Genomic DNA, 55,282 nt, shown 5'->3' on the forward strand with positions numbered 1-55,282 from the left:
GGAGTTCACGACGGCGACCTGGGCCTCGAGCTGCTGCGCCACGACCGCGGCGACCAGGTCGTCCTTCGAGGAGAAGTGGCCGTAGAAGGCGCCGTTGGTCAGGCCGGCGTCAGCGACCAGGGTCGCGATGCCGGAGCCGTCGATGCCGTCGCTCTTGAACCGGCGCCCGGCCGTCTCGATCATGCGACGCCGGGTCGCCTCCTTGTGCTCCGGGCTGTAGCGCGCCATGGGGTCCATCTCCTCTCGGGGGCTTGCGGGAATCGTAGCATTACGATCATACTATTACGACCGTACTGCAATTTCGAAATCTGGAGTCGTCATGGCCTTTCTCGCTGATCCGCTCGACCTTCCGTCCGGCGTACGCCTGCCCAACCGCATCGTGAAGGCGGCGATGAGCGAGGCCCTGGGCGACGCTGACAACTCGCCCGACAACCGGATCGTCACCCTCTACCGCCGCTGGGCGCAGGGTGGCTACGGACTGCTCGTCACCGGGAACATCATGGTCGACCGGGCACACCTGGGGGAGCCGGGCAACATCGTGATCGAGGACCGTCGCGCCCTGCCGCAGCTGACGGCGTGGGCCAAGGCCGCGCACGACGGGGGTGCGCTGATCCTCGCGCAGCTGAACCACCCCGGCCGCCAGTCCAACCTGCTCGACGTCGGCCACCGCCCGGTGGCCCCGAGTGCCGTCCCGCTGGCGATGCCCGGCGCCGCCACGCCGCGTGAGCTGACCGCAGCCGGGATCGAGGACGTCATCGAGCGCTTCGCGACCGCCGCCGCGGTCTGCGAGGAGGCCGGGTTCGACGGCGTCGAGCTGCACGCGGCCCACGGCTACCTGATCACCCAGTTCCTCTCGCCCCTCACGAACCTGCGCACCGACGAATGGGGAGGCAGTCCCGAACGACGGATGCGGTTCCTGATCGAGGTCGTCCGGCGCGTGCGCGCGCGGGTCAGCCCCGGCTTCGCCCTCGCGGTGAAGCTGAACTCCGCCGACTTCCAGCGGGGCGGCTTCACCGAGGACGACTCGCGCGCCGTCGTCGCCGCGCTCGCCCAGGAGGCCGTCGACCTGATCGAGGTCAGCGGCGGGAACTACGAGGCTCCGGCGATGGGTGGCTCGGAAGCATCCTCGACCCGGGAGCGGGAGGCCTACTTCCTCGACTACGCACGGTCGGTACGACGTGAGGCCGGCGCGATCCCGATCGCGGTGACCGGCGGCTTCCGCAGCCGCGCCGCGATGGAGGAGGCGCTCGCGTCCGGGGACTGCGACGCCGTCGGCATCGCCCGCCCGACCGTCACCGCGACCGATGCCGCGGCCGGCATCCTCGAGGGACGCGTGGCCACGCTCGAGACGCACGATATCCGCGCTGGCATGCGAGGGCTGCTCGGCCGCGTCACCGACCTCAAGGCACTCGACGGCTTCCTCAACATCAGCTGGAACACCGACCAGCTCCACCGGTTGGCGCGAGGCATGGAGCCGGACCTGGACCGGGGGCCACTGGTCACCGCCGTGGCGATGCTGCGTCGCAACGGTCGGGTCTCCCTCGTCCCGCGCAGAGGGCTGAAGTGAGTCGCGCCGCCTACGACCTCGCCGACAAGGTCGTCCTCATCACCGGCGGCAACGGCGGGATCGGCGCCGCGACGGCCCGCACCCTGCTCCGTCGCGGCGCGCGCGTGGTGATCGCCGACATCGACCCGGCGACGCCCGGTCGTGCGACGGACCTGCATCCGATCCATTCCCTGGGCTGCGTCGCCGACGTCCGCGACCCCGCCACGCTCGAGGCCGCCGTGGCCCAGGCGGTCGACCACTTCGGGCGACTGGACGTCGTGATCGCGAACGCCGGACTTCTCGCGAAGGCGGCCACCCTGCGCAACACGCCCACCGCCGACATCGAGGCCACCCTGGCGGTGAACGTCACAGGCGTTGCGAACACGGTGACCGCGGCTCTGCCCCAGGTGATCGCCAGGCAGGGGCAGGTCGTCCTGATCAGCTCGGTCTTCGCCTTCCTCAACGGCATGGGCACGATCCCGTACGCCATGAGCAAGGCGGCCGTCGAGCAGCTCGGACGCGGTCTGCGCATCGAGCTCGCCGACCACGGCGTCTCCGTCCTCACCGCGTACTTCTCCCTCGTCCAGACCGACATGATCGCGCGCGGTGTCGACGAGGACCCGGTCGTCATGGAGCTGCTCGGCGCGCTGCCCAAGGCGATGCTCAAGCGCATCACCCCGGAGCAGGCCGCAGCCGGCATCGCGGACGGACTCGAGAGCCGCGCGGTGCGGGTCATCCGCCCGAACCTGTGGGGCCCGGTGTCCTCCCTGCGGGGCGTCCTCAACCCGACGCTCGACACCCGCTTCAGCCGCGACCGCCGCATCCTCGACGTCCTCGCCCGACTCGACTCCCGCCCGGCGGCCGTCGTACCCACGCCCGCAGCCACGTCTGCAGCACCCTCACGAAGGAAGAAGCCATGACCACCGCCTGGAAGACCACGCCCACCAAGACGATCCACGTCGGCGGCACCTCGTTCGCCTACCGCGAGCTGGGCGAGCCCGGCGGCGTACCGGTGGTGTTCCTGCACCACCTGACCGCCGTCCTCGACGACTGGGACCCGCGCGTGCTGGACGGCGTCGCCGCACGGCACCACGTGATCGCGTTCGACAACAGGGGCGTCGGGAGCACCGGCGGCCGGGTGCCCACCGACGTCGCACAGATGGGTGCCGACGCGATCGCCTTCATCCGGGCGCTGGGCCACGACCAGGTCGACCTGATCGGCTTCTCCCTCGGTGGGGGCGTGGCCCAGATGGTCGCCCTCCAGGAGCCCGACCTGGTCCGCCGGATGGTGCTCGCCGGCACCGGCCCGCGGGGCGGCGGGGGCATCTGGAAGATGCCCTTCATCGTCGGGGGTGCCTACGCCAAGGCCTTCCTGAGCCGGAAGGACCCGCGTCACTTCCTCTTCTTCCCGCGCACCCGGGAGGGCAAGAAGGCGGCCAACGCCTACTTCGCGCGGCTCGCGGAGCGTACGTCGGACCTGGACACGCCGATCTCCCGGCAGGCCGGCATCGCGCAGGTGCGCGCGATCACCAGCGCGGGACTGCACCGTAGTGACGACCTGTCGCAGATCAAGATCCCGGTCCTCGTGGCCAATGGCGACAACGACCTGATGGTCGCCAGCGAGCACTCCAAGGACATGGCCGCCCGACTGCCCGACTCCCGGCTCCGGATCTACCCCGACTCCGGGCACGGCGGCGTGTTCCAGTACCACCACGAGTTCGTGCCCGAGGTCCTCGACTTCCTGGGGGCGAGCTGATGGGCGGAGCCGACTTCGTCACCATCGACGCCTTCGGGCGGCCGCCGGGCGGTCGGCTGCGGTGGCGACGTGACCTGGCGCGCGCGATCGGCAAGGGCGTCGACGGCCTGCGCGGCGGGTCGGTGAACTACGCCAACAACGGCACCCACGCCCTCGTGCCCAGCCTCGTGCCGGGCGGGTGTGCGCTCGTGGCGGCCTGGGGGTCGCCCGAGGCGGCCGAGGCGGCGTTCGCCGGCCCGCTGTGCGGCGCGATCGACGGCCCTGGCCGGTTCAGCATGGACGGCGAGGTCGTGCGGGTGAGGATCGACTCGGAGTCCGAGCGCGACGACTGGCACGGCTGGCGGCCCAGCGCCGAGGGGGCCGATCCGCTCGCGGAGGACGAGCCCATGGTTGCGATCGTGCATGGCATCCTGCGCCACGGGCGGCTCCTCGAGTTCGTGCGCAACAACGCGCACGCAGCGAGCAGGGCGGCCCACCACCCCGGGCATCGCGGCAGCATCGACATCTCGTCCCACCTGCCGTACGAGCACACCTCGATCAGCCTGTGGAAGACCTACGGCCTGGCGCAGGACTTCGCCTACAAGAAGGGCGGCCACGCGAGCGCCATGACCCATGCGTTGAAGGAGAAGACCCATCGGGTCGGCGTCTTCCTCCAGGCCCGGCCGCTGGCCTGCACCGGCACGCTCGGGACCGACCGGCCGCCGTACCCCCAGCTGCCGGAGGCCCGGCGAGCGGGCCTGTAGCCGGGAGCGCGGGCACCCGGTCCGCTCAGGGGCCCGGGTGCCAGGCGCGCCGGAGCGCGGTCTCGTGCGAGGCGAGGGCGGAGGCGTGGTCGGCGCCCAGGCCGACGCAGAAGGTGACGCCCATCGGGACCAGTACCTGCCGGACGGGGTCGGCGAATTCGGCGAAGTGCTGGGAGAGCTCGAGCGCGATGTAGCCGTGGACGAAGCTCCAGAGCGCGCCGGCCGCCGCTCTCGGGTCCTCGACGGCGAGACCGCCGACGGAGCCCAGCCGCGTGGCTGCCTCGACGACGTGGGCGTACGCGGTGTTGAACGCTGGGGAGTGGCCGGCACGACGCTCGCCCTTCGCGGACGTGGGGCGGTAGGTGGCGCGGGTCGAGAGGCCGAACATGGCGTCGTACAGGTGTGGGTTCGCCCGCGCGTAGGACAGCGTGGTGAGGGCCATCGTGAACAGGTCGGCCACGGGATCGTCGCTCGCCCCGACCTCCGCGAACGCCTGCCCCAACTGGTCGAAGCCGTGATCCTCCACTGCGCTGAGCAGCTCGGGGACGCCGCCGAAGTAGTTGTAGACGACCATGCTCGACATGCCGGCCCGTGCAGCCACTGCCCGGGCCTTGATGGCCGAGGGCCCTTCCTCGGCGAGCATGGCTACGGCTGCGGCGATGAGTCGATCAGGGATGTCGTTCGCCGGGCCGTCGGTCGCCGTGGAATCTCTCGCCATGGTCGTCATCGTCCCAAACCGGCCGCAGGGACGTGGGCCATGGCGTGCTCGGCCAACGCGGTGATCGTCAGCGCAGGGTTGACGCCGGGGTTGGCCGGGAGGGCGGCTGCGTCGCAGACGACCAGGTTCTCGTAGCCGAAGACGCGGAGTCGGTCGTCCACGACGCCTGTGTCGGGACTCGCGCCGATCACCGCTCCGCCGAGCACGTGGGCGGTCATCGGCCGGTTCCCGAATGCCTCGAACACGCTGCTCTGGGCGATGCCCCCGGTGCGCTCGGCCAGCCACCGTGCGACCTGGTGCCCTGCGTCGATGTACGTCGGGGCGGGGCGTGCGTCGTCACGTCCGGTGGTGAGCCGGTATCCGCTCCCCAGGACCCGCTTCCTCGCCGTGAACCGGATCGCGTTGTCCCGTGGCTGCATGACGAGCATCATCAGGGTCCGTGCGCTCCAGCCCGAGCGCATCGTCGCCAGCCAGCGTCGGGGGTGCCGCAGCACGGTGCCGAGCCAGCGCAGCAGGCGGCTTACGGCAGGGCCCTCGCCGACCAGGACCGTGAACATCAGCCGCATGAAGTCGCCGCGCGGACCATAGGTGAGGAACTCGATCTGGGTGTCGCCGTCGACGACCACTCGACTGCTCGCGGTCACGTCGCGCCACGTGCCGACGTCCTCGGGGAGCAGGACCGACAGCACGGCCTCGCTGTTGGTGCGGACGAGGTGACCCAGACGGTCGCTCACGGCGGGCAGGGACCCGCGGTGCTTGCAGTCCGCGAGGAGGGCGTTGGTGCCCACCGCGCCGCCGGCGAACACGACGCCGCGCGTCGTGATGCTGGTGCGCCCTCGTCGCCACCTGGTGCCGGGCCGGCGAGTCGAGACCCGGTAGCCGTCGCTCCCGTCCGCGGCCCCGAGCGGGGTCACGTCGACGACCTCGCGCTCGGCGAGGATCCGGGCGCCGTGCCTCTGCGCGAACCAGAGGTAGTTCTTGGTGAGTCGGTTGGCGGCACCGGTGCGGCAACCCGTCATGCACTGCCCGCACCGGGTGCATCCCGTGCGATCGGGCCCTTCGCCACCGAAGTAGGGATCCGGCACGGTGACACCGGGCTCGCCGAAGAAGACGGCCACGGGCGCCGGCGCGAAGGCGCCCCCGAAGCGGTCCGCGACCTCGCGCATCAGGCCGCTGGTCACGGACTCCCAGGGCGTCCGGCTCGCCCCGAGCATCCGCTCCGCTGTGCGGTAGTGGGGTTCGAGGTGCTCCCGCCACGGTGCGAGCTGCGTCCACTGGGAATGACCGAAGAAGGCCTCGTGGGGGCGGAAGAGGACGCCGCCGTACACCAGGCTGCCGCCGCCGACCCCGGTCTGGGTGGAGCTGAAGACGTGCCGGAACAGGACGTTGCGCATGATCCCGCGCAGTCCCAGTCTCGGCGCCCAGACGAATCGGCGACGGTCCGAGGCCGACGTGGGCAGCTCGTCGTCGGCGTACGCCCGTCCGCGCTCGATCACCGCCACCCGGTGGCCCTTCTCGGCAAGGCGCAGGGCTGCGACGCTCCCGCCGAAGCCGGACCCGACGACGACCCAGTCGCAGTCCGTCTCGTGGCCGAGCGGGGGATGGGTGGCATTGCTCACGGCGTCTCCTCGAGGGGTTGTCGGCTCAGGATAACTTCGTTATCGTGATGGGACAAGCGGCGGAGCACCGCCGTCGCAGACCCGCAACGGAGACCGGTCATGGCACAAGAAGTACGAGGCAACCTCGCAATCGAGGACCGCGGCGCGGTGCTGGTCGCCCGCATCGACGGCGGTCCACTGGGGCTGTTCGGCAACGACATCGCCGAGCAGCTCGACGCGCTTGTCGACCGGGCCGACAGCGATCCCGCGGTCCAGGCCGTGGTCTTCACCGGAACCCACCCGGAACGGTTCGTCTCCCACGCCGAGGTGCGCTGGCTGCAGGAGGGCGGGGCGACCGTGCCCTCGGTGGGCGTGCGCGGCGCGTCCGTCCTGGCCCGCACGGCGCGGGGAGTGAACCGGGCCGGCGGCATGAAGCCTGCGCTCGGCAGGACGCCGCTGTGGCCCGCCGTCCAGCTGGAGCGGGTGCACCAGACCTTCCTCAAGATGAACCGCAGCGGGGTCGTCTTCATCGCCGCCCTCAACGGCTCCGCTCTCGGCCTCGGCGCCGAGTTCTGCTGGGCCAACGACCTGCGCGTCATGGCCGACGGCTACTTCGTCATCGGCCAGCCCGAGGTGCTGCTCGGGATCATGCCGGGCGGCGGCGGCAGCCAGCGGCTCCCCCGCCTCGTCGGCAACCACCAGGCACTGCTGGCGATCCTGTCCGGTGAGCCGTTCACCCCGGCCCGGGCTCTCGAGATCGGCGCGGTGGACGACGTGGTGGCGCCCGATCAGGTGCTCGACCGCGCGATCGAGCTCGCCGAGCGCCTCGGATCACGGCCCAAGCCGTCGAGGGCGGCGATCAAGCGATCGGTGTATTTCGGGGGGTCGGCGAGCCTGGAGGAGGGGTTGCACATCGAGCGCTCCGAGTTCCTCGCCACTGCGCTCTCTGACATCGGCCAAGAGCTGATGCTCGACTACATGGCCAACACCGAGGCCTCCGGGGAGCTGCCGCTGTACCAGCCTGGCGTCTACGAGCAGGTCCTCGAGACGGGCACCACCCGCGGCGCCGGAGCGAAGGGAGCGGTCGCATGACCGGACGCAACGGCTACGACGTGACGCGCCACGACATCACCTTCGACTCCGACGGAGACACCTGCGCGGCCTGGCTCTTCCTTCCCGACGGCGTCGAGCGCCCCCCGGTGGTGATCCTGGGCCACGGCCTGGGCGCCACCCGCGAGATGCGACTGGACGCCTTCGCCGAGCGCTTCGCACAGGCCGGGATCGCCGCGATCGCCTTCACCTACCGCCACTTCGGCGACTCCACCGGCCAGCCTCGTCAGCTGCTCTCCATCAAGCGGCAGCTGGCCGACTGGGACGCCGCCATCGCGCACGCCAAGACCCGCGGCGACGTCGACGGCAGCCGCATCGCGGTCTGGGGCAGCTCCTTCGGGGGCGGACACGCCATCATCGTCGCCTCGCGCCACCCCGAGCTGCGCGCCGCCGTCTCGCAGTGCCCGTTCACCGACGGTCTCGCCTCCGCCCGCGCGCTGGGGCCCATCGGCACCATGAGGCTGCTCCCGACTGTCGGGGCCGATGTCTGGTCGGCGATCCGCGGCAGGGAGCCCCGTCTGCTGACGTTGGCCGGTGCGCCCGGAGAGAAGGCGCTCATGACCGCGCCCGACGCCCTGCCCGGCTACCAGGCACTCGTCCCCGAAGGCACGACCTTCGTCAACGAGGTCGCGGCGCGCGTTGCGCCGACCATCACCTGGCACCGGCCCGGGAAGGCGGCGAGGAAGGTCAAGGTGCCGATCCTGTTCTGCGTCTGCGACCACGATTCCGTCACCCCCGCCGAGGAGACCCTCGCCTACGCCCGGAGTGCACCGAAGGGCGAGATCAAGAGCTACGACGCCGGCCACTTCGACATCTACCTCGGGGAGGCCTTCGAGGAGATCGTCATGGACCAGACCGAGTTCCTCACCCGGCACCTCGGCATGTCCAAGGACTAGACGCATGCACTTCGCCCGCCTTCCCGACGTCCGCGCCGTCCAGGACCCGAACGGTCCTGCCGTTGCCGACAGCAGGATCCACCTGACCAATGCCGACCTGCTCGCGGCCGTCCACGCGGCGGCCGAGCAGCTCGCCGAACTCGGCATCGGCAGTGGCGACGTGGTCGCCCTCAAGCTCACCAACCGCTTCGAGTTCGTCGTCCTCCTCTTCGCGGCCTGGCGCCTGGGGGCGGCGGTCACCCCGATCAATCCGGCCGCCACCGAGACCGAGACCGCGCACCAGGTCAGCGACTCGGCGGCGGGTCTGGTGGTCGTCGAGGACGATGCCGCCCCAGCGCTGGGCACGCCGACGCTGTCGGTCGACCAGGTGTGCCGAACGTCCACCCGGGCCCCGGGAGCGCCGCATCACGATCCAGCGGCGCTGGCCCTGCTGATCTACACCTCCGGCACCACCGGTGTCCCCAAGGGGGTGATGCTCGACCACGCCAACCTCGATGCCATGACCCGGATGGGACAGCAGGCCTACGACGTGACGCGGGCCGACCGATGCCTGCTGATCCTGCCGCTCTTCCACGTGAACGGCATCGTGGTCAGCATCTTGATGACGCTCCGCGCCGGCGCGACCGTGGTGATGGCCGAACGCTTCAACCCGACGACCTTCTTCGACGTCCTCGAGCGGGAGCGTCCGACGTTCTTCTCCGCGGTCCCGACCATCTACAACATGCTCGCGGCGCTCCCCGACGCCGTGCGTCCCGACACGTCCTCGGTGAGGTTCGCCCTGTGCGGTGCGGCACCCGCCTCCGCCGACCTGCTGGCCAGGTTCGAGCGACGTTTCGGGTTCCCGCTCATCGAGGCCTACGGCCTCTCGGAGGGCACCTGCGGCACCACCACGAATCCGATCGACGGCGTCCGCAAGGCCGGGTCTGTCGGGGTTCCGTTCCCGGGTCAGGAAGTTCGGATCCTCGACCCGTACGGGAACGCGCTCGGCCACGGACAGATCGGTGAGATCGCCGTGCGTGGCTCCAATGTGATGCGGGGGTACCTCGGCCGCCCCGAGGACACGGCCAACACCATCGTGGATGGCTGGCTCAGGACAGGCGACGTCGGACGGCTCGACGGTGACGGCTACCTGACCTTGGTCGGACGGTCGAAGGAGATGATCATCCGAGGCGGGGAGAACATCTACCCCAAAGAGATCGAGGACGTCCTCAACGGAGATCCTGCCGTTCTCGAGGCCGCTGTCATTGGCGTGCTCGACGAGAAGTGGGGCGAGGTCGTGGTTGCGTTCGTCGAAGCTCGCTCCGGTGCGACGGTTGATGCGGACGCGCTCAAGGCCCGCTGCAGGGAACGACTCAGTGGGTACAAGCGGCCGACGGCCATTCACATTCTCGAGTCGCTACCGAAGAACGCGGTCGGCAAGCTCGACAAGAAGGCGTTGGTCGACGTGCTGGCGGGAACCGGTGGGGCGCGCCGACCCGAGCACGCAGATCACGGCGACCGCCACGGCCGAAGATGACCGATGGCCCCAGGGGGAGACCCGGGGCCGACCCCAGCCGGCTTCTGGAGCCCACCTCCTCGGCTGGGGTCTCGGCCGACCCGATCCCGAGAGATCCAGAACCGCACGTCGACTGCTTCCGTACTACCCACGGCGGTTCGGTCCAGCCCCAAAGCGACGCCAGCAACTGTGGAGCGAACCCAAGCGGTCTACGTCAACTCCGGTGGGACTCGCCAGGCCTTCGTTCTGCCGCAATGATTCCACCGACCAACATCACGTTAGGTGGGAGATCGTCCACGCGTGTGCGATCCGGGATGGACCGGAGTAGCGTGGTGGAGTTCGGGGCCTGGCCGGGATAGCCAGTGTCTCCCTGGACCGGGAGGGCGTGATGATTGCATCTGATCCATCCGAGCCGGCGTTCCGGCCGACTGCGAGGGTTCCATTGCGGATCCTGCTCGACAATGGGTTTCCCTCGGGTCCGCTCGACGGCGCGTGGTGGCCTCAGTCGCGAGACCTCCAGGTCGAGTGTGCTGACTTGGTCGACCACCTCCCCGGCTTGGTAGGTCTGCCTTCCCGACTGCTCTTCTCCCGACCGGACTGGGACGCCGTCGCGGAGGGTGCTTCGGAGCGCATGATCACGGCGAGCCATGGCACCGTCGCAGTTGGCGCCTTTCCCACCGACGATACGCATCTGCTGATCGTCGTGACGTCCTCGGGGGAGCGTCTTCATCTGCTCGTGATTCCCAGCGGGACGGAGATCGATGTCGCTGAGGATCTGATGCGTCGAGCCGCTGACGAGCGGAACGTGAGTTCGGCAAGTGTTCTCCTCGAGACGGCGCGTAGCCACTTCGGTGGCGTTGTGCCCTTCGAGGTGGGTGTGTGGGAAGACGACGGCGGCGCTGGGGAGCGTGATCTCTCCTAGCCTCGGCAGGTCCCGATCTCCGGTGGCACGGTAGCCGTTTGCCGGGAGGACTTGCGAATGCCACGTTCAGTCGCGCTCCACCTCGTCGCGTCTGTTTCGGCGGAGCTTGAGACGCAGCTGGGTGATGCGACCGATCCCGACGACAGCCACTACGGCGCCTCCGCCGACGGCTGCGATCAGCATGGCGAGCCCGAGAGGGATCTGCCCGTCGGTGCCAAGGAACCGAACGTCGACGTTCGTCGAGTTCTGGAGCATGAAGATGATCAGCAGTAGGAGGAGTACGAGCGCGATGCCGACGGCGACCCAGGCAGCGCTGAGGCGGGTGGTGCGGGGCCGTCGTGGCCTGGCCGCCGGCCGGGGCTCGGGGTGCGTTGGGTTCCCGGTGGGTGGGGTCCGGTCGCTGCTGGGTGGCATGGGTCCGGTGGTCAAGGTCGGTCCTGTCCTAGGGGCTTCCTCATCCGGTTCACCAGGTCACCTGCTCGCTCGGGTCGCCCGGTTCGTTCACTGGCGATCGAGATCCAGGCGGTGGCGATGATCGCGGTCCACAGGAGGGCTCCGAGGATCCATAGCCATGTGGTCATGCCGGCAACCCCCGCGATGGGTTCCGGGGTGAGCTGGGTGGGCGCCAGGCTGCCCGGTGAGCGGCGCCGACGGCTGCGATCTGTGATTGCAGCTCGAGTTTGCTAAGGATCGACTTGACCTGGGTCCGCACCGTCGCGACCGCGACGACGTTCGTGCGGGCGATGTCTTGGACCGGGTCGCCGTTCATCAGTGCGCCGAGGACCTCTTTCTCGCATCGGGTCAGCCGGTCCAGTCGGGCTCGTATGGCCCGCGACTCGTCCCGGTCGGCGCGTGCTATCTCGATCAAGGTGGCGCGCTGTTCTCGGCTCATCAGGGGCAGACCGTCACGGACTCGTCGGGCGGTGTCCACCAGCTCCTTCAGCGAGCACGTCTTGTGCAGGACGTCCTTGGCGCCTAGGTGTATCGCAGCCCCCCATCGGGCCCGGTCGGTGGTGTCGGTCAGGAGCACCACTGTCGCCCCGGATGCAGACAGTGGGGCGACGAGTCGGAGTCCGTCGCCCACCGGCCCCAGGCGATGCTCGAGTAGTACGAGCCGTCCAGCGCCACGTAGTGCGGCGGCCAGCACGGTGGCCAGCGACGCGTGCTGCTCACCAGGGTCGATCACCGTGACGATGAAGCCCTCGGGGTCCAGTGCCATCGCGAGAGAGTCAGCGAAGAGAAGGTGATGGTCGATGACGGTGATCCGCACAGGTCGCCGGTTGTGGCCGTGCCGCACTGCCTCCGCGGTCGTCGCGCCGTGTCGCAGTGCGTGAGGGGGCGGAACGCGTTCTGGTTGTTGTGGGGATCGACCAGTTGTCGTCGGCGTTGGCTCCGACAGCTCCGACAGCTCCGACATGTGATTCCCCCTGGCGTTCCAACACGAAGAAACTCGCGGGGTCCAGGCGGGTCTGTATCGACCTTCATATCACCTCAGTTCACGGTGCGCTAGGAGCTCGCGGAGCGTCGGGTTCAAGGCAGGGTCTGTCCGGCGGGTGCGGAACTGGGTCGTGCCATCGCGATCAGGGACGGTGAGAAGTATCTACCCGACGGGCACTCCCGAGCAGCAGGAGGCGCGGCCTGCCAGTCTGGGCTCTGTCCGCTCGACCGCGCGGTTGGTCAGTCAGGCGTAGAGTGGTGGTGACTGCCCAGTTCCGGACCCTACCGGCGTGGAGCAGCCCGAGAGGCGGACGTCATGACGACGTCGAACAATCCCGTCCATGCTTCCTCGCCCGCGCGTGGTTCGTTGCGACTCCGGATGGTGGAGCACCCCGGACGAGACCGTGTGGATGGCGGATGGTGGCCTCGTAGCCACGACCTGGTGGTCGAGTTGGCCGATCTGGTCGACCACTTCCCGGCGCGGTTCGGCAAGGTGGGGTGGGTCTCGGTGTCGCGCCCGGATTGGGCCGTGGCACCGACGCGTGTCGCTGTCGCCGATGGCTATGTGAAGGTGGGTTGGCTTCCCCAAGCCGACGATCACGTCGTGAGGCTCAAGACAGCAGAGCGAGCCGTGTTCTACCTGCTCGTGGTCCCGCCCGACTTCACCGATGACCAGGGCGCGGAAGCTCTGCTGGCCGCGTCGACGCACGGAAACAAGCATTGCGCTGCGGACATTCTTGACCTTGTCACAGAACATCCCGATGTCGATCCTGCTGATCGGTGGACCGACAACGGCACGACATGGTGGGGGCCTCACGCCGTGGCGCCGTCATTCCGGTTGGGAAGGTAGCCCGTGTCCTATCTGATGCTTTACGGGAGCGGCTGGACCCAGCGGTGGAGGATCGCCGCGGGCATGGAGGACGACGTCCGGTCGCAGATCTCCCAGGTCGGCAACGAGACGACCGGAGTGCTGAAGGTCCTCGATCCTGGCTCGGACAACGAAGCAACACTGGTGGTGTCGTGGGCCCGGGTCGCGGCGGCCGTCGTCCTCGACACGGCGGCCGAGGAGACGAGGAGCTCGACTGGGCAGTACGCGTGAGGTGTGATCGATCGGTGCCGGGCGTGGTGATCCGGTGTAGACACTGGATGCGGTGATGAGCCGCGACGTTGCGGGCGGAGAGAACCGCTTTGACGAGCTGCCACCGATGAGCTGTCTCAGATGGTGGCTGTTTGGATCAGGTTCGCGCCGCGTCAGGAGCGGCGTAGGTGCTCCACGCTCAAGGTGCGGGTCACGACCTGGCGGGCGACGTCCTTGACCGGGTGGTTCTTGCGGCGGCTGTAGTCGCGCATCAACCGGAATGCTTGGTCGACGTCGATCTCGGCGCTTGCCATGAGCACTCCCTTGGCCTGCTCGATCAGGACCCTGTTGTCGAGTGCGGTCTGGAGTTGCTCGGCGATCAGCCCGGACTGGCGGACGGCGCGCTCCTGGAGGAGCCCGATGGTCGCGATGTCGGCGAGCGCTTGGCCCATGGCGACGTCGTCCTCGCTCAGGTGGGAGTCGCCCGCGCAGAACAGGTTCATCGCACCGACCACGGAGTCGCGTAGGCGCAGGGGGATCGCGTGGGCTGACGCGAAGCCGACCTCGGCGAGGGCTGTGCTGAACCGCGGCCACCGCTCCCGGGACTCGCCGCCGCCCACGTTGACGACCGGACGCGCGCTCTGGAGGCAGTCGAGGCACGGGCCCTCGTCGTTTTGCAGTTCGAGGAGCTCGAGGAGCTGGGCCCGGTCGCTCGTGGAGGCGACCACGTGCAGGACGCCGCGAGCGTCGGCCAGGATCACGCCGGCGGCATCGGCATTGAGCAACTCGACGCTCCGCTCGGTCAGGGTGGAGAGGAAGTCAAGCGTGTCGAACTCGTCGACGAGGGTGTCGGCGAGCTCGACGAAGACCTGCGCCAGCCTTTGCTCACTTGTCATGGTCTTCGCCTCCACTGTCGCGGACCAGGGCCTGGCGGGCCGTGTCTGTGTCAATCATCTTCGCTCTCCTCTGGGTGGATGCGCAGCCGTCCCGCGAGGACGTCGCGGGCAACGTCGAGCAGTGAGCGGTCTGCGGCGAAGGCGTGGGCGCGCAGGAGAAGCAGTGCCTCGGTCATGCCGACCGAGGCTTTGACGGAGAGGAAGCCCGTCGCTTGGTGGATCTCGGCGCGGTGGGCCACCGGAGCACCGAGGTCGGGGTGCAGGGCGTCGCGGGTGAGATCGACGGACGGGATCCGGTCCTGCAGATGGAGGAGCACGACGACGGCAGCGCCCCCGTAGGCCTGTGCGGCCGTCTGCTGCTGTACGTCGAGTCGGCCGGGGGTGGAGCGGTACATGCTCAGGCTGCCGAGCCGGACCCCGCCGACGCTGAGCGGGACCGCGGTGACGGCGCTGATCCCAGCAGCCAGCGCGGCCGGGGCGAAAGCCGGCCAGCGCAGCAGCACTCCGTCACCGAGGTCGTCGCTGCCGACCGTGCGGTCGTAGCGCGAGGCGTCGACGCTCGGCCCCTCGCCAAGATCGAACTGGATCTCCTCAAGACGGGAGGCGACGGCGCCCGACGTACCAATGACCGCCTGATGACCGGCCGCGTTCATGAGAGTCATCCCCACACCGGCCAGCCTGAGTGACTGTGCGCAGTCGATGCACAGCTCGTCGGTCAATGGCTTTCCGTCGCGGTGCCGCGCTCTGATGGCCGCGAGGATCTGCGTCGTCGTCGTCACGTCGTGCTCACCCCTCTGCCCTTAGGAATGCAGGGGTAGCCTCGACTAATAAGGCCACCTCGGACCCCGGCGGCGCGATCTGCGACATCCGGGAGTAGTCATGTCGACCAGTGATCCTCGAGGCGCGGTGCTCCGCAGCGACTACGGCGAGTTGGTGCGGGAGATCCGGCGACGGGGACTCCTCCACCCTAGACCTGCCTTCTACGCCCGACTCGGCGCCCTCGCCCTGGCGGCGCTCGCCGTCCTGGTGCTGGTCCTCTTCCTGCTGCGCGACTCGTGGTGGGCTCTCCTGCTCGCGCCCGCGTTCGGTGTCGTCTCGGCACAGATCGCCTTCCTCTCCCACGATGCCGCCCATCGCCAGATCGTCCGCGGCCGCCGGCTCACGACGGCGCTTTGCCTGACATTCGGCAACCTCCTCAACGGCCTCAGCTACGGATGGTGGACTGCCAAGCACGACGCGCACCATGCGCACCCCAACGACCTGGAGTCCGATCCGGACGTCGCCGCCGGCGTGTTCGTCTTCGGCGCGGACCAGGCGGGCGAACGCCGCGGTGGGCCAGCCTGGATGACCCGGCACCAGGCCGCCCTGTTCTTCCCGTTGCTCACGCTCGAGGGGTTCAACCTGCGGGCCGAGGGCGTACGCGCGCTGCTGCGCCCCGGCATAGCGCACCGATCGGCCGAGGGCCTGTTGCTGTTCGGCCACCTTGTGCTCTACCTGGCGCTCGTGGTCAGCGCCCTGACCTGGCTCCAGGCGATCGTGTTCGTGGTCGTCCACCAGGCGGTGCTCGGCGTCTACCTCGGCTGCTCGTTCGCCCCGTCTCACAAGGGAATGCCGGTGCCCACGGCGGAGGAAGCCGCGGACCCGCTGCTGCGCCAGGTGATCTGTTCGCGCAACATCCGTGGCGGCCCCTTCGTCGACCTGGCACTCGGTGGGCTCAACCTCCAGATCGAGCATCACCTGTTTCCTAGCATGCCGCGCCCCAACCTCAGGCTCGCCCGGCCGGTCGTGCGTCAGCACTGCCAGGCGCGAGGGATCCCCTATGCCGAGACGACCCTGCTCGCGTCGTACCGGCTGGCGCTGGGGCACCTCCACCAGGTTGGACTGGCCGCACCTGGAGCGTCAGCACCACGAGAGAAGGCAACCCCATGACCACCACCGACCGAGTTCCGCTGAGGATCTCGCTCAACCCCAGCTCGACCCGGCGTCTCGACGGGGCCTGGTGGCCTCAGTCGCGCGACCTCCAGGTCGAGTGCGCCGACCTGATCGACAACTTCCCGAGCAACATCGGCCGCCCGGCGCGCCTGCTGTTCTCCCGGCCCGACTGGGACGCCGAGCCCGACCGACCGTCCACCCGCCGGATCAAGGCTCAGCGCGGTTTCGTCAAGGTCGGCTCGTTCCCCGAGGACGACACCCACCTGGTGACCGTCATTCTTTCCTCGCGCGAGCGACTCGAACTGCTCGCGATCCCCAGCAGCACGCACACCGCGACCGCACGGACCCTGATGGACGCGGCCACCGACGAACGCAACATCCTCTCGGCCGCCGACCTGCTCGTCGCCGCGAGCGCCGGTCCCTCCAATAGGGGAGCGGAGTCTGAGGAAGCGACATGGGAGAACGAGGGCGGCACCCGCCCTCAAGCGACTTGACCGGGGCGTGGGTGCGCCGAGGCGAGGACTGACGCAAGGTCGTCCTTGGCGCCGACTCGAACGCGGCACGAGCTACCCCCTCCGGGCGAACACGCCCGAACCCGGCCCGGTGGACGAGCTTGCCGGCGCATACGCGCCGCGTCTCCTCAGCTATCCCGAGCAGATCGGCACCCAGCAGGCCGCTGTCCTGTACTCCGGGCGGAGGCAGCGTGGGCCGGCACGGCGGGGACCCTCGCCCTGCTCATTCCCACGTCGGTCTGGGTGTCCCAGGACGTCAGGATCGCGAGCGTCGTGAACGCAGGGCTCGTCGGGATGTTCCTCGTCCCGGGCTCCACGGGTCTCCTCCGCGGCGCTCGACAACCTGAGTGCCGCCATCGATGCGGGTCTCGGTGATCTCGGTTTCGCGGCCCACCCCAGGTGGCCGTGAGGACGCGACACCGCTCGTCGTGGCCGCGGCGAACAGGGCAGCCGGAGCGACGGGGGGCCAGTCGGCGCCGTCTCGGTGACCTGCTCCTCGAGATGACGATGGCCCCGGGGAGTCCGGGGCCATCGTTGATCGAATATGGGTAATTCGATCAATTTACGACCTAAATGTCGTAGTAGTGCGTGCTTCGGTCCGCTGACCTGCGGAAACTCGTTCTACGAGGCCTCGCGGGGTGCAGGCGGTACGCACTCCGACATGCTCAGTGCCTGGCTTCGGACGTGCATCCTGGACCGGGTTCGGGGCGCTGGTGGGCTCTCAGGCGGGTCGGGCCTGCGTGAGCTTGTCCCAGAGCGAGCCGGCGTTGAGGGTCTGGATGTGGTTCATCATGTAGCCCTGGCCGACGTCGACGGGGTACCGATCGGCGAAGTTCACCCGCTGGATCGTCTCCTCGCGGGTCCATCCCTGGGCGACGGCGTCGCTCACGGCCTGTACCCACTCCAGGAGGTTGGCCCGTTGGCGCGCGAGGTAGGGCTTGGTGACCACCTCGCCGTGGCCGGGCACGACCCAGTCGACGTCGAGCGCGGCGATGCGGTCCAGGGCGGTCAACCACTCGGTGACGTTGGAGCCCATGAGCCAGGTCTGGCACTCGGAGAAGATCGTGTCCCCGGTGAAGACGACCCGTTCCTCGGGGACGTGCACGGCGATCTGGCCGGGGGTGTGGCCCGGAGTGTGGAGCAGTTCGAAGGTGTGGTCGCCGACAGTGAGCGTGAGGTCGCCGGTGAAGGTGATGGTCGCTCGCCCGGGGTCGGCGAAGTAGGTCTCGCGGTCGGGGAAGATCGCCTCGCCGTCGGGGTCGTCGGTGGGCACCGCCTCGTGGGCGTAGTCGAAGGAGTCCAGTGAGGGGGTGACCTCCATGAAGTTGTCGGCCACGCCCTGGTGGTGGACGATCTCGCCGGTGCCGCGGAAGTAGTAGTTGCCGAAGATGTGGTCGACATGGTGCTCGGTGTTGATGACGTAGCGGATGTCGCCGTGGGACTCCGCCTCCTGGCGCATGGCGACTGCCTTGGTCGGCAGCTGCGGGGTGTCGATGACGACGACGCCGTCGCTGGTGAGGACCATGCTGGGGTTGCAGCCCCGGAGGGTGGTGTCGGTCCAGACGTTGCTGGTGACCTTCTGCATGAGTTGTTCGCTCCTTCTGGTGGCCGTGTGTGCGCTCAGCCGATGAGGACGGTTCGGACGTTGGTGAACTCCACCGCGCCGGCCTCGCCGAGCTCGCGGCCGTAGCCGGACTGCTTGACGCCGCCGAACGGCAGCCGGGGGTCGGAGGCGGTGGTGGCGTTGATGAACAGCGCGCCGGAGGCGATCCGCCGTCCCACCGCGAGCGCGCGTGCGGTGTCGGCCGACCACACGCTCGCCCCCAGACCGTACGGCGTGGCGTTGGCGAGCTCGACGGCTTCGTCGTCGGTGCCGAATCCGATCACTGCGGCCGCAGGGCCGAACGTCTCCTCGGCCATGACCGGCATGTCGAGGCTGACGGCACTCAGGACGGTGGGGGCGTACCAGGCTGGCCCATTGTCCAGGTGGTGGCCGCCGGTGAGCACCTTCGCGCCGAGCGCGACGGAGTCCTCCACTTGCCGGGCGAGCTGCTCGGCGAGGTCGGCGCGGGCCATGGGGCCGATCCGCGTGGACTCAGAGGCGGGGTCGCCGATCTCGAGCTCGGCGACGGCGTCGGCGAAGCGGCGTGCGAATTCGTCGACGAGGGAATCGTGCACGATGAAGCGCTTCGCGCACAGGCACGACTGGCCGGTGTTGAGGAAGCGTCCGGCGACGGCCTTGGGCACAACGGTGTCCAGGTGGGCGTCTTCGAGGACGACGAACGGATCGGACCCGCCCAGTTCCAGCAGGCTCTTCTTGGCTGCCCGGCCCGCGCTCGCCGCGACGGCGGAGCCGGCCCGGTTGCTTCCCGTGAGCGTCACGGCGGCGACGCGGTCATCGCTGATGATCCGGTCGACGGTCTTCGGGACGTCGGGCTCGGCCACGACCAGCGTGCGGAACGCGTCGGCGGGCAGGCCCGCGTCGCGCAGGACCTGCTCGATCGCCAGCGCGGTGCCGGTGACGTTGGGGGAGTGCTTGAGGAGCGCGCTGTTGCCGGCCATGAGGGTGGGGGCGGCGAACCGGAACACCTGCCAGAACGGGAAGTTCCACGGCATGATCGCCAGCACCACGCCCAAGGGCTCGTGGGTCACCCAGCTGCGGGTGCCGGAGGCCACGACCTCGCGGTCGGCGAGCACCACAGGCGAGGTGTCCGCGTAGTACTCGCACACCCAGGCGCACTTCTCGACCTCGGCGAGCGCCTCGGTGATCGGCTTGCCCATCTCGGCGGTGGCCAGCGCCGCGAGTTCGTCGGCGCGGGCCCGCAACAGCGAGGCGGTGCCCCGGAGGATGACGGCCCGTTGCTCGATCGGCACGGCGGCCCACTGCACCTGCGCGCTCGCGGTGCGCTCGAGGATGTCGTCGATCACCTCGGGCGTCATGGGGTCATAGGAGGCGAGGGGCTCTCCGGTGGCGGGGTTGATCGTGGTGATCGGGTCAGCAGCCACGACGCACCGTCCTCTCCAGAACTCGGTTCTTGCCGTACAGGTAGCCGATGACCAGGCCGGCGAGGCCGACAAGGGCGGGACGGGCCACGTTCTTGACCGCGTCCGAGCCCAGAAGCAGGCCCATGGCGTCGAGGCCGTCGTCGTTGGGGGTGAAGGCCGGCGCCGTGGCCGCGGCGGTGGTCGGGCCCGCGGTCGCGTGACTGCTCGCTGCGGGCGTGATGGCCGGGGTGGGCGTGGCGGTGGCGCCGGCGCTGATCATCTGGGACAGGTTGTCGGCGAACTGGGCCAGCATCCGGTTGCTGACGTCCTTCATGACGCCGCCGCCGAACTGGGCGGCCTTGCCGGTGACGTTGAGGTCGGTGACCACGTGCACACCGGTCGTTCCGCCCTGCTCGGTGAGTGCGGCGGTCACGGTGGCCTGGGCGCCGCCGTTGCCCTTGGCGTCACGGCCCTGCGCGCGGATCACCGCTCGTCGGGCTTCGGGGTCCTTCTCGATCAGCTCGCCGTCGCCGCGGAAGGTCATGGAGATCGGGCCGAGCTTGATCTTCATCCCGCCTTCGAAGCTGTCGCCGTCGACGGAGGTGATCACCGCTCCGGGCATGCAGGGCGCGATGCGCTGGACGTCGACGAGCAGGTCGAAGGCCTGGTCGGCGGGGACGGGGACGGTGAAGTCGTGGACGAGCTCCATGGGTGCCTCTCTTGGCTCGTGGGTTCGCGGGGCGGTCAGGTGCGGTCGCCGGGCAGGTCAGCGAGGGGGTCGAAGGCCTGGATCCGGGGCGTGTCGGATCCGGTGAGCGTGATCTGGACTCCGGTGACGTAGGCGGGTTCACCGGAGTCGGCGCCGGTGGCGTGGTGGAGCACGGCGCGCAGCACCGGCGAGTGGGTGACTCCGATGACGGTGGTCGAGCTCATCGGTCCGGGATCGGTCAGGCTCGCGGCGAACCGGAGCAGGCGGGTCGCGACGTCGTGTGCGGTGTCGCCGGGAGGGTTGGCGTCGCGCAGCCACCAGCCGATGCGGTCGGTGTGCGAGATGAAGGTGGACCACCACTCGCTGGCCTCGGCCTCGGTCTCGGTCATCCCCGGGATCTGCTCCGCCAGCGCAGCGTGGGAACTGACCATGTTGACGCGTGTGCCGGCGAGGTAGAGGTCGGGATTGCGCAGCGCGAAGCTCTCGACGGGCTCGCCGGTGCGGTCCTGGTCGCCGATGCCGCGGCAGAGAGCCTCGGCGGTCTCGCGGGTTCGGCGGGTCCCGCCGAACAAGACGGTGAACCGGCCGTCGATCCCGCCCAGCACCTTGCCGGTGCGCTCCGCGTGGGTCAGGCCGGGCTCGGTCACGGGGACGTCTCCGCGGTGGGAGGCGACCTCCCCGTGGCGCAGGAGGACCAGCCGCGCGGCTCGGGTCACCGTCTTGTTCGAGGACATGCTCATGACGCTGGGCGTTCTCAGACGTCGATGGTGGTGTAGGTCTTGACGGCCCGCTCCTCGAGGTACTCCAGGATGTAGCCGAAGACCTTCTCCTGGAAGTGCGGGGTGGCCTTGTGGGCTTCGTAGGCCGCCTCGTCGACGTACTGCTCGTAGAGGAAGAAGACGCGTGGCTCCTCGGGGTTGACCTGGGCCTGGTAGAAGAGGTTGCCCTCCTCGGCCCGGGACGGCGGAGTCATCTCCTTGATGACGTCCTCGACGCGCTTCTCCTCGCCTTCCTTGGCCGTCCAGGTTGCGGCGACGACGAATGCCATGGTGTTCCTCTTTCCGTTTTCTATTTCTTGGTGGGAATCGTGGGCCGCGCCGGGTGCGGGCGGCGGTGGTTGGGCGGGTCAGGTGGGTCGCTGTCCGACGCGGTTGCGGAGGATGCCGATGCCGCTGGCTTCCATCTCGATGAGGTCGCCGGGCTGGACCCAGCGGTCGAGCTCGAGGCCGGATCCGCCAGTGGCTGTGCCGCTGCCGAGGACCTCGCCGGCGCGCAGGGTCAGGTCCTGTGAGGTGTAGGCGATCATCGCCTCGAAGGTGTGGTGCATGTCCTTGGTGTTGGTGCCGCCCCAGCGTTCCCCGTTGATGCGGACCTCGAGGTCGACGTCGTGGGGATCGAGTTCGTCGGCGGTGACGATGCAGGGACCGAGGATGTTGGAGCCGTCCCAGTCCTTGGCCTTGCACGGCCCCATCCCGACGGGCAGCTCCCTGGTCTGCACGTCCCGGGCCGACATGTCGTTCCAGATGGTGTAGCCGAACACGTGGTCCAGAGCCTGGGCTTCGGTGATGCCGCGTCCCGGTCGTCCGATGATCGCGGCGAGCTCGAGCTCGTGATCCAGCTTCTCGGTGTACGAGGGCCACGGGATCTCTTCGTCGGGCCCGATCACGGTGTCGGGGAGGCCCTTGTAGTGAGCCGGCACGGAGTACCACTCCGAGGGGATCTCCTTGCCGAGGCCGGCGAACGCGTTGATCAGGTGGCCCTCGAAGGCGAGGAAGTCGCGAATCGTCCGCGGCCGCAGGGGGGCGAGCAGGCGTACGGCGCCCACCTCGCCGGCCTTGCGGGTCTGGCCGTGGGGTGCGCCGGCCTCGATGAAGGCGACCATGTCGCCCTCGAAGCCGACGTCGACGACCTCGCCGTCGTCGAGGTATCCGATCCGGGCCCTGGTGGGGGTGTCGGCGTAGGTCACATACTTCATCGGGCGGCCTCCTCGATGGCGTCGATGATCTTCAGGTAGCAACCGCAGCGGCACAGGTTGCCGCCGAGGCCTTCGCGAATCTCGTCCCTGCTTCCGGCGCGGCCGGACTCGACCATGTCCTTGGCGGTCAGCACCATCCCGGGGATGCAGTAGCCGCACTGGAAGGCGTGGTTGCGGTCGAAGCAGGAAACGACGGTGTCGTCCTCGGGCAGGCCCTCGACCGTGGTGATCTCGCGTCCGACGGCCAGGGGCGCCATGAGGATGCAGGAGGAGACCGGCTGGCCGTCGAGCAGGACCGTGCAGGTGCCGCACAGGCCCACACCACAGGTGGCGCGCGGACCGGTCAGTCCGACCTGCTCGCGCAGCACCTCGACGAGCATCGTCTGCGGTTCGGCGTCGACCTCCACGGTGCGGCCGTTGACCCTCAGGGTCAGGTCCATGACTCCTCCTCGGAGGTGGTGGCGTCGAGCACACGCTCGGGGGTCATCGGCAGCCGGCGTACGTCGTAGCCGAGTGAGGCGACGGCGTTGCCGATGGCCGGCGGCACCGGAGGCACGGCGGTCTCGCCGAGCCCGTGGACCTCGGCGCCCGGGATCTCCATCACCCGGTGCCGCAGCGAGGCAACGTCGAGCGCGGAGGCGATGTTGTAGTCCGACAGGTTCGGGTTGGTCATCTGCCCGTTGGCGAACTGGAGCTCCTCGAACAGCGCGCTGCCGAGAGCGAGGATCATCGAGCCTTCCTGTTGCAGTTCGGCGCCGTGCGGGTTGACGACCTTGCCTGCGTAGGAGGAGGCGAACAGCGTCTTCAGGCTGATCACGCCGGTCTCGGGATCGACGTCGAGGTCGGCCGCTGCCGAGCCCTGGTGCCAGTGGGAGGAGGCGATGCCCTGGCCGGTGTCGGGGTCGAGACCGCCTTCGTTCTCGGCGTATCCGTGGCCGATCCGGCCGTGGACGAGGAGGTCCCTTGCCGCGTCGGCGAGGGCACGACTCATCATGTGCGTCGATCGGCTCGATGTGGTCCGGGTGTCGTAGGGGACGCGGTCGGTGTCCGGGGTGCACACGACGATCTGGTCGACGTCGCACTTGAGACTCTCGGCGGCCAAGCGGGTCAGCATCTCGCTGGCGCCCTGCCCGATGTCGGCGGTCGCGGCCTGGACCTCGTACCGTCCGTCGGGGAGCAGCTCGATGCGGGCCTCGGCCTTGCTCGGGGTCTGCATCCCCTTGAGCATGATCGCCACGCCCTTACCGGTGCGGTCACCGTCGGTCGACCATCCCACTGCCTGCGCCGCGTCGTCGAGCAGATCCTCGAAGTGGACGTCGTGCATGACTTCGCCGGTGCAGAACGTGTCGCCCTCGCGCAGCAGGTTGCGTCGGCGCAGCTCCACCGGGTCCATCCCCAGGCGCTCGGCCAGTAGGTCGACTGCCCGCTCGGAGGCCCATACCGACTGCATCGCCCCGAATCCGCGGTAGGCGCCGCCGGGCGGGAGGTTGGTGTAGATGCAGTAGGAGTCCACCGCGACGTGGTCGAACCGGTAGGGCCCGACACCGGCGTATCCCATCTTCTGCGCGACGCCGGGGCCGCAGTCGGCGTAGCCGCCTGTGTTGACGTAGTTCCACATCCGCTTGGCCACGAACGTGCCGTCGCGCTTGGCGCCGAGCTTCACCCGGACCGTGGCCGGATGGCGGGTGACCTCGTTGAAGACCTCGTCGCGGTCCAGGACGCACCGGACGGGGTGGCCGACGACCTTGGCCGCCGCGGCAGTGAGGGCCTCGGTGCGGATGAAGGTCTTGGCTCCGAAGGCGCCGCCCATCGGTGGGGCGACGACGCGGACGTCCTCGGCGGGGAGCCCGAAGATCGTGGCCAGGTCCTGACGGATGTTGAAGGGCGTCTGGGTGCCGGTGATCACCTCCAGGCGTCCGTCGGTCCATTGGGCGCTGGTGGCGTGCGGCTCCATCGGGACGTGCGCCGCGGCGGGGGTGTGGAACACCTCGTCGACGATCACCTCGGCGTCGGCGAACGCGTCGGCCAGTGCCTCGTCGGCGTCGTCGAGCGTGCGCACCAGGTCGGGTTCCGCACGGCCCTGCAGCTGCGGGGTGCGGATCCGGAACCGGTGACACACGTTGGTGCCGTCCTGGGGGCGCATGTCGAAGTAGGCCGAGTCCGACTCGGAGGTGTGGTGACGTGCGTGCACGAGCGGAGCGTCCGCGGCGATGGCGTCGAGGTGGTCGAAGACCGGGGCGTGCTCCTCGTAGCTGACCTCGACCAGGGCCGCGGCGACTCGGGCGTCGCGTGCCGTGGGCGCCACGACGAGCGCGATGGGGTCGCCGACGAACTTCGGTTCGCGGGTCAGGACCGTCTGGTCGGCGATCTGGCAGCCGAAGCCCGAGAGGTCGTCGAGGTCGTCGGGGGTGATGAAGGTGACGTCGTCGTCGAGGAGAGCGGTCTGGAACCCGGTCACCTTGCCGGCCGGCACGCTGGAGCGGATGACGCGCAGGTGCCACTCGCCGGGGATGCCGGTGTCGATGGAGTACCTGATCTGGGCGGTGATCCGTGGGTTGATGCCGACGACGGCCGAGCTGGCGCCCGCGGGCGTGGTCTTCTGGATCTCGCTCATGACGCCACCGCCATCAGGGCGCGGGCGACCTCGACGGCGACGACCCGACGCCGGTAGGCCGCCGATCCACGGTTGTCGTCGATGTAGTCGATGCGCGCGGCGTACTCCGTGCCGATCTCTCGTGCGTTCTGCTGGCTCCCGGGCTGCCAGGTCTCGCACACGTCGGGGAAGTAGTGCGGCCGGTCGCTGACCGCGCCGACGACCACCCGGACTCGATCCCGCCGGACGACGGCCGCCACTGACGAGGCGGGACGGTCCTCCTGGGAGCGGGTGCGGAGCTTGCGGTAGACCGCCTTGCCCGCCGGCCGGGGCACGACGACACGGGTGATCAGCTCGTCCTCCTCGAGTGTGGTCGCGTAGTGGCCCACGATCAGCTCCGAGACGGGGATGCGGCGGGTGCCCCTGAGGCTGGCGACCTCGGCGACCGCCTCGGAGGCGACCAGCATCGAAGGCGGGTCCGAGGCGTAGTCGGCGTCGGCCAGGACCCCACCCATGGTGGCGACGTTACGGATCCGCGGGCTGGCCACCGCCTGGAAGGCCGCGGCCACTCCCGGCCAGATCCCACGCACCTGGTCGTCGAGCTCGAGGCGCCGGTGGGTGACCATCGCGCCCACCGACAGGTCCCCGGCGTGGCCGAGACGAGTGAGCTCGCCGACCTTTTGCAGGGAGATCCAGTCGTCGGCCTCGACCAGGCCCTGGCGCACGAGGATGCCCAGGAAGGTGCCGCCCGCGACGATCGGTGCGTCCGGCTGCTCTGCGCGGAGCCGGAGCACCTCGTCGACGGTGGTCGGCGTGTGCCAGGTCATGGCCGTCTTCCTCTCGAAGTCGGGTGGCGGGTGGGGGAGCGGACGCTCAGATCGCGGTGGTGACCGGTCGCGACTGGAGCATGAACAGGCCGGTGTCGTCGTAGGCCCACTCGATGTCCTGGGGGCAGCCGTTGAGGTCCGCCAGGTGCAGCCCGAGCTTGACCAGGTCGGCGAGCTCGGTGTCGTTGAGGATCTGCTCGTCGACGATGCGTGCCTTCTTGACGCAGCCCTTGCGGTCGAGCGTGTAGTAGTCCGGGGTCACCTCGCCGGAGACGACGTGCTCCCCGATCCCGCGGGCCGCCTCGATCACCACCCGGTCCTTGCGGTGGTTGACGGGGTCGACGGTGAACATCACACCGGCCTTGGTGGCATCGACCATCTGCTGGACGACGACCGCCATGGCGATGTCGTTCAGATCGCCCTTGTGCTCGCGGTAGAAGATCGCGCGCTCGGAGAAGAAGGAGAGCCAGCACTCCACGACCTTCTCCAGCACATCATCGAGCGTCTCGACGAACAGGTAGGTCTCCTGCTGGCCGGCGTAGGAGGCGTCGTTGCTGTCCTCGGCGCAGGCAGAGGAACGGACGGCGACCGAGCAGCCGGCCGGAAGGCGGCGGTACTGCTCCTCGATCAGGTCCCGCGGCGGCTTGGCGGCACGCACGACCGCGCGCGCCGCGTCCAGGTCACGGGCCTTGAGGTGCCTCACGAGCGCGTCGCCGTCGACGGCCTCGACGAACGCGTTGGCGGTGATCACGAAGCCCGGGGGAACGGGCAGCCCGTTCGCGGTCATCGAGGCGAGGCTTGCGCCCTTACCTCCGGTCAGGTCGACCTCGCAGCAGCGCGGGTCGTCGAAGGGCAACACGAGGGGTGTGTTCATGACAGGTCATCTCCCAGGAGTTCGGCGAGGAAGTGATCGATGTGCTGGCGCATGACCTTCCCGGCCAGGTCGCCATCGCGCTGACGGAGCGCGTCCAGGATGGGAAGGTGCGTGTTGGCGATGGCCAACAGGTCGTGGTGCGACTTGATCACCGAGACGAGCGTGTAGGCCTCGATCCGCAGCCCCGACCAGCTGTCGAGCAGCACCCGGTTGCCCGCGGTCTCGATGATGATCTCGTGGAAGCGGGCGTCGTGGACGAGCACGCCGTGCTGGTCCTGGCTCCGGGCGGCGTCCATCATGTTCTGGAACTCCGCCTCCAGCTGGCGCAGCGTGGAGTTGTCCACCTGCGGCGCGGCGAGCTGTCCGGCGAGCTCCTCCAGCACGGCGCGCACGGGGTAGCTCTCGGCGAGCTCCTCGCGCGACACCTCCCGCACCCAGGAGCCCTTGTACGGCGCGGACTCGATGAACCTCATCGCCTCCAGGTCGCGCAGCGCCTCCCGGACCGGTGCCTGGCTGACGCCGAACTCCTGGGCGAGGGCGAGCTCGACCACCCGCTGCCCTGGACGGTAGGTGCCGTCCAAGATCCGCTGGATGACGATCTCCTTGACCTGCTCGCGCAGGACCGACCGGGAGAGCGTCACGACAGCACCTCGACGACACCGGTCGAGCCGTTGACGCGGATGCGGTCGCCGGTCTTGATCTTGCGGGTCGCCTCGGAGGTGCCCACGACAGCCGGGATGCCGAACTCGCGCGACACGACGGCAGGGTGGGAGGCCATGCCGCCGGCATCGGTGACCAGGCCAGAGATCTTGGTGAACAGCACCACCCACGCGGGGCTGGTCATCCGGCACACGATGATCTCGTCGCGCTGGACCTCGGCGAACTGCTCGGGGGAGAGGACCAGGCGAGCGGTGCCCTCGATGACGCCGGTCGAGGCGCCCAGGCCGTGCACCTCGTTCTCCGCGGAGGGCGGCTGGCGGTACACCTTCTCCGGGAACGCCCACAGGTTGAGGTAGGGGAAGGCGAGGTTCTCCTCGGTCGCGGTGCCGACCCAGTCGCGGGGCCGGATCTCGTAGGCGTCCTCCTGCGCGTCGCGGCGGTCACCCACCAGCTCCTTGGCGTCGAAGCTGTGCGAGCCGGCCATCAGGGTGCGCAGCTCGTTGTACTTCAGGAACATCACGTCGTTGGCGTCGTCGAGCTGGTCGGCCTCGACCAGCTTCTTGCCGATCGCGACCAGCACGAGCCGGACACGAGCGTTGGTGCCCTGGTCGATGTAGAAGTGGTGGTCCGGCGTCAGCGGGTTCATCCGGAACGACAGGTCGAGGGCTGCCTCGAGCTTGGTCAACTGCTCGCCGGTGACCCCCTCGACTGCCTCGGCCCGCGCCTCGGCCAGGTCCTTCGCCACCGCCGCGATCTCTGCCGGGTAGTCGTAGTCGGCCTCCAGGTATCCCCGGACCGCCTCGAGGACGGGCGTGGGGTCCTCACGCCAGGTCTTGAACGCGAACTCGTGGGCCCACATCGACTTGAAGCCGTACTCAGCCTGGTAGGCCTCGATCTCCTTGGCGAGGAACGCGCGGCCCTCGTCGGTGCCCTGCAGCGCCTTGAGCACGTCCGCCCCCGTGGTGCCCGCAGCGAACGCGGCGGCAACGGCGCCCGTGTTCGCCTTGACGGCCTCCTTGATCTTCCACAGCTCCTCGATGGAGTCCCAGTTGCGGTTCTCGGTCGAGGACTGCAACCGCCCCATCAGCGCGGAGTGGTCGCCCTCGCCCTTCGCTTCGGCGATCGCGGCGTTGAGGTTCATCGTGGCCGAGAACTGGCTGAAGTTGAGCGTCCAGTGGATCGCCCAGTGCCGCTCGTGCATGTCGATGGCGTCCTCGAGCAGGATGGCCAGCTCGACCAGGCTCGCGGCGTCGTAGTCGTAGGTGTCGAAGCGCTCGAAGTTGCGCTTGATCTCGGGGACCAGGCGGTCGCGCCACCAGACCAGGAAGTTCTCGGCGTACGTCGGCAGCACCCAGCCCATGTAGCCGCCGATCTCCTCGGCGTAGGACTCGTCCAGGGGAGTGCGGGGCGTGTAGCGGGCGCCGTACTCGCTGGCCTCGGCGTGCAGGCCGGCCTCCGCCGGGATCGCCGCGGTGTAGACGTAGCCGTTGATGATCTTGGAGATCCAGTCGGCAGCGAAGGGCGTGCCGAAGCGGCGGAACATGTAGTCGCAGCGCAGCCACCAGCCGCCGATGTCGGCGTACATCGGGCTGATCGGGTTGGGGATGTGGAGGTCGTCATGGACCCACAGCAGCTCCTGCTGCCCCTCCTCCCACTGGATCGGGAACTCGTCGTCGCCGAGGAAGGTCGCAACGGGATTGGTCATGTCTGGCCTCCAGGTGGTGTGGCGCCCATCACGCCGTGGTTTCGATTATCGATAATCGAGCGTGATGGCCGTCACGTCAAGGGCGTCGGCGAAAATCTTCGGATTCGGCAGCGAGTGCGTGAGAGAGGGCGTGCGTCAGCCAGTGCGACCTGGGGCAGCCGGCGTTGAGTTCGAGCAGATCTGCCACATCTGCTCGAACTCGATTGCGCCCCGCGTGCGCCCCAACGAGAAGTGGCGGCTGACGCCGCGGAGGTTTCCGCAGGTCAGCCGCCACTTTCGACGACTCTGGAGAACGAGTTCGAGCTGTTCTCCTATATCTAGGCCTAGATGTCGTAGTAGTGACGACCCTGGCCAGCTGACCTGCGAAAACGCCAACCTGGAGGGCTCATGGGGTGCTCTCGGTACGCAGGCCCAATGCCCGTTGCGCGGCTGGGGTCCGGGACGGCTCCGCTGGAGATGGGTCTGTACCCATGAGGTAGGCCGCGCATGACGGAGAGGCTCCCGGTCGAGTCGCCGCACAGCATCGCTCGTGGGGCGCACGTCGCTTCCGCCGCTTTCTCAGACCAGCATCTGAAATCTTGCAGCTGCCGCTAGCAGCCGCGTCCTCGCGAAGATTGGAGCTCGTGAGGAAGGGATGAGAATGACAGCGGGCTTCGTCGAACGTTTGGTCGTCGGGAGTGGCGCGTGGGTTGTAACAGCTCCTTACCGTCAGCCCCGCTCGATAGACGCACTGGCCCCGTGGGGCGACTTCCACCTCAAGCGGCAGGGCGCCCTCTGGACGGCTTGTGGCGTGCCTGCCAACGATTGGCACGTGTTCTGGACCCACACGTTCAAACCGGAAATCCCGGAAGCTTGTTTGGAGTGCTGGGTGGTCGTCAAGCCGGCTGTGTCGCAGGGCATCGGCCATGAGTGAGCCAGCGAGCCGGACATCAAGCGTCGAGTTCCAGGTTGTTGGTATTGACGACCACCTCGTCGACTATCTCGAGGCCTGGCAGCTGCAGAGACGGGTCCATGACGCCGTTGTCAGCGGCGCGGCTCCGACTGTATTGCTGCTGGAACACCCGCCGACGTTCACCGCCGGCAAACGAACTGATCCGCACGAGCGGCCGGTCGACCCAGGAGGTGCTCCGGTGATCGACGTCGATCGTGGCGGCAAGATCACCTATCACGGTCCGGGGCAACTGGTGGGGTACCCAATCGTGCCGCTTCCTGAACACGTACTGGTCGTCGACTATGTCCGTCGTGTCGAGGAGGCACTGATCCAGGTCTGTGCCGACTTGGGAGTCATGGCCGGCCGTGTACCTGGGCGTAGCGGAGTCTGGCTTCAAGCCGATCCGACGACCGGGAGACCGGAGCGGAAGATTGCCGCCGTCGGCATCCGGGTGGCGGGCGGGGTGACGATGCACGGCTTTGCCATCAACTGCGACGTCGACATGAGCTGGTACGAAAGGTTCGTGCCCTGCGGCATCGCAGATGCTGGCGTCACGTCTCTTTCGCTGGAGCTCGGCCGCGAGGTGACGGTGGCCGAAGTGATCCCGCTAGTGCGGAAGCACCTCGCGGTCTACCTCGCCTGGCATTCATATGAGCCGACTCCGAACCTCGCGCCGCGCCCGGAGCCGCTGCATGTCGTGCTCGTCAGGCCATCGATCTGAGCGACCCGATCACCATCTGAAGAGGCGGGGCTTCCGACGGGGCTCTCTCCGCTTCCACGATTGCGGCCTGTCCACACGCTTTGACCGAAGGCACCCGATGACCGACGAGACCCTGTCCAACCTGCTGACCGAGACCCGCACGTTCGAGCCGCCGGCAGAGCTCGCTGCCCACGCGAACGTGAAGGCCGACGCGTACGCCGCGGCCGCGGCCGACCACGAGGGCTTCTGGGCCGAGCAGGCGCAGCGACTGACCTGGGCCGAGCCGTTCACGCAGATCCTGGACGACTCCAGCGCACCCTTCTACCGGTGGTTCGCCGACGGCACGCTCAACGTCGCGTACAACTGCGTCGACCGCCACGTCGCGGCGGGCACGGGCGACCAGGTCGCGATCCACTTCGTCGGCGAGCCCGGCGACAGGCGCGACATCACCTACGCCCAGCTGAAGGACGAGGTGTCGCGCGCGGCCAACGCGCTCACGGACCTCGGCGTCACCGCGGGCGACCGCGTGGCGATCTACCTGCCCATGATCCCGGAGGCCGTCGTCTCGATGCTGGCCTGCGCCCGCATCGGCGCGACGCACACGGTCGTCTTCGGCGGCTTCTCGGCCGAGGCGCTCGCCTCCCGCATCGAGGACTGCAACGCGAAGCTCGTGATCACCGCCGACGGCGGCTACCGCCGCGGCTCCGCCTCGGCCCTGAAGCCTGCCGTCGACGCCGCCCTCGAGAAGGTCCCGGGCGTCGCCCAGCACGTCCTCGTCGTACGCCGCACGGGCCAGGAGGTCGCGTGGCACGACGGTGTCGACGTCTGGTGGCACGACGCCGTCGACGGCGCGTCCGCCGACCACACGCCCGAGGCGTTCACGGCCGAGCACCCGCTGTTCGTCATGTACTCCTCCGGCACGACGGGCAAGCCGAAGGGCATCCTCCACACCTCGGGTGGCTACCTCACGGGCACGGCGTACACGCACCACGCGGTCTTCGACCTGAAGCCGGAGAGCGACGTCTACTGGTGCACCGCCGACGTCGGCTGGATCACCGGCCACAGCTACATCGTCTACGGCCCGCTCGCGAACGGCGTGACGCAGGTGCTCTACGAGGGCACGCCCGACAGCCCGCACAAGGGCCGCTGGTGGGAGATCATCCAGGACTACAAGGTGACGCTCTTCTACACCGCGCCCACCGCGATCCGGACCTTCATGAAGTGGGGCCGATCGGTCCCCGACGGCTACGACATGAGCTCGCTGCGCCTGCTCGGCTCCGTCGGCGAGCCCATCAACCCCGAGGCGTACGTCTGGTACCGCAGCGTCGTCGGCGGCGACCGCTGCCCCGTCGTCGACACGTGGTGGCAGACCGAGACCGGCATGATGATGATCAGCCCGCTGCCGGGCGTCACCGCCGGCAAGCCGGGCTCGGCGATGACCCCGCTGCCGGGCGTCGACGCCGACGTCGTGTCCGAGGACGGCGTCCCGGTCCCCAACGGCTCCGGCGGCTACCTCGTGCTGACCAAGCCGTGGCCGGCCATGCTGCGCACGCTGCTCGGTGACGACGACCGCTTCGTCGAGACCTACTGGTCGAAGTACGCCGACCAGGGCTGGTACTTCGCCGGCGACGGCGCGAAGAAGGACGACGACGGCGCGATCTGGCTGCTCGGCCGCGTCGACGACGTCATGAACGTGTCGGGCCACCGGCTGTCCACCACCGAGATCGAGTCGGCCCTCGTCTCGCACCCGCGGGTCGCGGAGGCGGCCGTCGTCGGTGCGTCCGACGAGACCACCGGCCAGGCGGTCGTCGCCTACGTGATCCTCCGTGAGGGCATCGACGGCGTGGACGGTGATGCGCTCGTCCAGGAGCTGCGTAACCACGTCGCCACCGAGATCGGCGCCATCGCCAAGCCGCGCTCGATCATGATCGTGCCCGAGCTGCCCAAGACCCGCTCCGGCAAGATCATGCGCCGCCTGCTCAAGGACGTCGCCGAGAACCGCACCGTCGGCGACACGACCACCCTGGCCGATCGTTCCATCATGGCGGCCCTCTCGGCACAGGCCCCGCGGCCGGTCAACGAGGAGATCGCCGACAAGCTGATCCTGCCGTACCTGAACCACGCCATCCGCATGTTCGAGGCGGGCTACGCCTCGGCCGTCGACATCGACAACGGCATGATCTACGGCTGCGGCTACCCGAAGGGCCCGATGACGGTCGCCCAGGAGCGCGGCATCTACACGCCCGCCGGTGGTGCCTCGGAGGCCGCCGAGCACGAGTTCAAGATCGCGATCAACAAGGTCGGTGTCGTCGGCACCGGCACCATGGCCTCCGGCATGATCCAGGTCTTCGCCCAGGCCGGCTACGACGTCGTCTTCGTCGGCCGTGGCCAGGACAAGCTCGACGGCGTCGTCTCCTTCATCGACAAGGGCCTCTCCAAGCTCGTCGAGAAGGGCCGCCTCTCCGAGGACGACAAGGCCGCCACGCTGGGCCGCCTGCACGGCGCCACCGAGCGTGAGGCGCTCGCCGACGTCGACATCGTCGTCGAGGCCATCGCCGAGGACCTCGCCATCAAGACTGAGCTTTATGCGGACCTCGACCGGATCTGCAAGCCCGGCGCGATCCTGGCGACCACCACGTCGTCGATGCCGATCACGAAGCTCGGCGAGGCCACCTCCCGCCCGGAGTCGGTCATCGGCATGCACTTCTTCAACCCGGCCACCATCCTCAAGCTCGTCGAGGTCGTCACCACCGAGGCCACCGGCGCCGACGTCAACGAGACCGTCCTCGCGCTCTGCAAGAAGATCGGCAAGGTCGCCGTCTCCTGCGGTGACCGCTCGGGCTTCATCGTCAACTGCCTCCTCTTCCCGTACCTCAACGACGCGGTCAAGCTGCTCGAGTCGGGCGAGGCGACCATGGAGGAGATCGACGCCGCGATCAAGGAGCAGGCCGGCTTCCCGATGGGTCCGTTCGCGCTGCTCGACCTGGTCGGCAACGACGTCTCGCTCGCCATCGAGAAGGAGCTCTTCGAGACCTTCGGCGCCGAGGCCCCGGAGTTCGAGCCGGCCGCGACCCTGGTCGCGAAGGTCGAGGCGGGCGAGCTCGGCCGCAAGACCAAGAAGGGCTTCTACGACTACTCCGCGTGAGTCGCAGCCACTTCGTCGTACGGCGTCGGTCCCTCGGGGCCGACGGCGCGCGGCCCGTTCACGGGGCCAATGAGCCCACCGCTACGGACTGAGAGGTCTCATGGCATCACTACACACCGTGTCCCTTGGCAGCAGCGGAGCCCAGGTGGTGTTCTGCCACGGTCTCTTCGGCCAGGGCCGCAACTGGACACAGCACGCGCGGGACCTCGCGACGGACCATCGAGTGGTCCTCGTGGACATGCCGAACCATGGCAGCTCGCCGTGGACCGACAACATGGATTACATGGCCATCGCCGAGCAACTTGCCGCGACCCTGCGCTCCAAGGGGCCATCGGTCGTCGTGGGCCACTCCATGGGTGCGAAGGTCGCCATGATTCTGGCCTTGAGATTCCCCGAGCTCGTCGAGCGTCTTTGCGTCGTAGACATGTCGCCTGCGACCTACAGGGACGACTCGAGCTTCAGGGCACATATCGACGCGATGATGGCCATCGATCTGCCGCATGAAGCCTCGCGCGCTGACGCTGACACGTTGCTGCGCGCCGCTGTGCCCGACGACCCGGTCCGTTCCTTCCTCCTCCAAAGCCTTCGCCGAACGCCACATGGATGGAGATGGCAACTGAACCTAGAAGTGCTTCGCGACGAACTCCCCGCGATCATGGGGTGGCCGACGGAAGCTATCGCGGGCCTTCGTAGCTACGCCGGACCCGTGCTGTGGGTCGCCGGCAAGAATTCAAACTACGTCACCGAAGAGCACCAAGTGGCCATGCAGACACTGTTCCCCGCGGTGCGCACGGTCGTCATACCGGGTGCTGGCCACTGGGTACACGCCGAGCAACCGCTCGCGTTCCGCGATCATCTGAGGGCCTTCCTCGCTGGGTCGCCTGAGTAACGGAATGCTGTGGGGCCGGTCGTGTTCCCGAGGACTGGCCTCGCCAGAACGGGCGGCACATCGCCAGCCTCAGAAGTGGGTCCATCCCGCTGGTCCGTCGTACGCCTCGCCGTCGACGGTCACCATTGGCTGCCCACCGTCCGCGGGAAGAACGGCGCCGACTTGCGTCCACCCGTCCGGGAGCTCGGCAGTCCTGTTGAAGCAGGCCAGGAGTGGATGGTCATCGCCTCCGCTGAGGATGCACTGCATCCGATCGACGCCGGTACCGGCCGGGCCGCTCGCCGGGGGTCCCACCAGCCGCAGTTCGTCGGTCCACAGGTCGATGACAACATTCGATGCCTGCGCGAGGTGTCGAGCGTCGGCAACCAAGCCGTCCGAAACGTCCAACATGACGGTTGCGCCAGCGCGCGCTGCCTCGGGGCCCGCGGCATACGGCGGGGTGGGACGGTGATACGCCTTGAGGAGTTCCTGCGGCTCGCTGACGCCACGCTCCAGCAGTGCGAGCCCGGCAGCCGACCAGCCCTGCCTGCCGGCGATCGCGACAGTGTCGCCGGGTCGAGCTCCTGAGCGCAGCACGGGAGGGGCTGGGCAGGAGCCGAGCACGGTTACCGCGAGCATCAGCGTGTCGGAGCTGGTCAGGTCGCCACCCACCACGCTCGCGCCGACGCTTCCCGCCTCTTCCGCGAAGCCGCGGACGAACTCCATCACCCAGGCGGCTGGTAGGTCGTGGGGGAGTGCCAGTCCGAGCGTGAGGGATGTCGCGGTGCCTCCCATGGCGTTGACATCAGACAGGTTCTGGGCCGCTGCACGTGCGCCGATGTCTGCTGCGGGGGACCAGTCGCGTCGAAAATGACGGCCTTCGACCATGAGATCAGTTGAGATGACCGGGCACGTTTCTTGACCGCGCACTACCGCACAATCATCGCCAGGACCCACGATGACGTGGCTTCCCTGGGGGAGTATCGAGCGGATGGCGTTGATCAGACCGAATTCGCCCGCGTGCGCGACGGTGGGCAGCCGTAGGGTGCTGGAGGAACCAGGCATTGTGCCTTCTGGAGATTCGTAGGGGCGGCGGCAACCACGCGGCTTAGGGGCCGCCCGTTGCGGCACCGGCCAGATCGGCGGCTGCCATCGACAGTTCGGCGCGTGCCGCGTCGGGGAGTTCGAGACCTCGGGTGCTGACGACGAGCGCCCATGACGTCTCCCCGGGCGCGCGTCGCGGCACGAGTCGTGCTGCGCAGGACACGTCGTCGCGGAACTCGCCGCGCTCGACGACGACGGAATCGGCGGTGAGTGTGCGTAGTTGGGCCTCGAGGAGTGCCAGGTCGGTGGAGGTATTGCGCGTAAAGGGACGCAGCCCTTGATCGCGAAGCATCTCCCGACGCTCGCGTGGTTTGAGGCCAAGCATGAGGGCCTTGCCCAGCGCCGTCGCGTGCGCCGAGACGTCGAGCCCACGCTCGAAGTGCTCGAGATAGGGCGAGCCGGGCCCTTCGACATAGTCGACCACCACTACCCGATCACCCTTGAGCCGACCCAGATAGGCGCTGAGCCCGGTGCGCGCGGCAAGGTGTCGAAGGACTTCCTTTGAGTCAGGAGGGTGGCCGAGGCCGGACAGGACGTCGTAAAAGCGGCGCGCTACTTCGGAACCGGAACTGTAGGTGCCGTCGGGGAGGCGCTCGAGATAGCCCTCGTAGGCGAGGGTCCGCACCAGGTGGTACGTCGTAGAAAGGTTCAGTTCGCACATGCGCGCGATCACCTTTACCGGCAGAGGGTGGCCCTGGGCCACTACCTCTAGGACGCGCAATGCTCGGCCGACGCTCTGGACGAAGTCGTCCGGCGGGCTCAAACGGTCCTGCATGCCACGCACCTCCAATCACCCACATTGTAGTGATGGCCGTCACAGGCGCTATGGAGGTTTCGTCATGGGAAATCCAGGGGTCTGCCCAAGACCCGGCATGCATCCAACACTGGGGCCCGATCCGCGAGCGGCGTATGAAGGGGCGATCCCACCTTCGTCGATCGGACAGGGCCAGTGGCACCCGATCGGGCGCCGCCGGCCCGCGCCGCCGCCACCATCGTCTCTAACGAAGGAACTTTCTTCATGTTGCAACGTCTGAGGGCCACTCTGCCTCTTTCCCTGTCGATCGCCGTGCTCGCCGCGGTCTGGGTCGACGTATCACTGAACTTCACTTTCCACTGGGCCACCGCAGGCGACCTGGGTAACGGCCTGGCTCTTCCAGGCAACCTCCAGCTCATCGCGCCGGCCGCCTTCGTCTCGTGGGCCACGTTCTTCGCCGCCGGCGCGGACGGTAGCGCGATGCGCAAGGCGATCGCCTCGTCGCTGAGCGGCTGCGTCGGTGCGTTCGCCCTCATGGCGATGGGCCCGAAGGTCGCCGGACTGCCTGATTTCTGGGGTCTCGCGGTTGTCGTCGGAGTTATCGCCACGATCGTCGTACTCGCATCTGCGGCAGGGGAGTGGTACTTCGTCCCCGGCGTCTTCGGGGCCTTCGCGTCCACAGTGTTCTGGTGGATCGCGACGGGACTCGACGGCTGGGCGCCCGGCGGCGGAGGCGCCGCGAACACGCTGAAGGCGCTGGGCGACCCCACCACCGCAGGTGCCGGTGCGTTCGGAGGAGTGCTGTCGACCCCGATCTTGTGGGTGGCGATCTCGACGTTCGCCTCTCTCCTCTGTGGCTGCCTGCTCGGCCTCATGTCCGTGAAGTTGGCGGGAGTCCTCGGATCGGTCATCGGCCCAAAGGAACAGTGACGACTGCTGACGTCGCTCGGTGGGCACCCGGTCACGACCGGGTGCCCACCTGTTTTCACCATTTGAAATCCAAGGGACTACCTCCCGCACGCGACGGCACCAACACTCGTTCCTTATGAGCGAACCGACTCTTATCGGATCCGTACAGCGGGCACTACGACTTCTAGAAGCCGTGGCTGCGAGCGCCGATCCCGTTGCCGCCAAGAGCCTTGCGCGGATGACCGGCCTGGCCCTGCCGACGACATATCACCTGCTGCGCACGCTTGTGTTCGAGGGATATCTCCGCAAGCTTGCGGACGGGTACGTCGTTGGGCCTGCGGCCATGGTGCCTTCGACCCCCGCATTGCAGAGCCTCCTGCCGAGAATCCGTCCCGTTCTCAAGTCGCTGCGTGACGAGGTCGGGGGGGCTACCTATCTCTCGGTATATAGCGAAGGCGAGATCCGGCTGTTGGACATCGCCGACGGCCCGAATGTTCCCTGCGTCGACCTCTGGGTCGGCGTGCACGATTCAGGCCACGCAACCGCCTTCGGAAAGTGCATTCTCGCCGGCCTTTCGGCGGCGGACCGCGCCGACTACATCAGTCGGCACCAACTGCACGACCTCACGCCGAACACGATCACCGACCGTCGCGTGCTGGAACGCCAGTTGGACGGCCAGGCCGCCATTTGGTCGGACGCCGAGGAGTATCTCCTCGGCACCGCATGCCTCGCCGCGCCGATCCGCGTGGGCGAACATGTGGGCGCGGTAGCGGTGTCCTTGCCTGCGCGACGGCCGCCAGTCAACGGCCATTCGGCGGCTCTCCAACGAGCCGCGCGACGGCTTGGCTGGGCCATGGCTGGGCCGCTGATCAGTATCTGAAAACGCGCCACTGTCGGGTGCTGTGACGGCAGCCACACCATGGGTTTCCCCGACCAAGGAGGAACAAATGGAAGCCCGTGTCCAGCGTGAGCTGTACGACCAGATGGTGCTCATTCGCACCTACGAAGAGGCGATCCTGCGTGAGTACCACGCAGACAAGAAGCCGGTCTTCGACATCGGCGCCGGCCTCGTGCCTGGCGAGATGCATCTCTCCGCGGGACAGGAGCCGGTTGCTGCCGGTGTCTGTGCCCACCTCACCACGGATGACGCCGTCACGGCGACTCACCGGCCGCATCACTTCGCGATCGCGCACGGTATTGACCTCAACGCGATGACTGCGGAGATCTTCGGTCGTGTGGACGGCCTCGGAAAGGGGCGCGGCGGGCACATGCATCTGTTCGACCCGAAGACGCACTTCTCGTGCTCGGGCATCATTGCAGAGGGTTACCCGTCGGCTGCCGGTGCTGCGCTGGCCTTCAAGAAGCGCGGGACCGGCCAGATCGCTGTCGGTGTGACGGGTGAGGGTGCCGCGAACCAGGGTGCCTTCCACGAGACCCTCAACCTCGCTTCGCTGTGGAAGCTGCCGGCTGTGTTCATCGTCGAGGACAACGACTGGGGCATCTCCGTGCCGCGCAGTGCGTCCACCTGCGTTGCCTCGAACGCCGAGCGCGCTGCGGCGTACGGCATGCCGGGCATCCGCATCGAAGACAACGCCGTCGAGGCGGTCTACGAGGCGGCTGGTCACGCTGTTGAGCGAGCCCGCAACGGCGGTGGCCCGACCCTGATCGAGGTCCACACGCTGCGACTGTGGGGCCACTTCGAGGGTGACGCTCAGGGCTACCGCTCCGACATCGAGGGCGTCCCCGGCCAAGACCCGATCCCGACTTACGAGGCCACGCTTCGCTCCGCCGGTGTGCTCGACGACGCCGCGGTTGTGGAGACCCAGACCCGAGCCACGGAGCTGGTGGAGTCCGCCATCGCCTTCGCCAAGGCCAGCCCCGAGCCCGACCCGTCCACCGTCCTCGACTACGTCTTCGCCTGAACGGAGCAAGCATCATGACAACCACCACTGAGCAGTCCAGCAAGCGGCTGAACACGGCCAAGGCCATGGTCGAGGCGATCGCCTCCGAGATGGAGCGCGACGAGAACGTCTTCGTGCTCGGCGAGGATGTCGGCCCCTACGGCGGCATCTTCTCCTCCACGACCGGACTCATCGACCGCTTCGGTCCCGAGCGTGTCATGGACACGCCGATCTCCGAGACCGCCTTCATCGGTGCGGCCATCGGCGCCGCGACCGAGGGTATGCGCCCGATCGTCGAGCTCATGTTCGTCGACTTCTTCGGCGTCTGCATGGACCAGATCTACAACCACATGGCAAAGATTCACTTCGAGTCCGGCGGCAACGTCAAGGTCCCGATGGTTCTCATGACGGCGGTCGGTGGCGGCTACTCGGACGGAGCGCAGCACTCGCAGTGCCTGTGGGGCACGTTCGCCCATCTGCCTGGCATGAAGGTCGTCGTCCCGAGCAACCCGGCGGACGCCGCAGGCCTCATGACCGCCGCTATCCGAGACGACAACCCCGTTGTGTTCATGTTCCACAAGGGCGTCATGGGCCTGCCCTGGATGGCCAAGAACCCGCGCTCGATCGGCCCGGTTCCGGACGGCGACCACGTCGTAGAGATCGGCAAGGCCGCCACTCCGCGCAGGGGCTCCGATGTCACGGTCGTCACTCTTTCCCTGTCTGTGCACCACGCGCTCGACGTCGCTGAGGAACTGGCCGGCGAAGGCGTCGACGTCGAGGTCATCGACCTGCGCAGCATCGTCCCGCTCGACACCGAGGCCATCCTCGAGTCGGTTGGCCGCACCGGTCACCTGGTGATCGTCGACGAGGACTACCAGTCCTTCGGGCTCTCCGGAGAGATCGCTGCTCGCATCGCCGAGTCCGACCCGACCATCCTGAAGTCCCCGATCAGCCGCGTCGCTGTTCCAGACGTCTCCATCCCGTACTCCCGCTCGCTGGAGTACGCCGCCCTTCCCACCCGGGCCCGTATCAAGGCCGCGATTCTCGAGCAGGTTTCCAAGTGACCGATGTCCTCTTTCCCGTGATCTCCGCTGACAACCCCGAGAGTGAGGGCACCCTGGCGACCTGGTTCGCCGAGGACGGCTCCAACGTCGCCGAGGGCGACCTGCTCGCCGAGGTGGCCGTCGACAAGGTGGACATGGAGATCGTGGCGGCGAGCGCTGGCATCTTGACCCACGCGGTTGAGGAAGGCGCCGTCGTCGTACAGGGTGCCGTGATCGGGACCATCTCGTGAGTGAACAGCTGCGCGGTACGACGAAGCGGCTCGGCGCTCTCCGCAAGGTGATCGCTGAGCGGATGATGTCGTCGCTGCACGGTTCTGCCCAGCTCACCACGGTGATCGAGGTCGACGTGGAGGAGGTGCTCCGCCTCCGCCGGCAGATCGTTGCCGGCGGAGGCGAGGCTCCGAGTCTGCTCGGCTTCTTCGCCCGGGCCGCCGTGCTCGCCCTGCGCGATCACCCGGTGATCAACTCGGCGCTCTCAGAGGAGTCAGAGCTCACGTACTTCGACGTCGAGCACCTGGGCATGGCCGTCGACACTCCGAAGGGTCTGATGGTGCCAGTCATCCGCAACGCCGGCGACCTCGGTGCGCTGGAGCTCACCAACGCGATCCGAGACGTGGCCGAGCGCACGCGCACCGGCCGGATCGCCCCGGAAGAACTCGGCGGTGGCACGTTCACGATCACCAACACGGGAAGTCGCAAGGCACTCTTCGACACCCCGATCATCAACCAGCCGCAGTCGGCGATCCTTGGCATCGGTGCGGTCGTCCCGCGTCCGGTGGCGATCGCCGACGGCGAGGGCCACTACGAGGTCGAGGTGCGATCAATGATGTATCTCGCCCTGAGCTACGACCACCGCGTGGTCGATGGCGCCGACGCCGCGCGCTATCTCGACTCGGTCCGTGGGAATCTCGCCGATCCCCAGGGGCTGCTCGAGGCACGTGCCGAGGTCGTGGCCTAATGGGGGCTTCCCCTGCCACCACCCCCTCGGGTCGCCGGTCTCCGGCGCCCGAGGGGCGGCGGTTGCTGCGCCTCGAGGTCCGAAACGCATCCACTCCCATCGAGGAGAAGCCAGAGTGGATCAAGGTCCGGGCCAAGATGGGGCCGGAGTACACCCAACTCACCAATCTGGTGAAGTCGGAGGGTCTGCACACGGTTTGCCAGGAGGCCGGCTGCCCCAACATCTTCGAATGCTGGGAAGACCGCGAAGCGACATTCCTCATCGGCGGCGACCAATGCACGCGTCGCTGCGACTTCTGCCAGATCGACACCGGTCGGCCACAACCGCTGGACCGCGACGAACCCCGCAGGGTTGCGGAATCCGTCCGGACCATGGGCTTGAAGTACGCCACCATCACCGGAGTCGCGCGCGACGACCTCCCCGACGGCGGCGCCTGGCTGTACGCAGAGACCGTCCGCGCGATCCACGACCTCAATCCGGGCACGGGCGTCGAGAACCTCGTCCCGGACTTCAACGGCGACCCCGACCTCCTGGCCGAGGTGTTCGAGTCTCGACCCGAGGTTCTCGCGCACAACCTCGAGACCGTGCCGCGCATCTTCAAGCGGATCCGGCCGGCGTTCCGGTACGAGCGGTCGCTCGATGTCCTGACCCAGGCGCGCGCGTTCGGCCTCGTGACGAAGTCGAATCTGATCCTGGGCATGGGCGAGACCCGCGAGGAGATCAGCGAAGCCCTTCACGATTTGCACGATGCAGGTTGCGAATTGATCACCATCACCCAGTACCTGCGCCCGAGCCCACGTCACCACCCGGTCGAGCGATGGGTGAAGCCGGAGGAGTTCGTAGAGCTCCGTCAAGAGGCCGAGGACATCGGCTTCTCCGGGGTGCTCTCCGGGCCACTCGTCCGTTCGTCGTACCGCGCCGGACGTCTCCACCGCGACGCGCTCCAGCGCCGCACCGAAAAGGAACTCTCATGAGCAAGGTCGATCTCGTCATCCTCGGCGCCGGCAGCGCCGGCTACGCCTGCGCGCTGCGTGCAAGTCAGCTGGGCCTGTCGGTGGTTCTCGTCGACCGCGACAAGCTAGGCGGCACCTGCCTGCACCGCGGATGCATCCCCACCAAGGCACTGCTCCACGCTGCAGAGGTCGCCGACCACGTCCGCGAGGCCCCCGCGCTCGGCATCGGAGCCGAGCTGACCGGCATCGACATGGACAAGATCCACCGCTACCGCACCGGCGTCATCGACCGCCTTCACCGTGGCCTGACCGGTCTGGTCGGCAGCCGGGGCATCGAGGTCGTCGCGGGTGAGGGCCAGTTCGTCGGTCCGAACACCGTCCAGGTCGGCGAACGCACCATCGAGGCTGACGCGGTCGTCCTGGCGACCGGCGCCCGGCCCCGCCGGATTCAGGGTATCGAGACCGACGGCACCCACATTCTGACCTCGGACGACGCCCTGACGCTCGGCCGCGTCCCCTCCTCCGCGATCGTCCTCGGAGGAGGCGTCATCGGATGCGAGTTCGCCTCCCTCTGGCGCTCGCTCGGCGCCGCTGTCACCGTCGTCGAGGGCCTTCCCCGCCTCGTCGCCAGCGAAGACGAGGACATCTCGCGGCAGCTCGATCGCGCGCTCAAGCGGCGCGGCATCAAGATCCAGACGGGTCAGAAGGTCACCGGGGTCGAGCGCACCACGGACGGCGTGCGCGTCGCGTTCGAGGGCGACTCCACAGCAGAGGCAGAGGTCCTTCTCGTTGCTGTCGGACGTGAGGCCGTCATCGACGGCTTCGAGGAAGCCGGCATCGCCGTGGACCGTGGTGTCGTGGTCACCGACGAACGGCTGCGCACCAACCTGACCAACGTGTACGCCGTCGGTGACCTCGTCGCCGGGCCACAGCTCGCGCACCGCGGCTATGCCCACGGCATCTTTGTCGCCGAAGAGATCGCCGGACTCGCGCCCCGGCCCGTGAACGACGAGCTCGTGCCCAAGGTGACCTTCACCCAGCCGGAGATTGCCTCCGTCGGACTCACCGAAGCTGTCGCGCGTGAGCGCTACGGCGACCAGATCACCTGCGCGACACAGGACCTGGCCGGTAACGGTCGCAGCCTGATCCTCGGCTCGGGCGGAATGGTGAAGGTCGTGCGGCGGCACGAACACGAGGTCCTCGGCGTCCACATCGTCGCTGCACGCGCTGGCGAGATGATCGGCGAAGGGCAGTTGCTGACCAGCCTCGGAATCGCACCCGAAGCGGTCGCGCCCTTCGTCCATGCGCACCCCACCCAGCACGAGGCCTTGGGGGAGGCCCTCCAGGCCCTCGCCGGAAAGGCGCTGCACGGCCACTAGAACTGCGGCGGGGCTGCTGCGTTCGACCCCGGCAGCCCCGCCGCCTCCATCCCAACCACAAGCACACGGGCGCTCCAGCCAGGAGCTGAGAGGGAGCTAGCGCGCTCCAACCGTTGAACCTGACCCGGGTCATACCGGCGGAGGAAGTGAGAGGTCATGATTCCAAGGTTGTTCTGCCTGGTGAGTGACGAACGCCAGATCTCGTTCGCCCACCACCTCGTCGACGCGGGCATAGACGGCTTCCAGGTGCGAGCCAAACAAAGCAGTGCACGCGACATGACGCGAATGACGCGCAAGCTCATCGACGAAGTACGTCCACGAAGCATTCCCGTGCTGGTCAACGACCGACTCGATGTCGCCCTCGCGGTGGACGCTGACGGAGTGCACCTTGGGCAGGACGATCTTGCCGTTGCCGAGGCGCGGCGGCTCGCGCCCTGGATGATGATCGGCGCCACCTGCCGAACTCGCGAAGATGTCGTGAGGGCGGAGGGATCGGGCGCGGACTACGCCGGAATCGGCCCGTTGTTTCCCTCGACCTCCAAGGCAGATCTGCCGGAACCGTTGGGGCAGCAGAACCTGGAACCGGCGGTGGGTGTTCTACCGCTGATCGGCATCGGTGGGATCAACCAGGGTCGAGCCTCAGCAGTCGTCAACTCGGGCGCCCACGGCATCGCCGTGATCAGCGCGATCTGGGATGCCCCCGACCCGATCAATGCAGCTCGCGATCTCGCAGTAGCCCTAGCCAAGGCTCAGGTGATCCTGTGACGCGCATCAGGATCTGCGGAGCGGGCATCATCGGCTTGGCCTGCGCCGAGGAGCTGTTGCTCCGCGGCCACGACGTCGAGGTCGTCGACCCCGCCCCCGGCTCCGGGGCGTCGTACGCCGCCGCCGGGATGCTCTCGCCGTCCGGCGAGCTGTGGCACGGCGAGGCCGACCTGTTCCGCCTGGGCCGGGCCTCGGCCGACCTCTGGCCCGCGTACGCCGCCCGGCTCGGCGTCGCCTTGGCGCAGAGCGGCACGCTGCTGGCTGGCGCGGATGCCGGCGACGTCCAGGAGATCGACCGCCAGCTCGGCCTGCTCGCGGAGGCGGGCGTGGCTGTCGAGGCGCTGACCCGCCGCGAGCTGGTCGCCCGCGAGCCCGGGCTCGGACGCGTCACCGGCGGTGCCTGGCTGCCCGACGACCACTCTGTCGACCCCCGTTCGGTGGTCGCTTCGCTGCTGGCCCGCGTGCCGGTCGTGCCGGTCGCCTCCGGTGCGCGTGTCGACCTGACTGTGCTGGCGACGGGGGCGCACCTGCCGGCGCCGTACGCCGCGCTGGTCCGGCCCGTCCGCGGCGAGATCCTACGACTGCGTGCCCACGCGCCCGACCAGGCGCCCGCGACCACCGTCCGCGGCCTCGTCCACGGCGAGCCCGTGTACGTCGTGCCGCGCTCGGGCTCCGACGAGATCGTCATCGGGGCCACCTCCGACGAGCACGACACCCCGCCGGTGCCGACCGTCGAGGGCACCTTCCGGCTGCTCGAGGCAGCCCGCGCGCTGCTGCCCGGGCTGGACCGCGCCGAGCTCGTGGAGGTGACCGCCCGCGATCGCCCGGGCACGCCCGACAACCTTCCGCTGGTGGGCCCGACCGGCGAGGACGGCGTGCTGCTCGCGGCCGGCCACTACCGCCACGGCGTGCTGCTCGCCCCGATCACCGCGCAGGCGCTCGCCGACCACGTCGAGACCGGTGCCGTCGACCCCGCGCTCGACCCGCGCCGTTTCGTGACCGAAGGGAGTGCCGCATGAACCTGACCGTCAATGGATCCGCGCGCGAGGTCGCCGAGGGCACCGTCGTACGCGACCTGCTCCCGGAGGACTGCCGGGGCACCGCGGTCGCCGTCAACGGCGCGGTCGTGCTCCGCGCCGACCACGCCACCACGCCGCTCACAGAGGGCGACGTGGTCGAGATCGTCACCGCCGTGCAGGGAGGCTGAGCAGATGACCGACGAGACCCTGGTGATCGCGGGGGAGAAGCTCCCCTCGCGGCTCTTCCTCGGCACCGGCGGGCTGCCCCGCCCGGCGCTGCTCGAGCCGGTCATCGAGGCCGCCCGCCCCGGCATGGTCACCGTCTCCATGCGCCGCCTGCCCGGTACGTCAGAGGGCGGAGTCCTCGAGACCATCCAGCGCCTCGGCATCAAGATCCTGCCGAACACCGCCGGCTGCCGGACTGCGCGCGAGGCGGTGCTCACCGCCGAGCTGGCCCGCGAGGCGCTGGAGACCGACTGGGTGAAGCTCGAGGTCATCGGTGACGAGACCTCGCTGATGCCGGACGCGATCGAGCTCCTGGAGGGCGCCGAGGCGCTGGTCCGCAAGGGCTTCAAGGTGCTGCCGTACACGACCGACGACCCGGTGCTGGCCCGCCGCCTCGAGGACGCCGGCTGCGTCGCGGTGATGCCGCTCGGCTCCCCGATCGGGTCGGGGCTGGGCGTGCTGAACCCCTATGCGATCTCGGCGGTGCGCGCCGCGGTCTCGGTGCCGCTGGTGCTCGACGCCGGGGTCGGCACGGCCTCGGACGCGGCGCTGGCGCTCGAGCTCGGCTGCGACGCGGTGCTCGCCGCGACCGCGATCACCCGCGCCGACGACCCGGTCCGGATGGCCACCGCGCTGCGGCTCGGCGTGGAGGCCGGGCTGGCTGCCCGAGGCGCCGGCCGGATCCCGCGCCGTGTGACCGCGCGGGCGTCATCGCCGGCCAGCGGCATGGTGGGGAGCCTGTGATGGACCTGCCCCGCCTGCTGGTGCTGACCGACCGCTCCCAGCTCCACCTGGGCCGCTCGCTGGCCCGCACCGTCGCCGAGTGCGTCTCGGCGGGTGCGACCCACGTGGTGGTGCGCGAGCTGGACGAGACCGAGCTGGCCCGGACCGCGCTGGCGGCTGCCTGCGAGGCTGCCGGTGCGTCCGTGATCGCCGCCCACACGCCGCTCTACGGCTGTGTCGGCGTGCACCTGCCGCTCGGGGCGCCCGTGCCTGCCGACCTGCCGTTCGGGCGCTCGTGCCACACCGCCGACGAGGTCCGCGCGGCTGCGGTCGAGGGCGCTTCCTGGGTGACGCTCGGGCCGTTCGCCTCGACGGAGTCCAAGCCGGGCTACGAGCCCGTCGACCGCGCCGTGTACGACGCCGCCGCCGAGGTCGGCATCCGCGTCTACGCCCTGGGTGGCGTCACGCCGGACAACGTCGCCGACGCGATCGCCGCCGGCGCCGACGGGGTCGCAGTGATGGGCTCCGTGATGCGCGCGGAGGACCCGGCCGCCGTGGTGGGCGCGCTGCTCGACGTACTCGGGGAGGCGCCGTGGTGAACCCGCCCGTCGTCCTTGCAGTCGCCGGCACCGACTCCGGGGGAGCGGCCGGCCTCGCCGCCGACCTGGCCACGTTCAGCGCGCTCGGCGTGCACGGCGCGATGGTGGTCGCCGCGGTGACCGCCCAGGACACCACGGGGGTCACTGCGATCCACGCGGTCCCCGCCGACGTCGTCGCTGCCCAGCTGGAGGCCGTGCTGGCCGACCTTCCGGTCGCCGCGGTGAAGACCGGGATGCTCGGCTCGCTTGAGGCCGTCGCGCTCGTCACTCGGGCGTGTGCCGGCCGGGTGCTCGTCGTCGACCCCGTACTCCGGGCGACCTCGGGCGCGGACCTGGCCACCGACGCCGTGGTCGCGGCCTACCGCGACGTGCTGCTGCCCGTCGCCACCGTGATCACCCCGAACGCCGCCGAGGCCGGGGGGCTGCTCGGCCTCGACTCCGATGACCCGATGCACCCCGCCGCCCTGGCCACCGGACTCACCGGGCTCGGCCCGGCCGTCGTCGTGACCGGCGGCCCCGAGGTCGCGGGCGCGGAGACGTGCACCGACTGGCTCGCCCTCCCGGGTGCCGAACCTGTCGCGATCAGCCACCCGGCGGTCGCGACCACCAACGACCACGGCACGGGCTGCACCTACAGCTCGGCCCTCGCGTCGTACCTCGCCCTCGGCGAGGACCTGAAGACCTCGTGCGCCCGCGCCGCGGCGTACGTCAGCAACCAGCTCGACATCAGCAAGACCTGGACCCTGGGCCGCGGTCGCGGACCCGTAGCCCACACCCACAAGGAGATCGCATGACCGAGACTCTTGAGCCCACGCTCATCGAGACCCCCGAGACCAGCCCGTTCCACAAGCCGGTGCACGAGCAGCACTCGCGCATCCTCAAGGGCGACCTGAAGGTCCCGTTCACGCGTGTCACGCTCACCAACGGCGAGACCTTCGACCGCTACGCCACCGAGGGCCCCGGCTCGCAGCCCGAGGTCGGCCTGCCGCTGCTGCGCCAGGAGTGGATCGAGGCGCGCCAGGACACCGAGGAGTACGACGGCCGCGAGGTCCAGCTGCTCGACAACGGTCGCACCGCGCTGCGCTCCGGCATCCACCGCGACCAGTGGCAGGGCCGCGCCTACAAGCCGCGCCGCGCGCTCGAGGGCAAGAACGTCTCCCAGATGCACTACGCCCGCCAGGGCATGGTCACCCCCGAGATGGAGTACGTCGCCATCCGTGAGGGGGTGACCGCGGAGTTCGTGCGCGAGGAGGTCGCCACCGGTCGCGCGATCATCCCCAACAACATCAACCACCCGGAGTCCGAGCCGATGATCATCGGCAAGAACTTCCTGGTGAAGATCAACGCCAACATCGGCAACTCGGCCGTCACCTCCTCCATCGCCGAGGAGGTCGACAAGCTCACCTGGGCCATCACCTGGGGCACCGACACCCTGATGGACCTCTCCACCGGCGATGACATCCACACCACCCGCGAGTGGATCATCCGCAACAGCCCGGTCCCGATCGGCACCGTCCCGATCTACCAGGCGCTCGAGAAGGTCAACGGCGAGGCCGACAAGCTGACCTGGGAGATCTTCCGCGACACCGTCATCGAGCAGTGCGAGCAGGGCGTCGACTACATGACGATCCACGCCGGCGTCCTGCTGCGCTACGTGCCGCTGACCGCCAACCGCGTCACCGGAATCGTCTCCCGCGGCGGCTCGATCATGGCCGGCTGGTGCCTCGCGCACCACCAGGAGAACTTCCTCTACACGCACTTCGACGAGCTCTGCGAGATCTTCGCCAAGTACGACGTCGCGTTCTCGCTCGGTGACGGCCTGCGCCCCGGCGCGACCGCCGACGCCAACGACGCCGCCCAGCTCGGCGAGCTCAAGACCCTCGGCGAGCTCACCAGGCGCGCCTGGGAGTACGACGTCCAGGTGATGGTCGAGGGACCCGGCCACGTCCCGCTCAACCTGGTCAAGGAGAACGTCGACCTGCAGCAGGACTGGTGCCACGAGGCGCCGTTCTACACGCTCGGCCCGCTGGCGACCGACATCGCTCCCGGCTACGACCACATCACCTCGGCGATCGGCGCCGCGCACATCGCGTGGCACGGCACCGCGATGCTCTGCTACGTCACGCCGAAGGAGCACCTCGGCCTGCCCAACCGCGACGACGTGAAGACCGGCGTCATCACCTACAAGCTCGCCGCCCACTCCGCCGACGTCGCCAAGGGCCACCGCAACGCCCGCGACTGGGACGACGCGCTGAGCAAGGCGCGCTTCGAGTTCCGCTGGAAGGACCAGTTCGCGCTGTCGCTCGACCCGCACACCGCTGAAGCGTTCCACGACGAGACGCTGCCGGCCGACAACGCCAAGACCGCGCACTTCTGCTCGATGTGCGGCCCGAAGTTCTGCTCGATGCGGATCAGCCAGGACGTCCGTGACCGCTTCGGCGCGGACCTCACGCCGGAGGACGCCGCCCTCGGAATGAAGCAGAAGTCCGAGGAATTCATCGAGCTTGGCGCGTCCGTATACGTCGTTCCTTGACGCGCCATTCAGGGGGCCGAACCGTGGCTGGTGCGGCCCCCTGGAAGGAGTCAGATCAGATCTGCAGAAGTGACTACAGGTCGTAGTAGTGATGACCTCAATGCGCTGACCTGGGAAAACGCCTTCTACTCGGGCTCATGGGGTGCACTCGGTACGCTCAGTATCTCGTCGATTGCGGCCTTGGTGCGCTCCGTGGAGGACGGCATCAGATGTGTATAGGTTCTGAGCGTGAAACCCGGATCCGCATGGCCGAGGTACTCGCTGAGCGCCAGGATCGACTCTCCCGCATCAAGGAGCGTACTCGCGTAGAAGTGGCGCAGGGCGTGACAGCCGTTCTCGCGCTTCGGTTCGACGCCGGCTGCGACGAGCGCTGGTCGCCAGATCTTGGGGTTGAAGTAGTTGCGGTTGAGAGCGCCGGACTCCCGTGAGAAGAGGACCAGATCGACGGACCGCGACGCCCCATCGCTCCTGTCCCAGGGAAGGGTCACGCTCCGCGGCGGGTAGCGCGTGACGTGGTCGTTGATGAGTTCCAGCACGCGATCGGGCAGCGGCACCGTGCGGATCTTCCGACCCTTCGGCAGTCCGAAGAGCTGGCGGTTGTTGCCGAGCAGCTTCACCTGACGCCTTATCTCGATCTCGCCGGTGTTGAGATCGATGTCGTCGAGCGAGAGGCCGAAGATCTCACCCTGACGCAAGCCGAGACCGACGCCGAGATCAACGACGAGCTTGAATCGGTCCGGCAGTTCCTCACGCACGGCCAAGACGCGCTCGCGAGTCCATGGCCGGAACTTTCGCGGATCGGACTTCGGACGTCGCACCGACGGGGCCTTGCAGGGGTTCTTGGGAATGAGTCCGTCGTCGACTGCAGCCGTGAACACGGAGGAGACGTTGGCGTAGATGACCTTCCGGTAGTTCCCGGATAGGCCGGTGAGCGTTCGGAGCCATCCCTGGATGGTCGAGGGCTGCACATCTGAAAGGTTGCGGGCCCCCAGGTGCGGCATGACGTGCAGGCGGAATCGGAGCTCCACCATCTCGACCGTGCCCTCCTCGAAGGTCTGAGCGGCGAGCCACTGATTCGCGTACTCCTCGAAGCGCACCTTCCCGGCGTCGGGATCGATGTAGTGGCCGCGAACGAGGTCCGCTGACACCATGGCTGCGAACCGATCTGCCTCGACCTTGCGTCGGAAAGTCTTGGCCCTGGCCCTGCCGTCGGACTCTCGCCAACGGACGCGGTAGGTGATGGTCCGCTTTCCATCGGTCGAGGTGCGTTCGCGACGCTCAACCCACGCCATGACGCCTCTCCAGGTGCTCGTCCAGCCAGGACCGCAGCGTTGAGGGTTCGTAACGCAGGTGACGTCCGACGCGGTAGGCCTCCGGACCGCAGCCCTTGTGGCGCCATTGGTACAGGGTGGCGACCGGGATGCCCAGGAACTGGTGACGTCCCGCGTCGTGGTGGAGTTTCCTCGACACCGTGCGGGTCAGTGGTTCTCATGATGCCGTCATGAGTTCGGGCTTGGCCACCTCCTGCTCGGTCTTGTTGGTGCCGGTGATGAGTTCCATGGAGTGTTCGGACAGATAGCGACGTTCGGCGGTGACCTGCCATTCGTCGTGGGCTTCGACCAGGACGGCCCCGGCCAGCCTGAGCAGGGCCTCGGGGTTGGGGAAGACGCCGACGACGTCGGTGCGGCGTTTGACCTCCTTGTTGAGCCGCTCCAAGGGGTTGGTCGACCAGATCTTTTTCCAGTGCGACACCGGGAACCCGGTGAACGCGAGGAGGTCGTCGTGGGCATCACGCAACATCTGCTCGACCTTGGGCAGCTGTTTGCCGAGCATCGCCGCGATGACCTCGAACTGCTCACCAACGTGCTCGGCGTCGGGTTGGGCGAAGATCGTGCGGATTGCGGCGGCGACCATCTCAGCGTTGCCCTTCGGTACGACCGCGAGGACGTTGCGCATGAAGTGGACCCGGCACCGCTGCCAGCTCGCGCCGACAAAGACAGCGGCGATCGCTGTCTTCAGGCCGGTGTGGGCGTCGCTGATGACCAGCTGGACACCACCCAGGCCGCGGGCCTTCAGACCGCGCAGGAACGCGGTCCAGAACGCCCCGTCCTCGCTGTCCCCGACGTCGAACCCGAGGACCTCACGGCGCCCGTCGGCGGTGACTCCGGTGGCGATCACGACGGCCTGGGACACCACGCGACGGTTCACGCGGGCCTTGCAGTAGGTGGCGTCGAGGAACACGTACGGGTAGGTGATCTCGCCCAGCGACCGGTCGCGGAACGCGCCGACTTCCTCGTCGAGGTCCGCGCAGATGCGGGAGACCTCGGACTTGCTGATCCCGGTGTCCGCGCCGAGTGCTTTGACCAGGTCGTCGACCTTCCTGGTCGAGACACCGTGGAGGTAGGCCTCCATCACCACCGCGAACAAGGCCTGGTCGACCCGTCGTCGGCGTTCGAGCAGTGAGGGGAAGAAGGATCCCGACCGCAGCTTCGGGATCCGCAGTTCCAGGTCGCCGGCGGTCGTGGACAGGGTCCGCGGCCGGGAGCCGTTGCGCTGTGTCGTGCGTTGGTCGGTGCGTTCCCAGGGGCCGGCGCCGATCACAGCGGTGAGCTCGGCGTCGATCAACGCCTGGTAGATCGTCTGTGCCGCGGTGCGGACGCGGTCCTCGACCCCGCCGGCCTGCATGGCTTCAAGTACCTCGAGTAGTGCAGCATTGTCCAAGGCCATCGTGCTTCGTGTCCTATCCGTGAGTGTCTGTCGCAAGTACTCACTGACCGTCGCACGATGGCCGCCTACGTCACCGGCAACACGACGAACCTCAACGCCGAGGAACTACACCACTCGGCGGGACGTCACCCAGGAACTCAGCAACTTCGTCGGCCGTGAGAAGGCGTTCCATCGCGCGCCCCTGCCTCGGAGGCTTCCGCGCGCTAGAGGTACGGGACATTGGGCGCTCCCTTCTCGGGTGGACGGTGAATCAATGCGGCGTGGAGGTTGACCCGACTGACTCCAGGCGAGTCCGACACGGGGCTTGCAGCCGGTCGAAGGCGTTTACGGGCGGTTCGGATGACATCGAGGTCGCCGGGCCGAGCGACCGGAACGAAACGTTCGCGGACTGGATGAACGAGTCGCCCGTCGCCGCTTACCAGCCGAGGGACGGTCACGCGCTCCACGAAAGCTCCGCGCTCGACCCCTGCTTCGAGGATGTCGGTGATGCGCGAGTCGACTCGGTCGAAGAGGACGTTGAACCCGCCCAGCATCCGAGGCTCGAGGACGGCGTCGGCTGGTAGGGCCTTCATCCGGCCTACTGCGTTCGCGGCTTCTGCTGTCGCGGCCGCCCCGTTACCGAGCCGGCCGCCGACGTTCCGGAGTTCACGCTGGATCTGCGAGTAGGTGGCCGCACGTTCCCGCCATCGGCCGGCGAGGTCGGGGTCGATCCGCTGCGCGTAGGGAATAAGGGCGGTCGTGAGGAGGCGCTGGGAGTCGACGATCAGACGGAGATTCATCGCGTTGGGGAACGTCTTCAGCCTGACGAGCAGGTTGTGCTCGGCCTGAAGTACGCCGAGGACTCCAGGCTTCGCCGGCCCCCGGATCGGCTTGGTCCGCGGGCGCCATCCCGTCTGGTCCACGCTGTAGTCGGGCTGTCCGAGGCTGACGTCGAGTGCCGTGGCTAGTGCGGCCCATCCGAGGCGGTCGCAACCAGGGAGCGATACCCACTCGGGAGTGTTCCGGTAGCGCCGGTCAAGGATGACGAGCGCCTGGCTGATTGCCGCGACGTCGCCTGCGACGGCGCGGCCCTGGGCTGCAGTCAGATGCCGAGCTTGGTCTGGCGCAGTGTCGTGCTCAGCCAATGCCGCGGCGCGCGCAGCAAGCCGCCAGTGCTCGACCAGCACGTTGGGGCTCGGCGTCGTGAGCTCGATGCTCGAGGCGGTCTTGGTCTGCGACTCGGCGCGCGCGTACTCGAGTGCCCGGGCGAGCTCTCCGATTGCCGCGCCATGCTCGGCAGCTGCGCGAAACGGGTCCGCTGGCTTGGCCGGGATGTTGGCGAACGCGAGGGGTCGTGCCACGCCAACGGCCTGCGCGCACCACACGAGGATGGACTGCCTGAACCGCAGCACCTCCCGACCCACCGCTGCCCGATCGGCGGCAGGATCCGCGGCGAGGCGATGCATCACACGGTGCTGGCGAAGCAGCGCAGCCAACTCCGTGCGCATCTGCGCGCCGTTCTCGCCGTACATCAGCCGATGTCCAGGTCGCGCGCGTCGCCGAGCATGGCGAGGATCAACTCGACGGACAGAGCGTCAACACCGAAGTGCTCGAGCTCCTCGATAGCGCTGCCGGCGACCGCGAAAAGGATGTCGCGGTCGTCTGTCAGGTCGTCGGTGTCAAGCGCGGGGCACTCGTCGTTATGGACGCGGTCCAGTTCGAGCAGGACGCGTTCGTAGGCGGAGGAGGCCTCGATGTTGGGTGCGCAGTTGGCGAGCGCCGCGACGTACGACCTGGCCTGAGCGAGTGTCTGTGCGTGGGGGAGAAACATGGTGGGTCCTTCGGGAGTTCGGGCTTCGACCGTGCGCCGCCTGACGTTGCGTTGCTGCGCATGCCGCGAATGCTGTGGACGGGGATACGGCCGGCGAGGCCATGGCGTGGTCATGGCTCACCCGATGACCTGCCGGTGGGCGATCGCTTCGATGCGGAGGCGCTGGCGCAGGTCCTCACGCACGAACTCCTCGAAGTCCGCGTCCCGGTCACGGATCTCGATCTCGGCACCGGACTCCGCCGGAGACTCGCCGGGCCAAGTGGTCTGCCGCGTCGGACGGTCTCGGTCGAGCCGAGTGCCGCAGATCGAAACCCAGTCGCGCAGACGGTGGCGGGCCTCGGCGAACTCCCGCATCCAGTTGATCGGCGCCGATGGGGGCGCTGAGTCGTGGTAGCAGCTGAGCCAGTGGCAGTGAAGGGCCGAGAGCTCCCATACGAGCTCGTCGTGGCGATGCCAGTACGGCGGCACGATGTTAGGCGGGAGCCCGAACGTCACCTTGAGCCACTTCACCCAGCGGTCGAGGTCATGCCACTCGATGTCGGCGTGCTTGGCGTCGAGGGCGTTCCAGTTGATCGGCTCAGGTGGACGATCGAAGAGGTCAGTGACGTCTCGGTCGTCGGGTTCGTCCGGGTACGGACTCACAACAGCGACCGATCAGAGGCCGACAGCGGGCGGCTGCGGTACAGCGGTGAGGGGCCGATCGGCAGCGTGACGGCCGCGCTGGACGACGTAGTCGGTCTTGTTGGCGTTGTGGCCGATCTTGCGGGCGACGAACTCTTCCTTGATGACGCTGCCCTCGCGGCTGTCGACCTCGTACTCGTGGACGTAGCCGCTGGCCACGAAGGAGTCGCCCTTGCGGAAGCGGGCGTAGGTCTCGCGTGCGGTGCTCTCGAAAGCGACCATGTCGTGGAAGGTGGGGTCCAGCTTCGTGAAGCTGCCGTCGGCTTCCTTGCGCCACTGCTCGACGCCCACACGCATCCGGCAGCATTCGGCGCCCTGTTTGGTGAAGTGAAGGTCGGGCGCGGATGCGACAAAGCCGACCAGGCTCATCTGGGTTGGGATGGACACGGACCCTCCTTGGACGTCGGGCGGCCACTGGATCGGCCGCGCTACTCAGGAGGTGTTCAGCCGTCGACAATGCGCTGGAGCGCCGTCACCGCCCGCCGAGCGAGGGTGACGTTCAGGCGCCACTGAGCGACGGGCCGTTCGTTCTGCGTCCAGGACACTGATGCCGCCGAGCGGGTGCCA

General features: G+C 68.6%; 58 protein-coding genes, 1 pseudogene and 1 riboswitch (1 of these 60 running past the window's edge). Of the genes and pseudogenes, 31 read left to right on the forward strand and 28 right to left on the reverse strand.

What is annotated here, in order from left to right; all coding sequences use genetic code 11:
• Positions 1 to 228 carry the start of a TetR/AcrR family transcriptional regulator gene (locus BJ958_RS04290; protein ID WP_179725699.1) on the reverse strand. 387 nt of this gene lie to the left of the window's left edge, so 228 of the gene's 615 nt are visible here — the first part of the coding sequence; the start codon lies at positions 226 to 228; the stop codon falls past the left edge of the window.
• A 91-nt stretch (positions 229 to 319) separates the two neighbouring features.
• Between BJ958_RS04290 and BJ958_RS04295 the strand changes: the two genes are divergently transcribed.
• From BJ958_RS04295 to BJ958_RS04310, 4 genes are read left to right on the forward strand one after another with little or no spacing between them, the layout of a single operon-like run.
• Complete coding sequence (locus BJ958_RS04295) at positions 320 to 1,567, forward strand: NADH:flavin oxidoreductase/NADH oxidase family protein (RefSeq protein ID WP_179725700.1); 1,248 nt, start codon at positions 320 to 322, stop codon at positions 1,565 to 1,567.
• Positions 1,564 to 2,466 carry an SDR family NAD(P)-dependent oxidoreductase gene (locus tag BJ958_RS04300; RefSeq protein ID WP_179725701.1) on the forward strand — a complete coding sequence of 301 codons (903 nt, stop codon included), beginning with the start codon at positions 1,564 to 1,566 and terminating at the stop codon, positions 2,464 to 2,466. The genes BJ958_RS04295 and BJ958_RS04300 overlap by 4 nt, the downstream gene beginning before the upstream one ends.
• Entirely contained in the window at positions 2,463 to 3,302 is an 840-nt protein-coding gene (locus tag BJ958_RS04305; protein ID WP_179725702.1) for an alpha/beta fold hydrolase, read from the forward strand. The genes BJ958_RS04300 and BJ958_RS04305 overlap by 4 nt, the downstream gene beginning before the upstream one ends.
• The gene (locus BJ958_RS04310; protein ID WP_218865596.1) at positions 3,302 to 4,045 is read left to right on the forward strand and encodes a hypothetical protein; all 744 of its coding nucleotides are present in this window, start codon (positions 3,302 to 3,304) and stop codon (positions 4,043 to 4,045) included. Before BJ958_RS04305 ends, BJ958_RS04310 begins: the two co-directional genes overlap by 1 nt.
• A 25-nt stretch (positions 4,046 to 4,070) precedes the next feature.
• On the opposite strand, the gene BJ958_RS04315 is transcribed toward BJ958_RS04310, so the two are convergent.
• Positions 4,071 to 4,763: a TetR/AcrR family transcriptional regulator gene (locus tag BJ958_RS04315; RefSeq protein WP_179725703.1), complete on the reverse strand. Its 693-nt coding sequence runs from the start codon at positions 4,761 to 4,763 to the stop codon at positions 4,071 to 4,073.
• 5 nt (positions 4,764 to 4,768) lie between these two features.
• On the reverse strand, positions 4,769 to 6,382 hold the full coding sequence (locus BJ958_RS28940) for a GMC oxidoreductase (protein ID WP_179725704.1): 1,614 nt from the start codon (positions 6,380 to 6,382) through the stop codon (positions 4,769 to 4,771).
• Positions 6,383 to 6,481: 99 nt separating this feature from the next.
• On the opposite strand from BJ958_RS28940, the gene BJ958_RS28380 reads away from it, so the two are divergent.
• The 4 genes from BJ958_RS28380 (at position 6,482) to BJ958_RS04340 (ending at position 10,784) form a co-directional block, all read left to right on the forward strand.
• A complete protein-coding gene (locus BJ958_RS28380; protein ID WP_179725705.1) occupies positions 6,482 to 7,453 on the forward strand; it encodes an enoyl-CoA hydratase/isomerase family protein in 972 nt (323 codons plus the stop codon).
• Positions 7,450 to 8,367, forward strand: a complete 918-nt coding sequence (locus tag BJ958_RS04330) for an alpha/beta hydrolase (RefSeq protein ID WP_179725706.1) — start codon at positions 7,450 to 7,452, stop codon at positions 8,365 to 8,367. Before BJ958_RS28380 ends, BJ958_RS04330 begins: the two co-directional genes overlap by 4 nt.
• Positions 8,368 to 8,371: 4 nt before the next feature.
• Positions 8,372 to 9,883: a class I adenylate-forming enzyme family protein gene (locus BJ958_RS04335; RefSeq protein WP_179729980.1), complete on the forward strand. Its 1,512-nt coding sequence runs from the start codon at positions 8,372 to 8,374 to the stop codon at positions 9,881 to 9,883.
• 367 nt (positions 9,884 to 10,250) lie between these two features.
• Entirely contained in the window at positions 10,251 to 10,784 is a 534-nt protein-coding gene (locus BJ958_RS04340) for a DUF5994 family protein (protein ID WP_246319004.1), read from the forward strand.
• A gap of 66 nt (positions 10,785 to 10,850) precedes the next feature.
• Here the strand turns inward: BJ958_RS04340 and BJ958_RS04345 are convergent, their stop codons facing one another.
• A complete protein-coding gene (locus tag BJ958_RS04345; protein ID WP_218865598.1) occupies positions 10,851 to 11,213 on the reverse strand; it encodes a lipopolysaccharide assembly protein LapA domain-containing protein in 363 nt (120 codons plus the stop codon).
• A 148-nt stretch (positions 11,214 to 11,361) separates the two neighbouring features.
• Entirely contained in the window at positions 11,362 to 12,054 is a 693-nt protein-coding gene (locus BJ958_RS28945) for a LuxR C-terminal-related transcriptional regulator (protein WP_179725708.1), read from the reverse strand.
• Between the two features lie 483 nt (positions 12,055 to 12,537).
• Here BJ958_RS28945 and BJ958_RS04355 point away from each other — a divergent pair, with 483 nt between their 5' ends.
• Both BJ958_RS04355 and BJ958_RS04360 read left to right on the forward strand, forming a co-directional pair.
• A complete protein-coding gene (locus BJ958_RS04355) occupies positions 12,538 to 13,071 on the forward strand; it encodes a DUF5994 family protein (protein ID WP_179725709.1) in 534 nt (177 codons plus the stop codon).
• Between the two features lie 63 nt (positions 13,072 to 13,134).
• Positions 13,135 to 13,320 (forward strand): hypothetical protein, encoded by a 186-nt coding sequence (locus BJ958_RS04360; protein WP_179725710.1) that lies wholly within the window; start codon positions 13,135 to 13,137, stop codon positions 13,318 to 13,320.
• Between the two features lie 152 nt (positions 13,321 to 13,472).
• On the opposite strand, the gene BJ958_RS04365 is transcribed toward BJ958_RS04360, so the two are convergent.
• A complete protein-coding gene (locus BJ958_RS04365; RefSeq protein ID WP_179725711.1) occupies positions 13,473 to 14,195 on the reverse strand; it encodes a GAF and ANTAR domain-containing protein in 723 nt (240 codons plus the stop codon).
• 50 nt (positions 14,196 to 14,245) lie between these two features.
• On the reverse strand, positions 14,246 to 14,974 hold the full coding sequence (locus BJ958_RS04370) for an ANTAR domain-containing protein (protein WP_179725712.1): 729 nt from the start codon (positions 14,972 to 14,974) through the stop codon (positions 14,246 to 14,248).
• 127 nt (positions 14,975 to 15,101) lie between these two features.
• Here BJ958_RS04370 and BJ958_RS04375 point away from each other — a divergent pair, with 127 nt between their 5' ends.
• Positions 15,102 to 16,124 (forward strand): fatty acid desaturase family protein, encoded by a 1,023-nt coding sequence (locus tag BJ958_RS04375; protein ID WP_343052560.1) that lies wholly within the window; start codon positions 15,102 to 15,104, stop codon positions 16,122 to 16,124.
• A complete protein-coding gene (locus BJ958_RS04380; RefSeq protein ID WP_179725714.1) occupies positions 16,121 to 16,621 on the forward strand; it encodes a DUF5994 family protein in 501 nt (166 codons plus the stop codon). The genes BJ958_RS04375 and BJ958_RS04380 overlap by 4 nt, the downstream gene beginning before the upstream one ends.
• A gap of 739 nt (positions 16,622 to 17,360) precedes the next feature.
• On the opposite strand, the gene BJ958_RS04385 is transcribed toward BJ958_RS04380, so the two are convergent.
• The 12 genes from BJ958_RS04385 to BJ958_RS04440 all read right to left on the reverse strand — a co-directional run bounded on the left by BJ958_RS04385 (position 17,361) and on the right by BJ958_RS04440 (position 28,967).
• Positions 17,361 to 18,224, reverse strand: coding sequence for an MBL fold metallo-hydrolase (locus BJ958_RS04385; protein ID WP_179725715.1), 864 nt, complete (start codon positions 18,222 to 18,224; stop codon positions 17,361 to 17,363).
• A 35-nt stretch (positions 18,225 to 18,259) separates the two neighbouring features.
• A complete protein-coding gene (locus BJ958_RS04390) occupies positions 18,260 to 19,645 on the reverse strand; it encodes an aldehyde dehydrogenase family protein (protein WP_179725716.1) in 1,386 nt (461 codons plus the stop codon).
• A complete protein-coding gene (locus BJ958_RS04395; protein ID WP_179725717.1) occupies positions 19,635 to 20,333 on the reverse strand; it encodes an SRPBCC family protein in 699 nt (232 codons plus the stop codon). The genes BJ958_RS04390 and BJ958_RS04395 overlap by 11 nt, the downstream gene beginning before the upstream one ends.
• Positions 20,334 to 20,368: 35 nt before the next feature.
• Complete coding sequence (locus tag BJ958_RS04400) at positions 20,369 to 21,067, reverse strand: phosphoglycerate mutase family protein (protein ID WP_179725718.1); 699 nt, start codon at positions 21,065 to 21,067, stop codon at positions 20,369 to 20,371.
• A gap of 20 nt (positions 21,068 to 21,087) precedes the next feature.
• Positions 21,088 to 21,381, reverse strand: a complete 294-nt coding sequence (locus tag BJ958_RS04405) for a putative quinol monooxygenase (protein WP_179725719.1) — start codon at positions 21,379 to 21,381, stop codon at positions 21,088 to 21,090.
• Between the two features lie 78 nt (positions 21,382 to 21,459).
• A complete protein-coding gene (locus BJ958_RS04410) occupies positions 21,460 to 22,308 on the reverse strand; it encodes a fumarylacetoacetate hydrolase family protein (RefSeq protein WP_179725720.1) in 849 nt (282 codons plus the stop codon).
• Positions 22,305 to 22,748: a (2Fe-2S)-binding protein gene (locus BJ958_RS04415; RefSeq protein ID WP_179725721.1), complete on the reverse strand. Its 444-nt coding sequence runs from the start codon at positions 22,746 to 22,748 to the stop codon at positions 22,305 to 22,307. Before BJ958_RS04415 ends, BJ958_RS04410 begins: the two co-directional genes overlap by 4 nt.
• Positions 22,739 to 24,922, reverse strand: a complete 2,184-nt coding sequence (locus BJ958_RS04420) for a xanthine dehydrogenase family protein molybdopterin-binding subunit (RefSeq protein ID WP_179725722.1) — start codon at positions 24,920 to 24,922, stop codon at positions 22,739 to 22,741. The genes BJ958_RS04415 and BJ958_RS04420 overlap by 10 nt, the downstream gene beginning before the upstream one ends.
• Complete coding sequence (locus BJ958_RS04425; protein ID WP_179725723.1) at positions 24,919 to 25,728, reverse strand: FAD binding domain-containing protein; 810 nt, start codon at positions 25,726 to 25,728, stop codon at positions 24,919 to 24,921. The genes BJ958_RS04420 and BJ958_RS04425 overlap by 4 nt, the downstream gene beginning before the upstream one ends.
• Before the next feature lie 46 nt (positions 25,729 to 25,774).
• Positions 25,775 to 26,602, reverse strand: a complete 828-nt coding sequence (locus BJ958_RS04430; RefSeq protein ID WP_179725724.1) for a PEP/pyruvate-binding domain-containing protein — start codon at positions 26,600 to 26,602, stop codon at positions 25,775 to 25,777.
• A complete protein-coding gene (locus tag BJ958_RS04435; RefSeq protein WP_179725725.1) occupies positions 26,599 to 27,243 on the reverse strand; it encodes an FCD domain-containing protein in 645 nt (214 codons plus the stop codon). Before BJ958_RS04435 ends, BJ958_RS04430 begins: the two co-directional genes overlap by 4 nt.
• Positions 27,240 to 28,967 (reverse strand): PEP-utilizing enzyme, encoded by a 1,728-nt coding sequence (locus tag BJ958_RS04440; protein ID WP_179725726.1) that lies wholly within the window; start codon positions 28,965 to 28,967, stop codon positions 27,240 to 27,242. Before BJ958_RS04440 ends, BJ958_RS04435 begins: the two co-directional genes overlap by 4 nt.
• Before the next feature lie 905 nt (positions 28,968 to 29,872).
• Between BJ958_RS04440 and lipB the strand changes: the two genes are divergently transcribed.
• From lipB to BJ958_RS04455, 4 genes and pseudogenes are all read left to right on the forward strand, one after another.
• Positions 29,873 to 30,619: a lipoyl(octanoyl) transferase LipB gene (lipB, locus tag BJ958_RS04445; protein WP_179725727.1), complete on the forward strand. Its 747-nt coding sequence runs from the start codon at positions 29,873 to 29,875 to the stop codon at positions 30,617 to 30,619.
• A gap of 97 nt (positions 30,620 to 30,716) precedes the next feature.
• Positions 30,717 to 32,657, forward strand: a pseudogene (gene acs, locus BJ958_RS27295) (acetate--CoA ligase); the annotation flags it as partial.
• Positions 32,640 to 33,743 (forward strand): 3-hydroxyacyl-CoA dehydrogenase family protein, encoded by a 1,104-nt coding sequence (locus BJ958_RS27300; protein WP_218866104.1) that lies wholly within the window; start codon positions 32,640 to 32,642, stop codon positions 33,741 to 33,743. The pseudogene acs and the gene BJ958_RS27300, both read left to right, overlap by 18 nt.
• A 118-nt stretch (positions 33,744 to 33,861) precedes the next feature.
• A complete protein-coding gene (locus tag BJ958_RS04455; protein ID WP_343052562.1) occupies positions 33,862 to 34,632 on the forward strand; it encodes an alpha/beta fold hydrolase in 771 nt (256 codons plus the stop codon).
• A gap of 69 nt (positions 34,633 to 34,701) precedes the next feature.
• Here the strand turns inward: BJ958_RS04455 and BJ958_RS04460 are convergent, their stop codons facing one another.
• Positions 34,702 to 35,676 carry a thiamine-phosphate kinase gene (locus BJ958_RS04460; RefSeq protein WP_179725730.1) on the reverse strand — a complete coding sequence of 325 codons (975 nt, stop codon included), beginning with the start codon at positions 35,674 to 35,676 and terminating at the stop codon, positions 34,702 to 34,704.
• Positions 35,677 to 35,719: 43 nt separating this feature from the next.
• Positions 35,720 to 36,490: an IclR family transcriptional regulator gene (locus BJ958_RS04465; RefSeq protein ID WP_179725731.1), complete on the reverse strand. Its 771-nt coding sequence runs from the start codon at positions 36,488 to 36,490 to the stop codon at positions 35,720 to 35,722.
• A 243-nt stretch (positions 36,491 to 36,733) separates the two neighbouring features.
• Here BJ958_RS04465 and BJ958_RS04470 point away from each other — a divergent pair, with 243 nt between their 5' ends.
• From BJ958_RS04470 to thiC, 15 genes are all read left to right on the forward strand, one after another.
• Positions 36,734 to 37,399, forward strand: coding sequence for a DUF1097 family protein (locus tag BJ958_RS04470; protein WP_179725732.1), 666 nt, complete (start codon positions 36,734 to 36,736; stop codon positions 37,397 to 37,399).
• A gap of 115 nt (positions 37,400 to 37,514) precedes the next feature.
• Positions 37,515 to 38,258 carry an IclR family transcriptional regulator gene (locus BJ958_RS04475; RefSeq protein WP_179725733.1) on the forward strand — a complete coding sequence of 248 codons (744 nt, stop codon included), beginning with the start codon at positions 37,515 to 37,517 and terminating at the stop codon, positions 38,256 to 38,258.
• 67 nt (positions 38,259 to 38,325) lie between these two features.
• Positions 38,326 to 39,300 (forward strand): thiamine pyrophosphate-dependent dehydrogenase E1 component subunit alpha, encoded by a 975-nt coding sequence (locus BJ958_RS04480; protein ID WP_179725734.1) that lies wholly within the window; start codon positions 38,326 to 38,328, stop codon positions 39,298 to 39,300.
• A gap of 14 nt (positions 39,301 to 39,314) precedes the next feature.
• Positions 39,315 to 40,343 (forward strand): alpha-ketoacid dehydrogenase subunit beta, encoded by a 1,029-nt coding sequence (locus BJ958_RS04485; protein WP_179725735.1) that lies wholly within the window; start codon positions 39,315 to 39,317, stop codon positions 40,341 to 40,343.
• On the forward strand, positions 40,340 to 40,573 hold the full coding sequence (locus BJ958_RS27595) for a biotin/lipoyl-containing protein (protein ID WP_179725736.1): 234 nt from the start codon (positions 40,340 to 40,342) through the stop codon (positions 40,571 to 40,573). Before BJ958_RS04485 ends, BJ958_RS27595 begins: the two co-directional genes overlap by 4 nt.
• Positions 40,570 to 41,301 (forward strand): 2-oxo acid dehydrogenase subunit E2, encoded by a 732-nt coding sequence (locus BJ958_RS04495; protein ID WP_343052563.1) that lies wholly within the window; start codon positions 40,570 to 40,572, stop codon positions 41,299 to 41,301. Before BJ958_RS27595 ends, BJ958_RS04495 begins: the two co-directional genes overlap by 4 nt.
• Positions 41,301 to 42,275: a lipoyl synthase gene (gene lipA / locus BJ958_RS04500; RefSeq protein ID WP_179725737.1), complete on the forward strand. Its 975-nt coding sequence runs from the start codon at positions 41,301 to 41,303 to the stop codon at positions 42,273 to 42,275. Before BJ958_RS04495 ends, lipA begins: the two co-directional genes overlap by 1 nt.
• On the forward strand, positions 42,272 to 43,633 hold the full coding sequence (lpdA, locus tag BJ958_RS04505; RefSeq protein ID WP_179725738.1) for a dihydrolipoyl dehydrogenase: 1,362 nt from the start codon (positions 42,272 to 42,274) through the stop codon (positions 43,631 to 43,633). The genes lipA and lpdA overlap by 4 nt, the downstream gene beginning before the upstream one ends.
• Before the next feature lie 55 nt (positions 43,634 to 43,688).
• A riboswitch (TPP riboswitch) is annotated at positions 43,689 to 43,796 on the forward strand.
• Between the two features lie 17 nt (positions 43,797 to 43,813).
• Positions 43,814 to 44,398, forward strand: coding sequence for a thiamine phosphate synthase (gene thiE, locus BJ958_RS04510; RefSeq protein ID WP_179725739.1), 585 nt, complete (start codon positions 43,814 to 43,816; stop codon positions 44,396 to 44,398).
• Entirely contained in the window at positions 44,395 to 45,417 is a 1,023-nt protein-coding gene (locus BJ958_RS04515; RefSeq protein ID WP_179725740.1) for an FAD-dependent oxidoreductase, read from the forward strand. The genes thiE and BJ958_RS04515 overlap by 4 nt, the downstream gene beginning before the upstream one ends.
• On the forward strand, positions 45,414 to 45,605 hold the full coding sequence (thiS, locus tag BJ958_RS04520) for a sulfur carrier protein ThiS (RefSeq protein ID WP_179725741.1): 192 nt from the start codon (positions 45,414 to 45,416) through the stop codon (positions 45,603 to 45,605). Before BJ958_RS04515 ends, thiS begins: the two co-directional genes overlap by 4 nt.
• A gap of 4 nt (positions 45,606 to 45,609) precedes the next feature.
• Positions 45,610 to 46,386 carry a thiazole synthase gene (locus BJ958_RS04525; protein ID WP_179725742.1) on the forward strand — a complete coding sequence of 259 codons (777 nt, stop codon included), beginning with the start codon at positions 45,610 to 45,612 and terminating at the stop codon, positions 46,384 to 46,386.
• On the forward strand, positions 46,386 to 46,964 hold the full coding sequence (locus BJ958_RS04530) for a thiamine phosphate synthase (protein ID WP_179725743.1): 579 nt from the start codon (positions 46,386 to 46,388) through the stop codon (positions 46,962 to 46,964). Before BJ958_RS04525 ends, BJ958_RS04530 begins: the two co-directional genes overlap by 1 nt.
• Positions 46,961 to 47,758, forward strand: a complete 798-nt coding sequence (gene thiD / locus BJ958_RS04535; protein WP_179725744.1) for a bifunctional hydroxymethylpyrimidine kinase/phosphomethylpyrimidine kinase — start codon at positions 46,961 to 46,963, stop codon at positions 47,756 to 47,758. Before BJ958_RS04530 ends, thiD begins: the two co-directional genes overlap by 4 nt.
• On the forward strand, positions 47,755 to 49,497 hold the full coding sequence (thiC, locus tag BJ958_RS04540; protein ID WP_179725745.1) for a phosphomethylpyrimidine synthase ThiC: 1,743 nt from the start codon (positions 47,755 to 47,757) through the stop codon (positions 49,495 to 49,497). Before thiD ends, thiC begins: the two co-directional genes overlap by 4 nt.
• Before the next feature lie 125 nt (positions 49,498 to 49,622).
• On the opposite strand, the gene BJ958_RS04545 is transcribed toward thiC, so the two are convergent.
• The 7 genes from BJ958_RS04545 to BJ958_RS04575 all read right to left on the reverse strand — a co-directional run bounded on the left by BJ958_RS04545 (position 49,623) and on the right by BJ958_RS04575 (position 55,102).
• Positions 49,623 to 50,789 carry a tyrosine-type recombinase/integrase gene (locus tag BJ958_RS04545; protein WP_179725746.1) on the reverse strand — a complete coding sequence of 389 codons (1,167 nt, stop codon included), beginning with the start codon at positions 50,787 to 50,789 and terminating at the stop codon, positions 49,623 to 49,625.
• The gene (locus BJ958_RS27600) at positions 50,776 to 50,967 is read right to left on the reverse strand and encodes a helix-turn-helix transcriptional regulator (RefSeq protein WP_343052564.1); all 192 of its coding nucleotides are present in this window, start codon (positions 50,965 to 50,967) and stop codon (positions 50,776 to 50,778) included. The genes BJ958_RS04545 and BJ958_RS27600 overlap by 14 nt, the downstream gene beginning before the upstream one ends.
• An 18-nt stretch (positions 50,968 to 50,985) precedes the next feature.
• On the reverse strand, positions 50,986 to 52,224 hold the full coding sequence (locus BJ958_RS04555; RefSeq protein ID WP_179725696.1) for an IS256 family transposase: 1,239 nt from the start codon (positions 52,222 to 52,224) through the stop codon (positions 50,986 to 50,988).
• Positions 52,225 to 52,427: 203 nt separating this feature from the next.
• A complete protein-coding gene (locus tag BJ958_RS04560; RefSeq protein WP_179725747.1) occupies positions 52,428 to 53,735 on the reverse strand; it encodes a hypothetical protein in 1,308 nt (435 codons plus the stop codon).
• The gene (locus BJ958_RS04565) at positions 53,735 to 54,034 is read right to left on the reverse strand and encodes a hypothetical protein (protein WP_179725748.1); all 300 of its coding nucleotides are present in this window, start codon (positions 54,032 to 54,034) and stop codon (positions 53,735 to 53,737) included. Before BJ958_RS04565 ends, BJ958_RS04560 begins: the two co-directional genes overlap by 1 nt.
• 117 nt (positions 54,035 to 54,151) lie before the next feature.
• Positions 54,152 to 54,676 (reverse strand): hypothetical protein, encoded by a 525-nt coding sequence (locus BJ958_RS04570; RefSeq protein WP_179725749.1) that lies wholly within the window; start codon positions 54,674 to 54,676, stop codon positions 54,152 to 54,154.
• A gap of 12 nt (positions 54,677 to 54,688) precedes the next feature.
• Positions 54,689 to 55,102 (reverse strand): single-stranded DNA-binding protein, encoded by a 414-nt coding sequence (locus tag BJ958_RS04575; protein ID WP_179725750.1) that lies wholly within the window; start codon positions 55,100 to 55,102, stop codon positions 54,689 to 54,691.
• Positions 55,103 to 55,282 lie beyond the last annotated feature (180 nt).

Origin of the sequence: Nocardioides kongjuensis (assembly GCF_013409625.1) — a bacterium.
Taxonomy (GTDB): Bacteria; Actinomycetota; Actinomycetes; order Propionibacteriales; family Nocardioidaceae; genus Nocardioides; species Nocardioides kongjuensis.

Excerpts from the sequence above, each read along its gene's own strand:
- BJ958_RS04295 (WP_179725700.1), top strand. The coding sequence starts at position 320 with ATGGCCTTTCTCGCTGATCCGCTCGACCTTCCGTCCGGCGTACGCCTG.
- BJ958_RS04305 (WP_179725702.1), top strand. The coding sequence starts at position 2,463 with ATGACCACCGCCTGGAAGACCACGCCCACCAAGACGATCCACGTCGGC.
- BJ958_RS04310 (WP_218865596.1), top strand. The coding sequence starts at position 3,302 with ATGGGCGGAGCCGACTTCGTCACCATCGACGCCTTCGGGCGGCCGCCG.
- BJ958_RS04315 (WP_179725703.1), bottom strand. The coding sequence starts at position 4,763 with ATGGCGAGAGATTCCACGGCGACCGACGGCCCGGCGAACGACATCCCT.
- BJ958_RS28380 (WP_179725705.1), top strand. The coding sequence starts at position 6,482 with ATGGCACAAGAAGTACGAGGCAACCTCGCAATCGAGGACCGCGGCGCG.
- BJ958_RS04330 (WP_179725706.1), top strand. The coding sequence starts at position 7,450 with ATGACCGGACGCAACGGCTACGACGTGACGCGCCACGACATCACCTTC.
- BJ958_RS04335 (WP_179729980.1), top strand. The coding sequence starts at position 8,372 with ATGCACTTCGCCCGCCTTCCCGACGTCCGCGCCGTCCAGGACCCGAAC.
- BJ958_RS04340 (WP_246319004.1), top strand. The coding sequence starts at position 10,251 with ATGATTGCATCTGATCCATCCGAGCCGGCGTTCCGGCCGACTGCGAGG.
- BJ958_RS04355 (WP_179725709.1), top strand. The coding sequence starts at position 12,538 with ATGACGACGTCGAACAATCCCGTCCATGCTTCCTCGCCCGCGCGTGGT.
- BJ958_RS04360 (WP_179725710.1), top strand. The coding sequence starts at position 13,135 with ATGGAGGACGACGTCCGGTCGCAGATCTCCCAGGTCGGCAACGAGACG.
- BJ958_RS04365 (WP_179725711.1), bottom strand. The coding sequence starts at position 14,195 with ATGACAAGTGAGCAAAGGCTGGCGCAGGTCTTCGTCGAGCTCGCCGAC.
- BJ958_RS04380 (WP_179725714.1), top strand. The coding sequence starts at position 16,121 with ATGACCACCACCGACCGAGTTCCGCTGAGGATCTCGCTCAACCCCAGC.
- BJ958_RS04385 (WP_179725715.1), bottom strand. The coding sequence starts at position 18,224 with ATGCAGAAGGTCACCAGCAACGTCTGGACCGACACCACCCTCCGGGGC.
- BJ958_RS04395 (WP_179725717.1), bottom strand. The coding sequence starts at position 20,333 with ATGGAGCTCGTCCACGACTTCACCGTCCCCGTCCCCGCCGACCAGGCC.
- BJ958_RS04400 (WP_179725718.1), bottom strand. The coding sequence starts at position 21,067 with ATGTCCTCGAACAAGACGGTGACCCGAGCCGCGCGGCTGGTCCTCCTG.
- BJ958_RS04405 (WP_179725719.1), bottom strand. The coding sequence starts at position 21,381 with ATGGCATTCGTCGTCGCCGCAACCTGGACGGCCAAGGAAGGCGAGGAG.
- BJ958_RS04410 (WP_179725720.1), bottom strand. The coding sequence starts at position 22,308 with ATGAAGTATGTGACCTACGCCGACACCCCCACCAGGGCCCGGATCGGA.
- BJ958_RS04415 (WP_179725721.1), bottom strand. The coding sequence starts at position 22,748 with ATGGACCTGACCCTGAGGGTCAACGGCCGCACCGTGGAGGTCGACGCC.
- BJ958_RS04420 (WP_179725722.1), bottom strand. The coding sequence starts at position 24,922 with ATGAGCGAGATCCAGAAGACCACGCCCGCGGGCGCCAGCTCGGCCGTC.
- BJ958_RS04425 (WP_179725723.1), bottom strand. The coding sequence starts at position 25,728 with ATGACCTGGCACACGCCGACCACCGTCGACGAGGTGCTCCGGCTCCGC.
- BJ958_RS04430 (WP_179725724.1), bottom strand. The coding sequence starts at position 26,602 with ATGAACACACCCCTCGTGTTGCCCTTCGACGACCCGCGCTGCTGCGAG.
- BJ958_RS04440 (WP_179725726.1), bottom strand. The coding sequence starts at position 28,967 with ATGACCAATCCCGTTGCGACCTTCCTCGGCGACGACGAGTTCCCGATC.
- lipB (WP_179725727.1), top strand. The coding sequence starts at position 29,873 with ATGAGTGAGCCAGCGAGCCGGACATCAAGCGTCGAGTTCCAGGTTGTT.
- BJ958_RS27300 (WP_218866104.1), top strand. The coding sequence starts at position 32,640 with ATGGCGGCCCTCTCGGCACAGGCCCCGCGGCCGGTCAACGAGGAGATC.
- BJ958_RS04460 (WP_179725730.1), bottom strand. The coding sequence starts at position 35,676 with ATGCCTGGTTCCTCCAGCACCCTACGGCTGCCCACCGTCGCGCACGCG.
- BJ958_RS04465 (WP_179725731.1), bottom strand. The coding sequence starts at position 36,490 with ATGCAGGACCGTTTGAGCCCGCCGGACGACTTCGTCCAGAGCGTCGGC.
- BJ958_RS04470 (WP_179725732.1), top strand. The coding sequence starts at position 36,734 with ATGTTGCAACGTCTGAGGGCCACTCTGCCTCTTTCCCTGTCGATCGCC.
- BJ958_RS04475 (WP_179725733.1), top strand. The coding sequence starts at position 37,515 with ATGAGCGAACCGACTCTTATCGGATCCGTACAGCGGGCACTACGACTT.
- BJ958_RS04480 (WP_179725734.1), top strand. The coding sequence starts at position 38,326 with ATGGAAGCCCGTGTCCAGCGTGAGCTGTACGACCAGATGGTGCTCATT.
- BJ958_RS04485 (WP_179725735.1), top strand. The coding sequence starts at position 39,315 with ATGACAACCACCACTGAGCAGTCCAGCAAGCGGCTGAACACGGCCAAG.
- lipA (WP_179725737.1), top strand. The coding sequence starts at position 41,301 with ATGGGGGCTTCCCCTGCCACCACCCCCTCGGGTCGCCGGTCTCCGGCG.
- lpdA (WP_179725738.1), top strand. The coding sequence starts at position 42,272 with ATGAGCAAGGTCGATCTCGTCATCCTCGGCGCCGGCAGCGCCGGCTAC.
- thiS (WP_179725741.1), top strand. The coding sequence starts at position 45,414 with ATGAACCTGACCGTCAATGGATCCGCGCGCGAGGTCGCCGAGGGCACC.
- BJ958_RS04525 (WP_179725742.1), top strand. The coding sequence starts at position 45,610 with ATGACCGACGAGACCCTGGTGATCGCGGGGGAGAAGCTCCCCTCGCGG.
- BJ958_RS04530 (WP_179725743.1), top strand. The coding sequence starts at position 46,386 with ATGGACCTGCCCCGCCTGCTGGTGCTGACCGACCGCTCCCAGCTCCAC.
- thiC (WP_179725745.1), top strand. The coding sequence starts at position 47,755 with ATGACCGAGACTCTTGAGCCCACGCTCATCGAGACCCCCGAGACCAGC.
- BJ958_RS04545 (WP_179725746.1), bottom strand. The coding sequence starts at position 50,789 with ATGGCGTGGGTTGAGCGTCGCGAACGCACCTCGACCGATGGAAAGCGG.
- BJ958_RS04555 (WP_179725696.1), bottom strand. The coding sequence starts at position 52,224 with ATGGCCTTGGACAATGCTGCACTACTCGAGGTACTTGAAGCCATGCAG.
- BJ958_RS04560 (WP_179725747.1), bottom strand. The coding sequence starts at position 53,735 with ATGTACGGCGAGAACGGCGCGCAGATGCGCACGGAGTTGGCTGCGCTG.
- BJ958_RS04565 (WP_179725748.1), bottom strand. The coding sequence starts at position 54,034 with ATGTTTCTCCCCCACGCACAGACACTCGCTCAGGCCAGGTCGTACGTC.